The 57,671-nt window shown below is 28.8% G+C and carries 36 protein-coding genes and 2 tRNA genes (1 of these 38 running past the window's edge); 19 read left to right on the top strand and 19 right to left on the bottom strand.

Going from position 1 to position 57,671, the window contains the following annotated elements:
* Both V3255_RS02275 and V3255_RS02270 read left to right on the top strand, forming a co-directional pair.
* A protein-coding gene (locus V3255_RS02275; protein WP_337898912.1) for a P97 family adhesin crosses the window boundary here: on the top strand, window positions 1–418 show its end. The gene continues 2,492 nt to the left of window position 1, outside the view; the window shows 418 of its 2,910 coding nt (coding positions 2,493–2,910); its start codon lies beyond the left edge, outside the window; the stop codon is at window positions 416–418.
* Window positions 419–437: 19 nt separating this feature from the next.
* Window positions 438–3,398 carry a P110/LppT family adhesin N-terminal domain gene (locus V3255_RS02270; RefSeq protein WP_337898913.1) on the top strand — a complete coding sequence of 987 codons (2,961 nt, stop codon included), beginning with the start codon at window positions 438–440 and terminating at the stop codon, window positions 3,396–3,398.
* A gap of 639 nt (window positions 3,399–4,037) precedes the next feature.
* Here V3255_RS02270 and V3255_RS02265 read toward each other — a convergent pair.
* From V3255_RS02265 to V3255_RS02235, 7 genes are read right to left on the bottom strand one after another with little or no spacing between them, the layout of a single operon-like run.
* Window positions 4,038–4,730, bottom strand: coding sequence for a hypothetical protein (locus V3255_RS02265; protein ID WP_318085792.1), 693 nt, complete (start codon window positions 4,728–4,730; stop codon window positions 4,038–4,040).
* Complete coding sequence (locus V3255_RS02260; protein ID WP_337897937.1) at window positions 4,720–5,919, bottom strand: ABC transporter ATP-binding protein; 1,200 nt, start codon at window positions 5,917–5,919, stop codon at window positions 4,720–4,722. The genes V3255_RS02265 and V3255_RS02260 overlap by 11 nt, the downstream gene beginning before the upstream one ends.
* Window positions 5,920–5,921: 2 nt before the next feature.
* On the bottom strand, window positions 5,922–6,857 hold the full coding sequence (locus V3255_RS02255) for a sugar ABC transporter permease (RefSeq protein WP_337897938.1): 936 nt from the start codon (window positions 6,855–6,857) through the stop codon (window positions 5,922–5,924).
* Between the two features lie 4 nt (window positions 6,858–6,861).
* Window positions 6,862–9,912, bottom strand: coding sequence for an ABC transporter permease subunit (locus V3255_RS02250; RefSeq protein ID WP_337898914.1), 3,051 nt, complete (start codon window positions 9,910–9,912; stop codon window positions 6,862–6,864).
* Window positions 9,905–10,411, bottom strand: a complete 507-nt coding sequence (locus V3255_RS02245) for a hypothetical protein (protein ID WP_337898915.1) — start codon at window positions 10,409–10,411, stop codon at window positions 9,905–9,907. The genes V3255_RS02250 and V3255_RS02245 overlap by 8 nt, the downstream gene beginning before the upstream one ends.
* A 2-nt stretch (window positions 10,412–10,413) precedes the next feature.
* Entirely contained in the window at window positions 10,414–12,879 is a 2,466-nt protein-coding gene (locus V3255_RS02240; RefSeq protein ID WP_337898916.1) for a hypothetical protein, read from the bottom strand.
* A 32-nt stretch (window positions 12,880–12,911) separates the two neighbouring features.
* Window positions 12,912–13,349 (bottom strand): hypothetical protein, encoded by a 438-nt coding sequence (locus V3255_RS02235; protein ID WP_337898917.1) that lies wholly within the window; start codon window positions 13,347–13,349, stop codon window positions 12,912–12,914.
* 992 nt (window positions 13,350–14,341) lie between these two features.
* On the opposite strand from V3255_RS02235, the gene V3255_RS02230 reads away from it, so the two are divergent.
* The 11 genes from V3255_RS02230 (at window position 14,342) to V3255_RS02180 (ending at window position 36,907) form a co-directional block, all read left to right on the top strand.
* A complete protein-coding gene (locus V3255_RS02230) occupies window positions 14,342–16,342 on the top strand; it encodes a pullulanase (RefSeq protein WP_333503946.1) in 2,001 nt (666 codons plus the stop codon).
* Between the two features lie 11 nt (window positions 16,343–16,353).
* Window positions 16,354–17,988, top strand: a complete 1,635-nt coding sequence (locus tag V3255_RS02225; RefSeq protein ID WP_333503947.1) for an alpha-amylase family glycosyl hydrolase — start codon at window positions 16,354–16,356, stop codon at window positions 17,986–17,988.
* 1 nt (window position 17,989) lies between these two features.
* On the top strand, window positions 17,990–20,362 hold the full coding sequence (locus V3255_RS02220; RefSeq protein ID WP_333503948.1) for a glycosyl hydrolase family 65 protein: 2,373 nt from the start codon (window positions 17,990–17,992) through the stop codon (window positions 20,360–20,362).
* Window positions 20,352–21,014, top strand: a complete 663-nt coding sequence (gene pgmB / locus V3255_RS02215; RefSeq protein ID WP_333503949.1) for a beta-phosphoglucomutase — start codon at window positions 20,352–20,354, stop codon at window positions 21,012–21,014. Before V3255_RS02220 ends, pgmB begins: the two co-directional genes overlap by 11 nt.
* Before the next feature lie 538 nt (window positions 21,015–21,552).
* Window positions 21,553–23,079, top strand: a complete 1,527-nt coding sequence (locus V3255_RS02210; RefSeq protein WP_333503950.1) for a hypothetical protein — start codon at window positions 21,553–21,555, stop codon at window positions 23,077–23,079.
* On the top strand, window positions 23,030–24,802 hold the full coding sequence (locus V3255_RS02205; protein ID WP_333503951.1) for a hypothetical protein: 1,773 nt from the start codon (window positions 23,030–23,032) through the stop codon (window positions 24,800–24,802). Before V3255_RS02210 ends, V3255_RS02205 begins: the two co-directional genes overlap by 50 nt.
* Before the next feature lie 417 nt (window positions 24,803–25,219).
* The gene (locus V3255_RS02200) at window positions 25,220–26,995 is read left to right on the top strand and encodes a hypothetical protein (protein WP_333503952.1); all 1,776 of its coding nucleotides are present in this window, start codon (window positions 25,220–25,222) and stop codon (window positions 26,993–26,995) included.
* 126 nt (window positions 26,996–27,121) lie between these two features.
* Window positions 27,122–27,673 (top strand): hypothetical protein, encoded by a 552-nt coding sequence (locus V3255_RS02195; protein ID WP_333503953.1) that lies wholly within the window; start codon window positions 27,122–27,124, stop codon window positions 27,671–27,673.
* 131 nt (window positions 27,674–27,804) lie between these two features.
* Window positions 27,805–29,433, top strand: coding sequence for a hypothetical protein (locus V3255_RS02190; protein ID WP_333503954.1), 1,629 nt, complete (start codon window positions 27,805–27,807; stop codon window positions 29,431–29,433).
* Between the two features lie 842 nt (window positions 29,434–30,275).
* On the top strand, window positions 30,276–33,926 hold the full coding sequence (locus V3255_RS02185; RefSeq protein ID WP_337903075.1) for a P97 family adhesin: 3,651 nt from the start codon (window positions 30,276–30,278) through the stop codon (window positions 33,924–33,926).
* Between the two features lie 14 nt (window positions 33,927–33,940).
* Window positions 33,941–36,907, top strand: a complete 2,967-nt coding sequence (locus V3255_RS02180) for a P110/LppT family adhesin N-terminal domain (protein ID WP_333503942.1) — start codon at window positions 33,941–33,943, stop codon at window positions 36,905–36,907.
* A 682-nt stretch (window positions 36,908–37,589) separates the two neighbouring features.
* Here V3255_RS02180 and V3255_RS02175 read toward each other — a convergent pair.
* From V3255_RS02175 to V3255_RS02155, 5 genes are all read right to left on the bottom strand, one after another.
* On the bottom strand, window positions 37,590–40,730 hold the full coding sequence (locus tag V3255_RS02175) for an HsdR family type I site-specific deoxyribonuclease (RefSeq protein WP_333503841.1): 3,141 nt from the start codon (window positions 40,728–40,730) through the stop codon (window positions 37,590–37,592).
* A 6-nt stretch (window positions 40,731–40,736) separates the two neighbouring features.
* Window positions 40,737–41,123: a restriction endonuclease subunit S gene (locus tag V3255_RS02170; RefSeq protein WP_333503842.1), complete on the bottom strand. Its 387-nt coding sequence runs from the start codon at window positions 41,121–41,123 to the stop codon at window positions 40,737–40,739.
* Window positions 41,087–41,896: a restriction endonuclease subunit S gene (locus tag V3255_RS02165; RefSeq protein WP_341516208.1), complete on the bottom strand. Its 810-nt coding sequence runs from the start codon at window positions 41,894–41,896 to the stop codon at window positions 41,087–41,089. The genes V3255_RS02170 and V3255_RS02165 overlap by 37 nt, the downstream gene beginning before the upstream one ends.
* On the bottom strand, window positions 41,896–44,577 hold the full coding sequence (locus tag V3255_RS02160) for a type I restriction-modification system subunit M (RefSeq protein WP_333503844.1): 2,682 nt from the start codon (window positions 44,575–44,577) through the stop codon (window positions 41,896–41,898). Before V3255_RS02160 ends, V3255_RS02165 begins: the two co-directional genes overlap by 1 nt.
* Before the next feature lie 373 nt (window positions 44,578–44,950).
* On the bottom strand, window positions 44,951–46,615 hold the full coding sequence (locus V3255_RS02155; protein ID WP_337892493.1) for an Mhp366/Mhp367 family surface (lipo)protein: 1,665 nt from the start codon (window positions 46,613–46,615) through the stop codon (window positions 44,951–44,953).
* Between the two features lie 167 nt (window positions 46,616–46,782).
* Between V3255_RS02155 and V3255_RS02150 the strand changes: the two genes are divergently transcribed.
* Both V3255_RS02150 and V3255_RS02145 read left to right on the top strand, forming a co-directional pair.
* On the top strand, window positions 46,783–47,301 hold the full coding sequence (locus V3255_RS02150) for a hypothetical protein (RefSeq protein WP_333503847.1): 519 nt from the start codon (window positions 46,783–46,785) through the stop codon (window positions 47,299–47,301).
* A 34-nt stretch (window positions 47,302–47,335) separates the two neighbouring features.
* Window positions 47,336–48,019 (top strand): ribonuclease III family protein, encoded by a 684-nt coding sequence (locus V3255_RS02145; protein ID WP_303438613.1) that lies wholly within the window; start codon window positions 47,336–47,338, stop codon window positions 48,017–48,019.
* Here V3255_RS02145 and V3255_RS02140 read toward each other — a convergent pair.
* Window positions 47,979–48,545, bottom strand: a complete 567-nt coding sequence (locus tag V3255_RS02140) for a DUF402 domain-containing protein (RefSeq protein WP_052328383.1) — start codon at window positions 48,543–48,545, stop codon at window positions 47,979–47,981. The genes V3255_RS02145 and V3255_RS02140 overlap by 41 nt on opposite strands.
* Window positions 48,546–48,619: 74 nt before the next feature.
* On the opposite strand from V3255_RS02140, the gene V3255_RS02135 reads away from it, so the two are divergent.
* A complete protein-coding gene (locus V3255_RS02135) occupies window positions 48,620–49,483 on the top strand; it encodes an ECF transporter S component (protein ID WP_337892494.1) in 864 nt (287 codons plus the stop codon).
* Here V3255_RS02135 and metG read toward each other — a convergent pair.
* From metG to mraZ, 6 genes are all read right to left on the bottom strand, one after another.
* Window positions 49,480–51,021 (bottom strand): methionine--tRNA ligase, encoded by a 1,542-nt coding sequence (gene metG, locus V3255_RS02130; protein ID WP_333503849.1) that lies wholly within the window; start codon window positions 51,019–51,021, stop codon window positions 49,480–49,482. The two genes, V3255_RS02135 and metG, sit on opposite strands and share 4 nt — an antisense overlap.
* On the bottom strand, window positions 51,014–51,784 hold the full coding sequence (locus V3255_RS02125) for a tRNA1(Val) (adenine(37)-N6)-methyltransferase (protein ID WP_341516207.1): 771 nt from the start codon (window positions 51,782–51,784) through the stop codon (window positions 51,014–51,016). Before V3255_RS02125 ends, metG begins: the two co-directional genes overlap by 8 nt.
* Window positions 51,774–52,781: a nicotinate phosphoribosyltransferase gene (locus tag V3255_RS02120; RefSeq protein WP_333503851.1), complete on the bottom strand. Its 1,008-nt coding sequence runs from the start codon at window positions 52,779–52,781 to the stop codon at window positions 51,774–51,776. Before V3255_RS02120 ends, V3255_RS02125 begins: the two co-directional genes overlap by 11 nt.
* A gap of 202 nt (window positions 52,782–52,983) precedes the next feature.
* Entirely contained in the window at window positions 52,984–53,964 is a 981-nt protein-coding gene (locus V3255_RS02115; RefSeq protein ID WP_333503852.1) for a cell division protein FtsZ, read from the bottom strand.
* Window positions 53,965–53,996: 32 nt separating this feature from the next.
* Window positions 53,997–54,887 (bottom strand): 16S rRNA (cytosine(1402)-N(4))-methyltransferase RsmH, encoded by an 891-nt coding sequence (rsmH, locus tag V3255_RS02110; RefSeq protein WP_044286006.1) that lies wholly within the window; start codon window positions 54,885–54,887, stop codon window positions 53,997–53,999.
* A 1-nt stretch (window position 54,888) separates the two neighbouring features.
* Window positions 54,889–55,329 carry a division/cell wall cluster transcriptional repressor MraZ gene (mraZ, locus tag V3255_RS02105; protein WP_044286005.1) on the bottom strand — a complete coding sequence of 147 codons (441 nt, stop codon included), beginning with the start codon at window positions 55,327–55,329 and terminating at the stop codon, window positions 54,889–54,891.
* A 709-nt stretch (window positions 55,330–56,038) separates the two neighbouring features.
* On the opposite strand from mraZ, the gene V3255_RS02100 reads away from it, so the two are divergent.
* The 3 genes from V3255_RS02100 to V3255_RS02090 all read left to right on the top strand — a co-directional run bounded on the left by V3255_RS02100 (window position 56,039) and on the right by V3255_RS02090 (window position 57,660).
* A complete protein-coding gene (locus tag V3255_RS02100; RefSeq protein WP_341516206.1) occupies window positions 56,039–57,421 on the top strand; it encodes a hypothetical protein in 1,383 nt (460 codons plus the stop codon).
* 77 nt (window positions 57,422–57,498) lie between these two features.
* A tRNA-Tyr gene (locus V3255_RS02095) sits at window positions 57,499–57,582 on the top strand.
* Between the two features lie 3 nt (window positions 57,583–57,585).
* Window positions 57,586–57,660 (top strand) — tRNA-Gln (locus V3255_RS02090).
* Window positions 57,661–57,671 lie beyond the last annotated feature (11 nt).

Raw genomic sequence — 57,671 nt, 5'->3', positions numbered from 1 at the left:
TTCACCAAATTCACAAATAGTTTTATTAACCAATCAAGATCTTGAGGATTTAAAATCTCAAATCAAACTTGCAATTTCAACAAAGGAAAGTGAGCCAGTATCTGTTGATAAACAAGTCGAAAAACTGCCTTTTAGCAGTTATTTAACCTTTGAACACAAAGATATAGATTTAGGCTTTTATGCAATAAAAAAAGCTAAACCGAGTCAAACAGAGACAACAGGTGCAACAGAATCACAAACTACCGACAGTAACACTGACATTACTGGTGTACTTGAGAAAATTCCTAACACCGGAAACCGTGTTCAATATAATTTATTTTTATATCTTTATGATAAAAATAATCCTAAAATTGTCTCAAGTCAACCTATCCGCGTTATTATCATGGAACACACAAGTTCTCTATTATTAAAAAAGTAAATTTATAAAGGAAATTATCATGAAAAAGCTTAAATTAAATCATATAATTTTTGCAATTATAGGAGTTAGCGCGGTCGTTAGTATTTCTGCCAGTGTTCCGTATTTAATCTCCTTACAGTCAAAAAATTATAATTCAAAATTATCGCAATTTGATGACAAATTAGCTAATGCTACAAATTTAAATGTTAATTCAGAATTTAACACGAGCGAATTTGACAGCCTAGTTGCTAATTTAAAACTTAATTCAAAATTTGCTAAAAAATTAAGTGCTTCTGATGCCCTAAATTTGCATTTTGATACTGCATATAATTTTGACTTAAATAATGCAATTGACTTTAGTCAAATTAGTCAAAAATATCCAGGCCTAAATTTCAGATTGGTTGTTCCTAGAAGTCAATCAGAAGTAAAAATTGAGTCAAATAAAATAAAAAATCTTGCTGTTAATATTTCAAATTCTAGCAAAAGTATAAATTATACTGCAAGTTTTGATTTAGATTTTTTCGATCAAGACAAAACCTTGAATTTTTCAGCTGAAAATTTGAACGCATCAATTAGTCTTTTAAATCAAGATTTTTTAGAAGGAAAAACCGCGACCGAAATTGCTATTTTGTTTTATAACGAATTTAAGGAAAATTTTGAAAAAACAAAAAATTCAAGTTCAGCTTTATTTGCAACATTTTCTAAATTTGGCGGAATTTCCTTTAGTATAAATTCTGAACCGGTTTTTGTTTTTCCTTCCAATTTTGAAATAAAACCTGAATTACAACAAGAAAAATTAATGTTTACAAACATTGATGACGTTAATAATAAAATTGATTTAGCATTAGATCTATTTGATAAAAAAACACAAAAAAGTAGCAAATTAACACTTAATTTTGTTGATGTGCCTAAGAAAACTGACCAAAAAAAATCTTCTGAATTATTAAAAATTTTTAAGAAAAATTATAAATTTAACTCAGAAATTTCTAAACATTTAGCACAAAACAAGCTTAGTGTATCAGAATATTTTGCTCAAAACCCTCAAAATTTAGATCTTGAACAGTTTAATTATTGATTTACTTCAAGTTCAACCGAAAATGAAAACAAAACATTTCTAGAAGAAATTAAAAATTTAATTCCTAATTTTGATCCAAAAAGTCTCTCTTTTTCAGTAAAAGAAAACAAAAATAATCCTAAAAATTCTAATATTGTCAATGTTGGACTCAATATTGAAGGTAATTTTACTGAAGACACATTGCTTCCTTCAGGTCTAAAACTTGGTGAAAATAATACTTATACTTTCAATTTTGAGCTAGAATTTGATGCAAATGAAGAAATTTATGGTGCATATTTTAAAAATGCAATTGAGACTTTTGACAAACAAGGATCACAAGATATTGACAATTTAAGCTTTGAAATCAAGAAAGATTTGCCAATTACAGTCTTTGCTTCAACAATTGATGATAAAATCCAACCTTTTTTAAACAAACCTTACGATATAAAAAATATAACAACCCAGCTAACCCCTTTTTTCGAGGCTCTTAATTTTTTTGCAACAAAAAGTAATAAAATTAATCAAACTCCAATAGTTTCAGGTCCTGAAAAATCTGCTGATCAGCCCACTGAAGAGAGCGCTGAAGAGACCGCTGATGGTTCTGGTACACCTGAAACTGTTGCTACAACTGTTGCCGCTTTACCGACCTTATTCCAAGATCCACCATCAAGTCCACCCGCTTCTCCAAGTCCAGACTCAACTCCTTCTTCAGGTTCAGAGCCAGCTTCTCCTTCAAGTCCAGAGTCAACTCCCCCAACCCCGGCTCCAGATACAACTACCCCTCCAAGTCAACAATCTTTATTAGGTGATTACCTAAAAAAACTTCTTGAAAATCTTGAAAAATCTGATCTTCCTGAAGGGACTTCTATTTATTTTTCTAGAGATTTTCAAGATGAGACCTATGAAATTAATCTTAAGATTAAAACCCCTAATGGAGTTGAAAGAAATTTAACAGTTGAACTTGATAATGTAAATGAAGAAAATAAACTTTATAAATCTTTTTCTGATAGTGTAAAAACTCACATATTTTTAGATTGGAAAACTAATGTTGAAACAGAAGAACAATCTTTAGAAGAAGGTCAAAAACAACAAGTTGTAAAATCAATTTCAGCTGCTAATAATCCAAATTTTAGATTTAAGGCAAATGAGGCTCCTTCAAAAATATCAAAAGAGAAAGTTCATGTAGATGAACAAGAACAAGGTATTTATCTAGCCGAAGGCGGAATTTCCTTGGATAAAGATTCAAACAGCGACACTGATCTAAAATTAAAAGACGGCACTTCTTTGCTTTATGCTTTTAAACCAAAAAAATTACCCAAAATAGATTTCTTCCAATATTTTTTACTAAAAACAGGCGAAGAAGAAAATGATTTTAACTTAGTTATTGAAAAGGAATTATTTGTCCAAGGTGTTTTTAAAATTGGTGCTGAATTTATTCCTAAACCTAAACCCAAATCTCCGCCTAATCATATAAGCTTTGATATCAATAAAGCAGGATTTCAAAGAACATATAATGGTGAATTTAAATTTGAGCCTAAATTTGAAAAAGGAGAAAATAAGTCAACCCTGGAAATAATACCAAAAAATCCTCTTTCATCTCTTCAAGATTTTCTGAATAATTCTGAATCCACTATTATTTTAGGTGTGGATGTTCAAAAAAAAGATGACAAATCGGTTATGAAAATGAAGTTTTATTCTAGCGAATCTGATGATGCTAAAAAACCGATTTTCACCTGAGAACTCAATATACCAAAAGAAGCAAAATTAAATTTTAAAAAAGGCTTTACCTTTGGAACCACTAAATCAGAAAATCAAAAAGGAATCGACAATAAGGTGCCAAGATCTAAAACCGGAATCACCTTTAAAGGTTTTGTTTTATTTGACACACCTCAAACTGAAGAAGAATATAATAAACTTTTTGAAAAATTTAGATCTGAATATGTCTAATCACAAATTTTAATTATAAAAAAGCCTCGTTTTTGCGAGGCTTTTTTATAATTAAGCAACCAAATTTAGACCAAAACAAAATAAATTACTACAAACAATTAACAAAAGTGGTACAAACAAAATCATAGATAAAAATTAGTTGTCTAAATTTTTCTACTAATTTTAAAAAAAGAAAAAAATGCTTGGTCTGAGAAAAAATTATGTTATAATAAACTTCACTAAGAATAAATTAATAAATTGTCAATATTGAATTAGGGAGGATTTAACTATCTCTTTTGCCATAAAAAAATCAGAAAATGCGAATTTTCCATTATTTTTTAAATATGATGGAATGCCTTAAATTTGACCGTTTAGAAATCTACAAATTTAAGGCTTTTAGTTATTGTTCTTTCAAAACTTCATATGTTTTTTAGGCTCAATGCAAATAAAAACGAGCTTTCTATTTGCATTGAGTTTAAATAGTAGTTGTTTTTTATGATTTTTGTTGTTTTATCCATAAATTGATTTTTGCCAGTGATTTAAAATAGGTAATTAATTTTTGCAAAAAAGTAAAAAAAGTGCCCAAAACTAATAAACCGGGACACTTTTTTAAAATTATCTCCTCAAGCTTGCAAACTCGGGAAAAATGTTTAAATACAATTAGCTGTTGGAATTTTTTTGGATAATTTGGTTTATTTTTGCTTCAAGACTTTTTGTTTCAAAAGGTTTTTTTGCTAAAGTTTTGTCTTTTTCAAGAGCCCCAAATTTTGATTTTGCACTTATTTGTAAAATCAAAATTAAAAAGCTAAAAATTAGACTTATTCACATTTTTGTATAATTAGGGAAATCAGAAAAAATTGAATCTGTGACGGTGGTTTCGCCAATTTTTACATTAACATTTTGCTCAACTTGAGCCGGTTGAAGAGCGACAATAAAGAAACTTAAAATAAAAATAATTATAGATAAAGTAAAAATAAATTTATAAAATCCTTTAAGATCGCCAAATTGTTTTCATAAATAAATATGTTGGGCTAAAATTAAAAAAAACAGAATAAAACCAAAAACAATAACAAGTGAGATAAGACTAATAAAAATCGGTCAAAGTGGCAATGAAGTTGATTTGCTTCTAGCAATTTCAGTAATTTCTTGAGTCGTTAAATTAGAAAAACTACCTTTTGAAACAAAATCAATTTCCCAATCAATTCGTTCAAGAAACTGTCAAATTTGGACAAAAGAGAAAATTATAATTATTAAAAGTAAAATTTTACTTATTAATTGTAAAACTTTACGAGTAAAATATGGTGCAATAAAAAAGTAAATTTTGGCACTTCGTGATTCTAAATTAGTTATCAAGATCAATTCGCTCCTTTGTTATTGCATCAAAAATGTGAATTCGTTCTAAATTAAAACTAACTTTAACTTTTTGGTCTAAAAAGTATTCAAAAATATTGTTCTGGTTGGAAATTAGTTCAAGTTGATCGCTAACTTTAATTGCAACAAGTTGATCTTTACCAATTAGCTCAACATTAGTAATAATACCGTCAAATTGGGCATGATTTTGATTTAGATAAATATCTTCAGAACGAAAACCGACTTGTAATTCTTGATTTCGGCTTAATAAATTTGCCAATTTTTGGTCAACTTCAAATCAAATTGGCGCTTTTTTTGCTTTTATTTGGTTGTTTTCAACAACGCAATCGAATAAATTCATTGTTGGCGAACCGATAAATGTGGCAACAAAAGTGTTTTTAGGCTTAAAATATAATTCTTTTCCGGTTCCATTTTGCTGAATTTTACCGTCATTAAAAACTACAATTTGGTTTCCCATCGTCATTGCCTCAAGTTGATCATGAGTTACATAAATACTTGTAGTTTTGAGCATTCGGTGAATATTTACAATTTCACGGCGCATTGATTCACGTAATTTTGCATCTAAATTTGAAAGTGGCTCGTCCATTAAAAAAACTTGCGGTGCACGAGCAATTGCCCGTCCAATTGCAACCCTTTGACGTTGGCCACCAGAAAGATCACGTGGTTTTGAGTATAGATAGTCGCTGATTTTTAAAATTTGGGCAACATTTTTCACTTTTGAGTCAATAATGTCGCGTCTTTCTTTTGCAATTTTAAGTCCAAAAGAAATATTATCATAAACATTCAAATGTGGATAAAGGGCATAAGACTGGAAAACCATTGCAATATTTCGCTGATGGGGTGGCAGGTTATTATACCGTTTGCCATTAAAAATTAAATCACCTTGAGTAATTGAATTTAGGCCGGCAATCATTCTTAAAAGCGTTGTTTTTCCTGAACCTGAAGGTCCTAAAAAGATGCAAAAATTACCACTTTCAATTGTAAGATCGATTGCCTCGAGTGTATATTTGTCATTACCTTCATATTTTTTTGAGACATTATTAAGAACAATTTTGGCACCTTTTGTTTCTTCTTGTTGTTGGCCAATTTTTGCAACCATCTTATTTAAATCAATTTGATTTAAATCTAAATTAAGATCTTCAAGTTCAAAAAGTTTTTTATTTTTTTCCATAATTAACCTTTAATCGCCCCTTCAGAAAGTCCACCAATTATGTATTTTTGTAAATACATAAATAAACCAAGCGCAGGAAGAGCTGCAAGTAGAGCCCCAGCTGCATAAGCACCAGCATTGACATGTTTTGGCTCAACATTAATAAAAGTTTCAAGCCCGACAGCAAGAGTTAAGTCTTGAATATTGAAAAGCACAAATCTTGGTAAAATAACATCGGTAAATGGTGTTAAAAAAGACCAAAGGGCAACCATAATTATTGCAGGTCGTAAAACTGGTAGTAAAATTTTGAAAAAAACACCAAAATTTGAACAGCCATCAATTTTTGCTGAATCATCAAGTTCGCGGGAAATACTATCTAAATAAGCTTTGAGCATGAAAGTATTTCCAGAAACAGCCCCACCTGAGTAAATAATAACTAACATAAATATTGGTGAAATTCCGCCGATTTGCCCAATTTGGACTAAAATATAGAGAAAAATTAACGAAGAAGTTGCCGGAATCATTTGCAATAACATAATTATTGTCAAAGAATGTTTTGAACCTTTAAAGCGAAAACGCGAATAAGCATAACTATTTAGTGCAACTGCGGTAGTTGAAATAACCATCGTTAAAAGCGCAATTGTTAGCGTATTTCCGTACCAAGAGAAAAAATAAGACCGTTCAGAAGTAAATAAATAAGTGAAATTATCAAAACCAAAAACAAACGGTGTAATTGTAATAAGTCGAGTATTAGCAACATTAAAAGTAGCAATAACTAGCGAAACTATTGGAAATAAAACAACAACAGACCACGAAATTAAAATTAAATAATTAAGAAAAATTCAAAGTAACTCAATTGGTTTAATATCGCGCTCATCACTTAAATTTAGACGTTTTTTTGGACTAGCATTTTTGGCAACAAACTCATAACTAGCAATTTTTGACACTAATAAGTTCATAATTTTATCTCCTTTGCATTGATTTTATAAAACCACGAAGGGCAAAACTAATACTAATTAGCGCTGCCAGTGTTGAAAGTGCGGCGGCAAAAGCTTGGTGTCCGTCAATTTTTATTCCTTGAGTTGTTAGTTTAAACACTCAAGAAATAATAATGTCAGTTGAGGCCTCACCAAATGGGGAGGCATTTGCATAAGCTGGCCCACCGCCTGTGAAAATTGAAATTGTTGTAAAGTTATTAAAGGCGCCGACAAATTGTCCAATTAACATCGGCGCAATTCCCAGAAGTAGCTGGGGAAGCGTCAGTTTTCAGAAAATTTGCGATTTAGAAGCCCCATCAACCGCACCAGCTTCGTAAATTTCGCCCGAAATTGCCTGCAGATTTCCGGTAACAAGCATAAAAATAAAGGCATAACTAATTCAAGTCTGGACAACAATCAGTAAAACTCGGGCCGTACCAATTTGGTTTAGTCAAGAAATTCCGTCTTTAATAAGTCCTAAATTAATTAAAATTAAATTAATATAACCTTGTGAATCAGCGGCAAACATTGAACGAATAAAAGACAAAGAAACAAACGCCGGCACTGCTCAGGGTAAAATAAATATTAAGCGAAAAATCTTTTTACCTTTAATTCGGGAAGAATTTGTTAAAATTGCAATTAAAATTCCTAAACCAATCGGAAAAAGTGTTGATAAAACTGTCCAAATTGCTGTCCAACCAAGAACTGAAGCTAGTGATTGAAACAGTCCAAGTTGGCGATAATCTCACCATTTTCCTCATTGTTTAAGCCCAACTCAGTTGACCGTCTGACCTGGGGCAGCATGATTGTAACCATAGTCAGTAAAAGAAATTAAAACCGAAGTAATTATTGGTGCAGCAACGATAAAAATCATTAAAGCATGACCAATTAGTGAAATCATTCACGGAAATCCGGTAGTCTGGAGTCACTGTTTTGAATAGAGTCATTTTCCCGGAACAACCCCAGCTTCCATTGCTTTTGCAATTCTTCAGGCCGAAATTGCCCCAATTATAAAGTAAACTAGCACAAAAGCCATTAAAATTACCGACAAGACGCCACCAAAAAGGTAAAAACGTGCATCAGTAAAAATACCATCCCGGGGCGAGTGTAAATTTGCTCCTAAGTCAGCAAAGCCCGGAATTCCGCCCATTTTTGACCAGTAAGCCCCAAATGAAAAGGGAATTATAAAAGCATAACAAATTATACTAACAATTGAAAGTAAAGAACCTTTGATAAACTGACGAAATACAAATAATTCAGCAAGTCCTGGAAAGATTAAATTCAAAAAGAAGCTAATAAAACGGACGTTTTTTATTGTCTCAACAGGATAAGATTTTAGTGCTTCATTTGCTTTTGATTCATAAATTTTTTTGTTAACTTTTAGTTCGTTAAAATAACGGTAATTATTTGTTTTGAGAATTTGCTTGAATTTTGTTATTTTTGAGCTTAAAAACAGCGTTCTTTTTTGGTCAGTTCTTGCAATTTTGGCTTGTTTTTGCAAGTTTTTAAAGGCAGTTTTAGCAATTTCGTTTTGCTGGAGCCTTTTTTTGTTTTTTGCAACAGTTTCGACATAATTTTGCTTGATTTCACTGATTTTTGTTTTAATTTCTTCTTGCTGAGTTTTAAAATCTGGACTTGATTTTAAAACTTTTAGCTCGTATTTTGCAAGAATTTTTTCATTTATAAATTTTATCCGTGTCTTAAAGTCTTCAATTGTTTTTTCTCTAGTTGCCCAACCTAGATCTTGAAGATAATGGCCTTTGTATGAATATTGTTTTAAATATTTAGCTTTTTGGAGCAAAATTTGCCATTTTAGACTTGATTTTGCCAGTTTTTTTATCAAAAAACTACCATAAAAACCAAAATAATGACTTTTAATTAAATCAAAAAGTTGTTGATTTTCATCTTTTAATTTATGGAAAAAATCTTGTTTGTCTTTTAAAATTTGACTGTGATTTTCTAAGGAAATATCTAAATCAGGAATTTCAAAATTTTGATTTTTTTGAATGTCGTAAAATAATTTAATTGCCTGATCAAGGAAATTTATTTTTGTCTGTGACAAACTAAAGGCAAGATATTTTTGCTTTTGAACACTAATTTTACTAATTTGGGCATTAATTTCGTGCTTAAATTCATTTAGTTTGCTAATATTTTTGGACTCAAAAGCAATAATTTCCTGCTTTTTTTCGCTAATTAATTCCTTTTGGGCTGCATTTTGCTGATTTGCTTGCTGTTTTAGGAAATCGATTGCATTTTTATAACTATATTCGAGCGAAATTATTTTTTGTTTTGCTTTGAGTTCTAAATTTGCTTTTCTTTTTTTATATAAGTCAGTTTGTAATTCTTTAGTTTCAGTGTAATTTTTTTTAGCCAAAGCTGATTTTTTTAAGAGTTCTTCTTGTTTTTGCTTGATTTGCTGATAAAAATTGACAAAAAAATCACTTTTTAGTTTTGATTGGGCTAAAAATTTTTTGCCGTCTTCATCAAGAAGTTGGCTAATTTTATTTAGATCAAAGTCAAAATCTTGGTATTTTCTAATATAATTTAGGCAAACTTGGAAAATGAAGTGCTTTTTTATTAAGTCAACTTCTGATTCTAAGGTTGATTTTTTTGTTTTTTCAAATAATTTAACTTTGACTTGCGGGCTATCTTCTGTTTGGTTGAGCGATTTTGAAAAATCTTTAAATCAACTGCGAAGATTTTTGAGCTCTTTTTCGATTTTTTTAATTTCAAAACTGAGCAATTTTTCGACTGAAACTGCAAAATTAAGTTTAATATAAGTGTCTTTGAGAACTTTTAGCTCATTTTTAAAGGCAATTTTTTGACTATGTAATTCGCGTTTTAGATTATCGCGAATTGTTTGCCTGGCCCGTAAAAATAGCTCTTTTTCAATGTTTTCTTGAATTTTGATCTTATCTAAAAATCTTGAGTGCGTAATTTTTGCACTATGATAATAAGATTTTAGCGTTTTAGCTTCAATATCAATAATAGTGTCAAATTTCTTGCCATAATAATTATAGAGTTGTAATTTATGCATTAAAACCGCCATTAGCTAATTTGTATTTTGAAATAATTCGTTTAAGTCGGTAAATGTAGACTGAATAAATCAACACAGCAACAATCAACCCACAAAAAATAGAGATAAAAATTCCGCTTATTAATTCAGCACTGTTTAATTTTTCCGCTCCTTGAAAATAAGGATATCCGGCCATTGAACCAAAGACAAAAATCCAAAAAAAGTAGAACAAATAGCCAATTTTTACTTTTGAATAAGCCAAAAAAAGGTAGATTCCAAAGAAAATCACAAATAAATTTGTCCCAATATAAGCACTTAATTTTCCTGCTGCTAAATTTGAGGCTAAAATTTCGCGTTGATTTTCCTGATTTGTTTTACTGATTTGATCTAAATGCGTCCCAAAAACAAAAGGGATTAAAATTCAACTAATAAGTGCGATTGATAAAAAAGCACTTAAACTAATTAGCGAATAAAAATGTGACTTTGGTATACTAATCTTAAATTTAAAAACAGGCCCCATTTTTAACTAAAATTTACAATAACCCTGCTAGTTCCTTGGTTTGCAAGAAGAATTTTTTTGTAGTATTCAATTGCAACTTTGTCAAAAAATATTTTGGCAAAATCTTCTTCGTTTTTAATTTTGCCCAAAACACTTTTGTGGAAAACTTCTGAACCAAAAGTTTGATCATTTCAAGCACCCCAAACTGTTGAACTAAATTGCGGATTTGAGCGATCAAAACGGGAATTATCAGTATTAAGAATTCCAACACCTTGGTTTTCAATTGTCTTATCTGAGTCAATTACGTTAAGAATTTTGTCAAAACTTTTTGATTTTAAGTATTCACTAATAATTTTTTCAGCATCACCTAAGGTGTATTTGTCAACAGTTTGACCTGATTTTGTGGTAGTTTTTTGTGCTTTTGTTTGCTTAATTGTCTCAGGGCTAACAAATGAGCGAATTAGGGCAGCACTAACATAATTATTTAAATAAGCACGCGCAATTTTTTCAATTGTTGCATCAGCAGCTGGATTTTTGGCAATTAATTTTGCTTTTTCTTGAATTTCTTTAATTTCAGCAGTAATACTTGCCTCAAGTTTTGTAAGATCATGATTGTTGTCAAGAATTAATTTACTGTATTTTTCAATTTTTTGGTCTTTTTCAGATTGTTCATCACCATTTGCACCAAAAAGGAAAGCCTCAACTTTACGAACATGAGCGGTAGTATCACTTTGGGAAATATCAAGATCGTATTTTCCAGCTTTTGCATCTTTAATTCCAACTTTGAAAAAACTCTGATCAATTTGTCAGCTCTCACCATTTCCGGTGAATTTAGATAAATCTGTTTGGCCAAAAATTGTTGCCAAAGTATTACGGATTGCGGCAAATTTTTGGTATTTTTCAATTAAACTGTTAATTTTATTAGCACTTTCAACTAGGCTGGCATCAAGATTGTCTGTTTCAATTCTAGCGCCAAAAGTGAGATAATTTTCTTCTGAGCTAGCATCTGGATTTGTTGTTTTGTCTCAATTTGACTCAACTGTTTGATTAATATATTTTGGATTTGCTGTTTTTTGAATTTGGGCATTTATTGCATTTTCAATTTCATTATCGTCTGTATACCCTAAGTCTTTTTTAAGTGTTTCAAACTTGACACTAAGAGGTTGATTAATTTTTTCAACTTCCTGTTTGATTTGATTTGTTAGCGCTTTTACAAACGGAATTTTTGAATCATCTTGGAAATAAGCGGTGTTTGTTTTAGCCGAAAACATTATTTTAAAAAGATCATTTAGGGCCTGTTTTCGCTCAGGAGAAGATGAATTATTTCGTGAGTTGATCAAAAAAGATCAGGAACCTAGTGCTTGTTTAAAATCAGTTTCATTAGTTGCTTTTGTTATGTTAAAAAAAGACTTGGCATTTGCAGATTTTTCTGAGTTTTGCACATCTCAAGTTCCAATAATTGCAAATTTTAGTTTCTTTTCTTTCATTAGCCGAAAAATTGTATTTTGGGTAACATTCATATCAGATTTAATAATTTGTGCTAAATCTGCCTGTGAAATTCCTTTTTTCGACCAAATTGAATTTTTATAATCAGCTTCACTTTCATAAGCAGCTTTAAAAACTGGGTAGTAAATTTTTGCCACTGATTTAAAAGCTTCACGGAAATACTGCTGGTATTCATTGTTTTCAGGTTTTAAATTCGAATCAACAACCGGATCAATATCGCTATGAAGAAGACCAGAAGTAAACTGATTATTTTTAGTATATAATAATTTGGACATTAAATTCAACGGTTTTCCGTCTTCGTCTTTTAAATTTTCGCGCTGGGCAATTTTTTCAAGCGCACCAGCAAGAACACCATTTCCGTACCAAAAGTCTTGGATTCTAAACAGACCTTCACCTTTTTCAACAAGCTCGGCAAGCGAATCTGTGTCTGCATTTTGCAAAATTGTCCGAGTTTGGTCTTCATTTTCTGTTGAGGCTAGAACAATTCCTTCTTTGTTGTGTTGGATTCCAACAAATTCTGAGTGGACTCTGTTATCTTTTAGGCCAAAAACAGTCCCGAAATTTCTCATATTTTCTTTTTCTGTCGCTGTTGCGCCAATTTGAGCTGTAATTTCATCAAATAAATTAGGTAAAAAATCATTAAGATAAGAAACTGCCCCACCTTGGACTAAGTCGGTAATTCGGTCTTGAGGTGCATAAAAAATATCGGGTGTATTGTTTGTGTCTGTATGTCCAACTGTTGAAAAATCTAGTGCTGAAAAGACATTTTTGGAAATAGTTCTAATTTTAAAGCCATTTTTTGTTGCTGAATCAGTTTTGTTAAATTCTTCAATATTTTGTTTTCAATAATTTGTCTGGGCTGGGTCAACGGCGACAATAATTTCTTTATTATGTGCAAATTCGTTTACAGGACCCCCACAAGCTATTAAGGCAAGCGGGCTAAAAGAAACCATTCCAAAAATTGATTTTGTTATTTTCTTCATGATAATTCCTTTCAAAAAAAACACTTTTACATCTATTTAAAAACAATTTTGTGTTTAAAAAAGCCAAAAACTGAAATAATTAAGCTAAAAAAGCTAAAAAAGGGAAAAATATTAGTAAAAATTGACAAAAATGTCACCCATTTATAATCTTCAGTTTTTGAAAGAATGTAAATCAAGTGAATACATAAGAAAATATTGACAACTCAAGCTGTTATGCTAATAGATATTATGAATTTTCAAAAATAACTACTAAATTCGTTAGATAAAATTAGACTTCAATTTTCGGAAATTTTCCATTCATATTTTCCAAAAGCTAATAAAACTAATACTCAAAAAGTAGAAATTACAAAATTTCCAATAAATAAATAAAAGTATTCGATGATTTTAGGACGGTACTTTCGTTCAAGAGGTAGTTTTCCTAAAAAAATATACCGAAACCTTGTTTTTAACGTTGGTTTTGAATTTGTCATATGTTTATACGTACTCTTTTGTAATTTTATCAAAAAAAATATTTTTTTATTGAAAAAATCAAAAAATATCAAAAAATTCTTATAAAATTATTTTTTTGTGCAAAATCAATATTTTTCTTTATTTTTTGCAAAATTAATGTATAATTATTCCAACTATTAAAACATGTTTCTCCCAAGTTTCCTAGCTTGATGGCAAAAATTCACTTTTTAGTGAATACAAATAGGCAAAAATACCGGTAAATCCGTGTTTTTGTCCTAAAATCATAATTTTTATTATTTTGAATTTAGGCTTTTGCAAAAAAAAAAAAAAAATGCTTGGTCTAAGAAAAAATTATGTTATAATAAGCATCACTAAGAATAATTAATAAATTGATATTGAATTAAGGGGGAATTAGTTATGGTTTTGTCATAAAAAAATCAGAAAATGCGAATTATCCATTATATTTTTAAATATGATGGAATGCCTTGAATTTACCCGTTTAGAAATCTACAAATTTAGGGCTTTTAGTTATTGTTCTTTCAAAACTTCATATATTTTTTAGGCTCGATGCAAATAAAAACGAGTTTTCTATTTGCATTGAGTTTAAATAGTAGTTGTATTTTTTTGTGATTTTTGTTATTTTGTTATAACTTGATTTTTGCTAGTGTTTTAAACTAAAAAAGCAGTTTAAAAATTTCATAATTTTGCTTTTCAAGTAAAATTTTAGCTTTTTTAGTTTGGTTTGTTTGATTATCTAAGGAATGGTATTTTCTAGGTCAGCTTAGAAGGTGACTAAAAAAAATATCTCAAGCAATCATTGTTTAGAGACGGCCTGAAAAAATAATTAAAAAAAAATAAAAAGAATTTTTTTATGCTAAAATAGTAGAATGCAATTTTTTTATTATTTAAATATAAAAATTTAAATTTTGCATTTATTTTTCGGCAAGTTATATTAAATTATTTAAATTTTTGCCAATAATTTGCCAAATTTTTTTATTATTTAGGTGTAAACATGCTTTTTGACTATGAAAAAAGTCTAATTCGCAAAAATTCGCGCGGAAAACTATACCTAGGACCGCTTGGCTTGTTTTTGAAGGATGAAAAGTTTCATTTTTATTTTTGATCTCCTGACGCAATTTCAGTTGAATTTTTAATTTATAAACATTTTGAAGATTCAACGCCTTTTAAAGCAATAAAAATGAAAAAAACAAAAGGAGCTTGGTTTTGCAAAATTAGCGAAAAATTTGAATCATATTCATATAATTTGAAGGTTGAGCACGCTAATTCGACAACAACTTTCGCCCTTGATCCATATGCATTCAGTCTTGCTCCTTTTGATTGAACTAAAAATGAAACTCCTAAGGCCTTTTTAGTTGATATTTTTTCAGAAAAAGCCGGCCAAATGCCTTCAGATATTAACTTATTTGAAGCTGATCCCAAAATTGATGCCCAGATTTACGAGCTCCATGTTCGTGATTTTAGTTCGCTTTCAAAAAAAGTCCAATATCCTGGAACTTTTATTGGAGCGATTGATAATGGTATTTTTTCTTACTTAAATAAGCTGAATTTAAACTTTTTACAATTACTTCCACTCCATTCTTGCTATACTTTTGCCCAAAAAAGTGTTCCTATTCTCCACCAAGGCGACGGAAAAGGCCATTATAGCGTTTATAATTGGGGTTATGACCCAATTGGTTTTTTTTCACTTAATTCTAGTTTTTCAACAAATCCACAAGACCCTTATGCAAAAATTGTTGAATTTCGTAATTTTGTTGATCAAGCTCACAAAAACAATATTGGAATAATTCTTGATGTTGTTTACAATCACACTTTTGAAAATTCAGTTTTTGAAAATGTTGCCCCAGGTCATTTTTATCGCGAAAATGCTGAAATTTTTCCAGTTGGATTTGCGCCTTTAGACTCCCAAAAACCGATGGCTTTTAGGTTAATTTTAGACTCACTCATTTTTTTTGTTAAATATTATAAAGTTGATGGATTTCGCTTTGACCTAGCTTCATTTTTAGATAAAAAATCACTCAAAATTATTGATACAGAACTAAGAAAAATTAATCCTAACATTTTATTATACGGAGAAGCTTGAGATTTTAGTGATCTGCCTTTTTCTAAAAGACTAACAAAAGGAAAACAAGGTAATAATTTTGACTTTGGATATTTTAATGACACAATTCGCAACGCTGTTCGAGGTAGTGATTCACCAAATGACAAAGGTCTTATTTTATCAAAAAATGCTGTAAAATTCGGTGCTTATGTCTCTTCAATTCCAGGAAATATTGCTGATTTTGATTTTAAAGATTTTTACCACTCTAAAAAACGCTATGATCTTTTTGCTAATGAAATTAGCCTAAATTTAGCATATTTAACTTGTCATGATGGGCCGACTTTAGCAGATAAAATTTTATCTTCATCGCCAAAAATCGGAAAAAAACAATTTATCGAAACTTACCGGCAAGCACTAATGCTAGTTTCTTTTGTCCAAGGAAAAGTGCTTTTTAGTTCTGGAAGTGAGTTTTGTTTTTCAAAAGTTTGTGATTTTTCTGGAGCAACTTATCAAGCTTGCCATCCAAATTTAAATCAAAAAAATCCACCTTTTGAGTTTTTAAATGCTGATTTTTTTGATTTTAATTCTTATAAGACAACAGATTTTACTAACGGTTTAAAATTTGATATTTTAAAAAATAAGCAAATTGAAGAACAAATTTTTAATTTTTTTGCCAAAATTAATGAATTTCGGCAAAAAACCGAATTTTTTAGACTAAAAACAAATCAGCAAATTAAAGATTGTCTAAAATTTGAAACTGTTGACAAAAACAAAGGATTAATTATTTTTCAAATTGACTTAGATGGTAAGGCCGTTAAAATTATTCACAATTTTTCAAATAATCAGTATGAGTATAATTTTGATGACTTTGAAATACTTTTTAATTCAAAATTGAATAATATTAACAATTTAATTCAACCTCATCAGTCTATTTTGCTAACAAAAAAGGATTAATTTTTACTAAAATGAAAACAAATTTAAAAGATAAAGTAGTATACCAAATTTTTGTCAGATCATTTTATGATGCAAATAATGACGGAAATGGTGATATTCTTGGAATTTATAATAAACTTGAATATCTTAGTGATTTAGGAGTTGACGCAATTTGACTAACCCCATTTTATGAGACTAATTTTGTTGATGCGGGTTATGATGTTCTTGATTATAAGTCAATTTGGTCTAAATTTGGTAGTCTTAATGACTTTGCTAAACTGACAAAAAAAGCCCGTGAATTAAATATAGATATAATAATTGACGTGGTTTTAAATCATGTCTCAAGTCAGCATTCCTGATTTAAAAAGGCAATTGAATCGCCTGAAAACAAAGAGCATAATTATTTTATTTGAAGAGAAAAATTAAGCCCTGAAGAACAAAAAGCAACTTCAATTTTTGGCGGTTCTGCCTGAGAATGACAGCCAGACGTTCAAAAATATTATTTTCACCTTTTTAGCACTGACCAAGTTGATTTAAATTGAGCCCACCCCGATACACAAGCTGCTTTTGTTGACATTATTAATTTTTGGTATGATCTTGGAGTTCGCGGTTTTCGTCTTGATGCCATCAAACATGTTGCTAAAAATTTTGACAATGTTGAACAAAATCCGTATTTTTCCTGATGCAAAGGTGCTCAAGAATACCTTGAAAAATTTAACGAACTTGCCTTTAAAAATAAGCCTGATGCCTACACTTTTGGCGAGGCTAGCGGAATAACTGTTGAAGAATTAATAAAATATGGGGCTGGAAAGTCACCTTTGGCCAACAATTTTTTTAACTTTTCATGATGATGAATCGGCTGATCAAACAAAACTGGTAGAAACGGATTTAATCCAAATTGAGACTATCAAGATTTTATTAACGCCCAAATCCCTTTTCAACACAATGAAGAAATTAGCCCTAGTTTAATGAGCAATTTTCTTTCAAATCATGATACTTCCAGAGCAATTTCTCGTTGAGGACATTATCCATTTTTTTGAAAAGAATCAGCAAAATCGCTAGCTCTTTTGCTTTTTTCAATGCGCGGAATTCCGATAATTTACTATGGTGAAGAAATTGGAATGACAAATTCTTACTTTGAAAATAGACAAGATTTTGTTGACATTGACATGAAAAATGCTTTTGCTTCACTTGTTGATACAGAAAAAATTTATTCTGAATCAGAAATGTTAATTTATGCAAATATTAACAGTCGCGATTCAGGAAGAGGTCCTTTGCGTTGAAATTTAGATAAAAACAGCGGATTTTCGAGCCAAACACCCTGAATTAACACAAGCCTTGATGATCCGCGAATGAATGTTGAGACTCAAGTTTTAGACAAAAATTCAATCTTAAATTTTTATAAAAAATTAATTTTTCTTTATAAAAATGACTTAAAAGATTTGCTTGTTGACGGAACAGCAAAATTAGAAATCACCAAAGACGGAATTTGCAAAATTAGCCGTGAATTTAAAGCTGAAAAATTAATTTTTTACTTAAATTTAACAAAAAAAGAATTGCCTTTAACCGAAAAAATTCAGCAAAAACCGTTGCTCTCTTCATATCAAGATCTCAAAAAACCTGAGGATTTTTTACGCCCGTTTGAGTCAATTTTAATTAAGGAATAAAATGAAAACTAACCAATTTTTAACGTATGATAATTTAAAAAAACTAGTTATTCAAAATGGCTTTGACCGAAGATTTACAGGAAAAACTGAATCAATTTTTGCCTTAACAAATGGATATTTAGGTCTCAGAAGTAGTGACGAAGAACCTGATTATTATAATAAACCAGGATTTTTTGTAAGTGGTGTTTTTAACAAAGATGTTGAACATGAAGTTCCGGAAATTTGTAATTTGGCTGACTTAATTACAACCCCAATGTTTATAAATGAACAGCCCTTAATTCTTGATTCTGAAGACCAATATCAAAAAGTTTTTGACATAAAAAATGGATCTCTATCGCGTTCAGTTAAACTCAGCCGCCAAAAAAATACTATAAAAATCGACAGTTTTCGTTTTGTTTCACATCAGAACCTCAATTTTTATGCTCAAAAAATTGAGGTTGAAATTCTTGAAGTCAACCCTGAAAATGAATATGTTCAAATTGAATTTCGTCCACAAATTAATGCCCAAAACACAAACACAGGAACTCAGCACTTTGCCGAAGGTGAAAAATTTCGCCCTTTTGAAAATGCTCTGCAGTTAAAACAACGTTCAACTAGCTCAAATTTGTTAGTTATTCACAATTTAGTTTGCCATTTTGAAGTAAACGGCCAAAGAATAAAACCTGGAGATGACAATTTTCAAGTTGATGCCTCAAGACGACTAATACTGTTTCGAATCAAAGGAAAATTCAAAAAAGGAACAAAAATAAGTCTGATAAAATTAATGTCAGTTCATACTTCCATTGATGACTCCGAAAATTTAATTGAAGATATTGACCTTGAAAAACAAGCAAATTTAACACTAAAAACTTTACTAGAGGTCGATTTTCATGAGTCTTTTTTAGAATCAAGCCAGGCCTTTGACAGAAATTTATGACAAAAATTTCTTGTCAAAATTGACTCAAATTCCCAATTTGACCAGCTTGGACTTGATTTTGGCCTTTATCATCTAAATGGACTTTTTCGCAAAAATTCCACCGAAATTAACGCAGGAGCCAAAGGCCTAACCGGCGAAGGATATCAAGGTCATACTTATTGAGATTCAGAATTTTTTATTAATCCTAATTATCTTTTTGTTGAGCCTAATGTTGTCAGAAATTTATTAATTTATCGTTATAAAGGCTTAGATGCCGCCCGAAAAAAAGCTGCTTCTGTTAAAGTCAGACCCCAAGAATCTAACCTTGAAGGAGCCCAATTTCCCTGAGAGATGGCCCTTCCTAAAGATGGCGAAGTCTGTCCAATTTGAGGTCAAGTTGATATAATTTCTGGAAAACAAGTCCCAATTGCCTCTGCCCGTCAAGAAATTCACGTCTCAGCTGACATTGCATATGCAATTCAACAATATTTTGTTGTTACTTTGGATCAAGATTTCATGGAAAAATACGGCTATGAAATAATTTTTGATACTGCTTGATTTTACTCTAACCGTGCTGAAAAAACTACTGACGGAAAATTTGAAATTAACGATGTAATGGGTCCAAATGAATACAAAGGCAATATTAACAATTCGGCCTATATTAACGCAATGGCAAAATATAACCTAGATCTAGCGCTTTTTTATTTTGAAAAAATAAAAAATACTCCAGTATTTACCCAAGTTCTAGCAAAAATTCCTTATAAAATTGATTTTGAAAAAATCAAAATTGTTGGACAAAATTTAGTCCAACAAAAACCAAATTCAGAGCTAATTATCGCCGAAAATGACAGCTTTTTAGAGCTAGAACGAAACGATATTAGCGAATTTAAAATGCTTGGTGATGCAGGAAAAAAACTTTTTTCACTTGTAAAAGGACAAAAAATTCTTGCATCTCAACTAGTTAAACAAGCTGATGTTGTCTTACTTTTATATCTTTTTCCTGAGTTGTATTCTGAAGAAATTAGAGCAAAAAACTTTGATTTTTACGAGGAAATTACAACACATGACTCCTCACTTTCGGCAGCAACTTATGCAATTGAAGCAATAAGACTTAACAAAATTGATAAAGCTTATCAACTTTTTCAGTACGGAATTAACATTGACTTAGGCCAAAACATGAAAAGTTCTGATGCTGGAATTCATGCCGGATCGCTTGCTGCAATTTGACAAATGGTTGTTTTTGGTTTTGGTGGTCTAACTTATTTTGACCATAAAATTCATTTAAAACCTAATTTACCAAAAGAGTGAAATTCATTAATTTATAACTTTAGCTTTCAAGGGGCAAATTTACAAGTAAGAATTGATCACTCGACTTTTCGGGTTGAAAATTTCAATAAAAAACCTGTAAAAATTTGAATAAATAATCAAGAAGAACTTATAGAAAGCGTGCATTTTTTTGCAATAAACCATGAAAATTAAAGGACTAATTTTTGATCTGGATGGAATAATAACAGATACTGCCCAATTACATTTTTTAGCCTGAAAACAATCACTTTTAGCCGAAAATATTGACTTTAGCGAGACTGAAAATGCCCAATTAAAAGGACTCTCAAGAAAAGAAACACTAAAAGCAATTTTAGAACTAAAAAATCTGACCTGAGATGAACAAAAAATTGATACTGTCTGTTTTAAAAAAAATGAAATTTACCTAGAATTACTTGAAAATCTAAATAAAGACCATCTCTTGCCAGGAATATTAGATTTACTAACAAGTGCAAAAAGTAAAAAAATGAAAATTGCACTTGCCTCAAGTAGCCTTAACGCCCCTTTAATTTTAGAAAAACTTGGAATTATTGATTTTTTTGACTATATTGCTGATCCTAAAAAAATCAAAAAACCTAAACCAGCGCCTGATATTTTTCTCTTGGCTTCAGAAGGATTGTCTCTAAATCCCGAAAATTGCATCGGCTTTGAGGATTCTCTTTCAGGGTTTTTATCAATAAAAAGTGCAAAAATGAGATCAGTTGTTGTTTCTTTAGATCAATTTAGTGAATTTAATCAAGCTGATTTTTGATTTTCATCAACAGATCAACTTAAAATCGACCATATTTTAACAGTTTTAAACAGCTAATCCAAAAAAAATCTTTTTTAAATAACAAATTACTAAAAAATTCAACAGAAATAATTGAGCATCAACCCCGTCTTTCTAAGAACATTTTCCATTTTTCTTGATAAATTCCACTATCATTTTTCAGAAAGGCCCTTAATTTTCTATTTCTTTTTGCGCTAACAGAGATTTATTTTTCATAGATTTATCAAACTTTTTTGACAATTTCTTATTAAATTGTTTCACATACATGCAAAATTGACTCTTTGTGTCAATTTTGCATTTTTCTTTTTTATAAATTTGTCTAAATTTTTCTGCAAAATGCAAAATTGCAATTTTTAACCTTTAGATTTGCCAATTTTAATATTCTTAAATTTGTCTTGAACTATGAATCTGTATCGCTTGATTTTGACACACCTTTTTGAATATGTCTAAAATTAGTGTGCTAATTTGTATTAATTTATTCTTTTTAGATGCAATATTTTTAAATGAAATTTTCACAAAAATTCTCAAATACACGTTATAATTTTAAATTAAAGAATTTTAATAGTAAGGAGAAAAAATGAAGAAAAAACTAAAACTTTTTAAGTTTATAACTAATATTATTGCTTTTTCATCATTAAGTCTAAGTGTTTTTGGGCCGCTTTGACACTTTCAAAATACAAAAAGCTATTCAGATTTCAAACTTGAAACTCGTGATATAGATTTATCAAATTCAAAAAAACCGGTAAATTTTGATGATTTAGTCCAAATTATTTCGACCAAAAACCAACAAAATTCGCTTGTCATCAATGCGAATATTAAAAAAACTAAAACACATTTAAACAAAACAAGTACTAATTCAGACTCTCCTAACCTAGACGATATCGAAATTCAAATTAATCAAGAAGGTGAGGTAATTTTAAATAGTGCTTCACTTGAATTTGTTAACAAAAAAGCTGAACTCTATTTTGAAGAAGGTATACCAAAACTAAAATTAGAAGGTTATGTTTTTGACTTTAGAGAGCTTCAAAAACAAACTCGGGTTGAAAAAACCTTCTTTTTTCTCTTGCCTTTTATTCCATTTATTTCAAATGCTGTCGCAGCTGCCATTGCCGCAGTAGCAGTTACCACAGCTGCTGCGGTAGCTGTCGAAACTTTTCCAAAGGTTGTTGATGATGTAGGTAGATGATTTGGGACCCGTGAAAGTTACTATACGTCAGATAATTATACCACTGTTTCTGTACCAGTTGATAATAACCCTATTACTCGAAGAACTGAAAGCTCAATTGTGGTTGACTTAGATAAATTACCAAAAGCAAAAGGTGAGCCTAGTATTAAAGAAGTAGCAAATACAGCGGCTTTAGAACTTTCTATTATAAAAGCGAAAGATAAGAAAAAATTAAAACAATACACTGGAATCCATCCTGCCTGATTTTTTAATTTTCACAATGAAGAGTTAGAACCTTATTTTGTTATTAGTGAACAAGCAATTCCAGAACCTGCTGCCTGACTTTGAGCGGTTGGAAGTTTGGTAGCCCAATCAGAATTAACCAAAATTATTATTAATAGCTTGTTGCCTAGTTCAGTAAAAGATAAAATGAATAAAAATAAAGGAGACCGTACAAATATGGATAACAAACTAAATTCACCTATTGATTTTTATTCATATAATGAACCAGTAATGAGAAGTTTGGCTGAAAAAACAAAATACACAGCAAATTTGATAGTGGGAAATAGATGGTCATGAGATCCAACTAATAATTTAAATAAAGATATCGGTTTTACTAAAGATCGCTTTGTTGTTGGAGAAGGTCTAGCTAGTGATGCTATTGATTGAACTAACCCTAAAAATGAGTTTGATATTGATGATCCAAACAAAAAAACAAAAACAAATAAAAATAAAAATAAAAATAAAAATAAAAATATACCATCATACATAAAAATATATTTTCCCAGTTATCATGTAAGGAGAGCAAGAATGATAGAAGGAAAATTCGAAAACAAGGAATTTATACCAAGAGAAAAAATGTTAAATGTTGAAAAGGTGCATTTTTTATATGGAGAAGCAATTAGATTTAGTAACCAAGGCAAAAAAACAATTAATTAAACTAAAATATATAGAAATTAATATTAAAAGTCGTTGTTCAATTCGAAACATGATTGTGAATGATGTTAAATTATCACTTGATTGTAAATATGATGATGATGATTTTCCATTTCCAATTTTTTTGTACAATTACCTTTCCGAGCGCTTCAATCCTAATCCAATTGAAAGAATTATTAGTTTAAATTATAAACAAGAAGATTATGTTTATAATTTAAAACTAGAAGATATTCCAAAAAGTGCGTTTTTTTCCAAAAAACTCAATAAATTTCATTTTTATAATGATATTAGGTGTTTAATTGGCGGTTGAGCAAACAATGAATATTGTGATAAAAATGGAAAAGAAAATCTTGATCTTATCTCTGAACTTTATTCTTCATATGCCTTGCACGATGGTAAAGGTTTTGAAGAGGTTGTTGTTGTCTTTGAAAACTTTGATGATATTGAAAAATGCGAATTTTCAATATCTTATCCGGCTGTATTTTCAAAAATATTTAAATCAAAAACCAAATTAAGAGAAATTGAAGCTTTAATTATTAAGGAAATTCAGGAAAGTGTTCCTTATGCAAAACCAAAAAATTTAGCAAATTATCACGAAAAAATCTTTGATTTTTTATCAAGTAGATATGAATATAATTCAGAGTTTGTAGATATAAATAAAGCATATTTAGGACAAAATGTAGAAAATATCTACAATTTGTTATTAAAAGAGAATTATGATCTTGAGGAAAAAACCCAAATTGAACCAATTCAAAATGTATTTACCTTTGAAACTTATGAAAATTTGCTTAAAAAATTTGAAAAATACGGGATTAAAAAGCTTAATTTAAACATTGAAAATCGCGATAAATTTATTCTTAGTTGATTTGATAAATTTGGCCCAAAATATCGAAAGTATTGCATCGAACTTTTTGGTAAAGTCGGCCAAACTTATTATGATCATGCGAATAATTGGACAAATAAAATTGAATTAATCTATTTGTTGCAAATTTTATTTGGTCCAAAATATTGAATTGAAGAACTAGATTTTTATCCTGATATACCTGATTTTTATATTCTACCAAGCTGAGCAAAATTAAAACTTGAAAATTTCGAAATTTTTTACTTTGACGGGCAAGAATACGGGCTTTTTGATGAAATAATTTCCCAATTTGACTCAAAAAAGCCAGTTTTTTGATTTCAACCATATTACTACCCTGCCTATGGAGCAGGCGATGCATGAATTTTGCCAATTGCATTGAAAAATTTCATTTTGCTGAATGTTGATGGTCAAAAAATTTATTACTGATTTGGCCATTCAAATTTATATGATGATATTTATGAAGGCAAATACGAAATTTTAAAATATTATTTCAAACAAAAATTAGTCAAACTTGAACAAGATATTTTTCTGCGTGATGGCAAGGATCCGGCGTTCTTTGTTTCTAGATCACCAAGGCAAAATAATTTAACTAAAAATGTAATTGGATCATCTATGGAAGAATTAATTTTATATCGGGATGCGTTGAATAAATTTCTAAAAGGAACAGACCATGAATTTGGGTATTTTACAGACTTTATAGAAAATACTAATTTATATAGTCAACAAGAAAAAGAATTAATTTTACAAGAACACCTTCTCTTTTCTTGAGATAATGGTGATAGAACTGAATATTATAATGAAATTGCAAGAGTAGATTTTCGCGGTTATAAAAGCAAAAAATTTATTGAGATAAAAGGGAAATAGTAGATCTTTTTGTTAATTAATGAATTTAAAGACAAAAGATTTAAGTTTATTTTTAAAATTCTTAACTTGTTTTTCATTTTTATCTATTTAAAAATAGCAATTTTGATAGTTGAATTTATGTTTACTTGCAAAAATGCTGCTTTGAAGTGTTAAATTCAACCCTCTGTCTTAATTTTTGCTAGTGTTTTAACTAAGAAAGATAAAATTTTAACTTAAAAAGCAAAATTATGAAATTTTTAAACTACTTTTTTAGTTTAAAACACTCACAAAATCTAACCGATAATCGCCAATCATACGTAAAAATATATTTTCCCAGTTATCATGTAAGGAGAGCAAGAATGATAAAGCGAAAATTCGGAAAGAGGGAATTTATACCAAGAGAAAAAATGTTAAATGTTGAAAAGGTGCATTTTTTATATGGAGAAGCAATTAGATTTAGTAACTAAGGCAAAAAAACAATTAATTAAACTAAAATATATAGAAATTAACATTAAAAGTCGTTGTTCAGTTGGCAATATGACTAAGGATGATGTTGATTTAACTTCTGATTGTTATTATAATAATTATCCATTTACAAATTTTTTATCCAATTATCTTTATGATAACATCTTCGATCCTAATCCAATTGAAAGAATTATTAGTTTAAATTATAAACAAGAAGATTATGTTTATAATTTAAAACTAGAAGATATCCCGAAAAGTGCGTTTTTTTCCAAAAAACTCAAAGATTTTCATTTTCATAACGATATTAAGTGTTTAATTGGCGACTGCCACCACATTGAATATTGTGAAATAAACGAAGAAGAAAATGTTGTTTATAAATCTGATCTTTATTCCGCATCTGCTTTACGCGATGGTAAAGCTTTTAAAAAAGTTGTTGTTGTATTTGAAAACCTTGATGATATTGAAAAATGCGAATTTTCAATTTCTTATCCTGCTTATTTTTGAAAAATATTTAAATCAAGAAGCAGATTGAGAGAAATTGAAGCTTTAATTATTAAGGAAATTCAGGAAAGTGTTCCTTATGCAAAGCCGAAAAATTTAGCAAATTACCACGAAAAAATCTTTGATTTTTTATCAAATAGATATGAATATAACTCAGAATTTCTAGACATAAATAAAGCATATTTAGGACAAAATGTAGAAAATATCTACAATTTGTTATTAAAAGAGAATTATAATTTTGGTGATAAAACGCAAATTGATCCAATTCAAAATGTATTTACTTTTGAAACTTATGAAAATTTGCTTAAAAAATTTGAAAAATACGGGATCAAAAAACTTAACTTAAATATTGAAAATCGTGATAAATTTATTCTTAGTTGATTTGATAAATTTGGTCCGGAATATCGCGAATATTGCATCAAACTTTTTGGTGAAGACGGAAAAAATTATTATGATCATGCGAATAATTGGACAAATAAAATCGAATTAATCTATTTGTTGCAAATTTTATTTGGCCCTAAATATTGAGTTGAAGATTGAGATTTTTATTATCCTACTGAACCTGATTTTTTTATTTTGCCAAGCTGAGCAAAATTAAAACTTGAAAATTTCGAAATTTTTTACTTTGGTGGACAAGAATATGGCCTTTTTGATGAAATAATTTCCCAATTTGACTCAAAAAAGCCAGTTTTTTGATTTCAACCATATTACTACTCCGCCTATGGGGCTGGCGATGCATGAATCTTGCCAATTGCATTAAAAAATTTCATTTTATTGAATGTTGATGGTCAAAAAATTTATTACTGATTTGGTCATTCAAATTTATATAATAATATTTATCAAGGTAAATACGAAATTTTAAAATATTATTTCAAACAAAAATTGGTCAAACTTGAACAAGATATTTTTCTGCGTGATGGGAAGGATCCGGAGTTCTATGTTTCTAGATCGCCAAGGCAAATCGATTTAGATAAAAATGTGATGGAATCATCTATGGAAGAATTAATTTTATATCGGGATGCGTTGAATAAATATCTAAAAGAAATAGACCATGAATTTGGGTTTTTTAGACGCTTTCTAGAAAATACTAATTTATATACCCAACAAGAAAAAGAATTAATTTTACAACAACACCTTCTCTTTTCTTGAGATAATGATGATAGGACTGAATATTATAATGAAATTGCAAGAGTAGATTTTCGCGGTTATAAAAGCAAAAAATTTATTGAGATAGAAGGGGAATCGTAGATCTTTTTGTTAATTACTGAATTTAAAGATAAAAGATTTAAGTTTATTTTTAAAATTCTTAACTTGCATTTTTTAAATTCTTATTTATTTAAAAAATGCAATTTTGTCAGTTGAATTTATGTTTATTTGGAAAAATGTGCCTGACTTTGAGCGGTTGGAAGTTTGCTAGCCCAATCAAAATTAACCCAAATTGTTATTGGTACTTTTCTGCCTAGTTCGGTAAAAGCTAAAATCAATAAAAATAAAAGAGACCGCGAAAATATGGAAGAAAAATTAAAATCACCTATTGATTTTTATTCATTTAATTGATTAGTTATGTGAAATTTGGCTGAAAAAACAAGAGATACAGCAAATTTGATTGTAGGAAACTGATGGCTAGCATTATCAAATAATAATTTAAATAAAGATCCCGGTTTTACTAAAGGTCCTTTTGTTACCGGAAGTGGACTTGCTCATGATTCTATTGATTGAACCGACCCTAAAAACGCTTTTGAGATTCCTGATAAACAATCTAATCCAAAATCATATACAAAAATTTTTTTCCCAAGTTATCATGTAAGAAGAGTAAGACTTAAAAAGAAACGTGTAGATAGGGATAAAATGTTAAATGTAGAAAAGGTACATTTTTTATATGTAATACCAAATAGATTTGAAGTCCAAATCAAAAAAAACAATTAAAAGAACTAAAATATTTAGAAATTGATATTAAAAGTCATTGCTTAATTGAACGGATATTTTCTGATGAAGATTTTCACAATGATTGTAATAATGAATATGGAACAATTCCAGACTTTTTATGAGTTTATGTCATGGATTCTTGCGCGGTTGTAGATAATCCAATTGAGTCTATTATTGGCATAGATTACAAACGTGATGAATATATTTATAATTTAAGACTAGAAGATATCCCAAAAACAGTCTTTTTTTTAAAAAAATTAAAAGACTTTGATTTTTATGATGAAATTAGGTGTTTGTCCCGTAGATGAACTGATGAGGATTATTGTCGAAACAAAGAAAATCTAAGTGATGAGTATAAATGAGAACCCTATTTTTCGGACACTCCCTATGAGACTAAAGATTTTAGAGTACTAATCGTCGCTTTCGAAAATTTTGGTGACACTGAAAAATGTGAGTTTTCGATTTCCTTTCCTGCAGTTTTTCAAAAAATGTTCAAATCAAAAGATGAACTAAAAAAAATTGAGAATCTGATAATTAAGGAAATCAAAGAAAGTATCCCTTATGCAAAGCCAAAAAATTTATGAAATTATCGTGAAAAAATCTTTGATTTTTTATCAAAAAGATATGAATATAATTCAAAATTTGTAGATATAAACAAACAATATTTAGGACAAAACGTAGAAAATATCTACAATTTGTTGTTAAAAGAGAATTATAATTTTGGCGAAAAAACCCGAATTGAACCAATTCAAAATGTATTTACTTTTGAAACTTATGAAAATTTGCTTAAAAAATTTGAAAAATACGGGATTAAAAGGCTTGATCTAAACATTGAAAATCGGGATAAATTTATTCTTAGTTGATTTGATAAATTCGGTCTTGAATATCGAAAATTTTGCATCAACCTTTTTGATAAATTAGGTCAATTTTATTATGATAATTTGAATAAATGAACAAATAAAATTGAATTTATCTATTTGTTGCAAATTTTATTTGGTCCTAGATATCATATGGACACTGAGAATGTCAATCTTGCTGAACCTGATTATTTTATTTTGCCAAGTTGGGCAAAACTAAAACCGCAAAATTTCCAAATTTTTTACTTTGGCGGGCAAGAATATGGCCTTTTTGATGAAATAATTTCCCAATTTGACTCAAAAAAGCCAGTTTTTTGGTTTAAACCGTATTATCGTTCTGCTTATAGCACCAACACTGGTTGAATTTCACCCATTTCGCTAAAAAATTTCATTTTACTGTATGTTGACGGGCAAAAAATTTATTACTGAGTTGGCCATTCAAATTTATATGACGATATTTTTCAAGGCAAATATAAAATTTTAAAATATTATTTTAAACAAAAATTAGTCAAACTTGAACAAGATATTTTTTTGCGAAATAACCAAGATCCGCAGTTTGTTTTTTCTTCCCCATCAAAATCAAATTATTTAAATAAAAATGTAATTGAATCTTCTATGGAAGAACTAATTTTATATCGTGATGCAATTAAAAAATATCAAGAAGACACAACTCATGAATTTGAGTATTTTGATGATTTTGTAGAAAATTCGATTTTATATAACCAACAAGAAAAGAAATTGATTTTAGAAAGACACTTTGATTTTTCTTTAAATTATTGAGAAAAAAATAACTATTTTAAAGAGATTGATAAAACAGATTTTCGCAGTGAGTACAGCGAGAAATCTCGCGATGATGAGAAAATGCATGCTGATCTTTTTGATGATGAAAAACTTTGATACTAAACATTTTAAATTCTTTTTTTTAAAATTTTAGATTCTTTATTTTTGTTTATTCAAAAATAAATATTTTGTTTATTTGCAAAAGTTGCTGAATTTTTTGTGCCTATTTATTTTTTTAAGAGCTGAGTAAATAATTTAGCCGATATAAAAACCCCCGAGTTTGACAGTTTGAAGGCAAAAATTCACTTTTTAGTGAATACAAATACACAAAAATGCCCGTAAATCGGGTTTTTTGAGCTAAAATCTTAATTTTTATTATTTTAAAAGTAACCCTTTGCAAAAAAAAAAAAAAAATGCTTGGTCAAAGAAAAAATTATGTTATAATGAGTCACACTTAAGAATAATTAATAAATTTGGATTTTAGAATTAAGGGGGAATTAGTTATGTTTTTGCCATAAAAAAATCAGAAAATGCGAATTATCCATTATATTTTTAAATATGATGGAATGCCTTAAATTTGACCGTTTAGAAATCTACAAATTTAAGGCTTTTAATTATTGTTCTTTCAAAACTTCATATGTTTTTTTAGGCTCAATGCAAATAAAAATGAGTTTTCTTTTTGCGTTGAGTTTAAATAGTAGTTATATTTTCTATGATTTTTGTTGTTTTATCATAAATTGATTTTTGTCATTGTTTTATAATAGGTAATTAACTTTTGCCAAAAAGTTAACAAAGGCGAAAAACAAGACATTTTTTAAGATTAGCTCATCAAATCGTGAAACTCGGGAAAAAATTAGAAAATTTATGATCAGCAATTTTTGCATCATGATTTTAATGCAAAAATTGGGCTTAATTTTTTAAATTAATATAGATTTAATTTTACTTTGGGGTATAATTATATGATTATGAGTAAACCTAAACAAAAATCACTATTTAATGTTTTGAGAAAAAATATTTTGTCAAAAACGGGAATAGCAGTTAGTCTTTTTGGAATTGGGGTTTTCACAGCTACCGCTGTTTTAACTACTCGGATTTCTTATTCAGGTAATCCGCGAGAAAATGTTCAAAATTTTGCCAAAAAAATTAACTTAGTCTCATTTAAATTAGGCGATTTATCTGCTAATGATGATTATTATAGTATAAAAAACATAATTTTTGATGAAAATGGAAACAAACAAAAGGATCTCGATCTTAGTCGTCTTGTTGATGTTTTTCAAAAAACAAATGATCTAAACCAAAAAATTGATCTCACTAATGAAGTTGATATTCATAAACCACACTTAAAATTCGTTGATATTACAGCAAATGATGATAGTCGAAGTTTTGAAATCAAATATCAAGTTAAACAAAAGCTACCTGACCAAAGTTTTGTGCAGTCAGATATTTATTCTCAAGAAATTAGTTTTTTGCAAAAATCACAGTTTTTACGCTCAAATTTTAGCTCTAAGTTACAAAAAATTATCGAACTTTTTCAGATTAAATTTTCTAGTCTAAAAGATAAAAACTCAACCAAAGAATTCTCAGCTGATTCGGGAAATAACCAGGCGACTTTAAATGACAACATTTTTCTAAAGCGAGCTGAGGATATATCAAGTTTTTTGAATTTAGCCCGCACTTCAAAGGAACTTGAAAATAAAATAAGTAAATTATTACCACAAATCAAGCATATTTTATTTGATCTATATAATAGTGAGGAAAATTTAATCCCTGATTCTAATAATAAAATCTTTAATTTTTCCTTTGAAAAAAATCAGTTAACAAATGAATATGCCTTTGTTGATGGTAGAGGTTTTTTAAATCTATTTTTAAAAGCTGAATTTAGTTTAGAAGCTCAAAAACTACTTGATTTTCCTGAAGTTAAAAGTTGAATTGAACCAGTTAGAATTGTTGACAATGAAGGAAACTCATTATTTACAAATTCAAAATCTTTAATAGAAAGTATCGAGTTATCAAATACTGAATCTAAAAAATTAGTCAATATTAGTGTTCTAGATTTTCTAAATTTATTACAGACAAAATTCACCTTATCGAATTTTGACATAAAAAACAAAAAAATTAATAAAGAAATCGTTCAAATAATCAATCAAGTTTTAGAAAAACCTTTGAATATTGGATTAAAAAATTCATCAAATAAATTACCTAATGAAGGTGTTAATTTAGTTTTTGATCCTTTTAATGTTGAAATTTCTAAAAATGACAGTAAATTTCACTTAAAATTACCTTATAGAATTCAAATTTCTGAGAAATTTTATGGTAAAGACTCATCGGAAATAGTTGAAGAAAAATTAGGTGTTCTTAACCTAGAAAACTTTAGCATTATTGATGAAAATAGCGACCAAAAAATTGACGATGGACGCTATTTGCTTTTTTTAAATCAAAATTTTGATTTAAAAATGCTCAAAAAAGATGAAACTGCTAAAGATAAAAAACAGCTTCCTGAAGTTAAAAAAACTGAAGAAAATGAAGAATCGGATGCAAAACAAGTTGCTGTACAAGAAGAGAATTCCACCGAATCTACAACAACCGACCAATCTACAGCAACAGACGCAACTGACACAACAGCCCAACCCGAATCTACTACCCAAGCTGAAGGTAATACTCAAACCAAAAAACAACCAAAATACAAATACTTTTTACTAGATTCTAACAATCCTTATAGTAAAAAGGAAATTGATCAACTAATTCAAGATAATGATTTTGAAAAATTAAGTCGTCATCTTCGAACTATAAGTGGTTATAATTACAATTATTCAAATCACGAAAGTTTAATCAAAGCTTGAACTGGGACATTAATTTTCCCATTTGACTATGCAAATAGTTTTAAGAGCGATAACTCACTACATGCGCAAAAAACCGGTACAATTTCGTTAGATTCCACCGAATTTTTGCAAAATGCTAATGAAACTGGTGCTTTTTATTCATTTTTAGCAAAACAAAATCCTAGAATTGTAGTTCAAGCATTTGTTGATTTTTTAAAAACATCAGGCCTAATTTTTAATTTTGTTGATCTTGACAGAGATTATAATTTTAATTGAAATAAAATTTTTGAAAGTGCAAGACAAGTTAGACTTAATTCAAGGAATTTTAAGAAATTTAGCTTTAACAATCAATATAGCAACCTTGAAAATTCAGGATTTGTATCAACATTATTTTTACCTAAAGATGTTAAAACCAAAATTTCAACTTTAAAAAATGATGAAAAAATTCTTGAATCATTGACAAGTCTAAACCTTTTTGACCAAAAAAATGATCAAATTGCAAAATTTGAAAAAATTGACGAAAATATCGCTAATTTTGAAACTTTAGCAGATGTAATTAGTGCTTTTTATTACAAAGCAGGAATTCTAAATAATTATCAAAATTGGTCAGAAATTGCTCTTCTAGATTCAGAAATTATTTTTGAGCCAAATGATGAAATTTCACTGAGTGATCTTGAGGAAATTAAAAAACAAAACTCTTCTTCCCAAAATGAAGATATTTCAAAAAAATATAAAGCTATTAACTATTATTACAAATTAGGAATAAAGGATGAATTTGGAAGAATTAGTTCTCCACTTTTTGAAAGTCCAAAAACCACACTAATACTCAAAACAATTGACGAAAAAACTGCAAAAATTAACGAAGTTACCAAAAAACTCGACCAAATAATCGATGCAATTCCCGTTTCTTACCAAACAATTCACCTAAGTGCCGAAGATTTTGATAAATTAACTAATCAAAATGGCACAACTACTGGCGGATCAGGTGAAAGTGTTACAGTTCGAGCAGCTTTGGTTTCTAGTATTTCTTTACAAAATTTAGAACCAAAAGTTACCGTAAATCTTTTTAGCGAGCCTGAACAACCTCAAGTTGAACAACCAACTCAAGAAGCTGCGACAACAGAAGGTGAGAGCGAAACTCAAACCCCTGTTGAACCTAAACAAGAAGAACAAGAAAAACAAGACGAACTTACACAAAAATTACCAAAATTTGGCGCAGAAATTAGCCAAATTCTTAACAAAAGTTTTACTAGTTTATTTACTTCAACAGAAAAAGATAGTCCTAAATTAAAAATTAACATCGAAATTAAGGATGATATTTTAAAGGATCCAAATAAAAAACTTATCACAATTCAAGTAGGAATTCCAGAATCTTATCTAGATCAACTTACTGCTGAAGAAAAAACAGATCAAGAACCAAAAAAAGACGATGAAAGTTCAGATCAAACCCAAACTGATCAAGAAAAAAGTGATAATGGAAGCACTTCAGATCAAGGCACAACCGATCAACAACAAGAAAATAGTGGAACTGCTTCAGGTCAAGCCGAAACCGGTCAACAACAAAATAGTGGATGAACTGATTCTGAAACTGTTGAAACAAAACAAGTTTTAGCTTCCGAAAGTCCAACACCTTCCCCAGCTCCAGCAGTGGAACAATCTCCAGCTACCCCACCTACCGAACAACCAAAAGAAGAAAAATATCGTTATTCAAAAAAATTCAATATTACTGTAATTAAACAAGTTAGCACGAGTCAAACTCCAAGTGATTCAACATCAGAAAGTACAGATCAAAGTTAAAATAAGGAATTAAAATGATTGCAAAAAAGCATATTAAAATAATAACAATTGGCTTAGGAACGACAATTTTTGCTTCAACAGTTGTCGGTATTGCCCTTGGATTTAATAGTTATAATAAATCATATTTTGAAAAAGTTGCTGAAAAACCTAAAGATTTCAAACTTGATTCTGCTAGTTCAATTGATAAACAACAAGTTTTTGGACTGCTAGATAAGGTCAAAATTCAAACTAATTTTAGTGATTTATCAGCAAAATCAGCGCTTGAATTAGCGACAAATCCTTTATATAGTTTGGATTTAGCGACAGTTTTTAACTTTGATGAGCTAAAAAATAACGGCTTTGAAATTAGTTTTGACTTAAAAGATGTAAAAGTTGAAAATAGCGCAATTAATGATGTTTTAGTTTTTGTTAGCGATCCTAAAACTAATGCAACAGTTAGCAAAAAAATTAATTTGACCGGATTTAGTACAAAATCTGACTCAAATCAGCTCGAGAATTTTGACATTGACACAAAAAGATCTTCACTAATATTAAAATCCAGAAAATTAGTGACTCCAAGTGAACTAAAAGCAAAAATTCAAGACTCCTATTCAAAATTTTTGAAAAATTTAAGTCCAGCTCGGGCACTTGAGCGCGCTTTTATTGAAAACAATATCGGACTTAACCTAATTAACGGACAAAATTTGCCTACTTTTTTAAATTCAAAACAAATTATCACTCCTGTTTTAAAAGACAATAATCTTAGTTTTTCAGAGCTTGACGATTCAAAGGCAACTTTAAGTCTAAATTTAGAAATTCAAAATTTAGACACTAAAACAAAGACAAATTTTGAACTTCCAATTCAAGGACTCTCCAATTTGTCCCAGATTTTTGAAGACTTATCTGTTTTTATTGCCCAAAGTGGCCAAGATATTTTCAAACTAAAACCGCAAGTTCAAGCCGATTTAATTAATAAAGATCAATCTTTAGCAGAAGTTTTATACCAAAAAGCAAATAGCGACTTTAATTTTAGTTCATTTTTTGAATCTAATTTCCTAAAATCTTTTAAATTCCGCGCAAGTGATGGAGACATTTGGGATCTAGAAATCATACCTTCTTTGAAAAAAGTTGAAGACTCCGAAAAAGATGAACTTTTAAAGAGCCAACAAGTTCGCTTTTTAGTCAAGGTTAGTCCAACAAAAAATCAAAATTTAGCACTAAAAGTCCCAAATTTTGACTTAGAAATAGATTTCCAACCTGATTTAAGACCTCTAGAGCGCAAAATTGCAAAAGCCCAAGGAAGTCTTGCAAAATCAACTAATTTTTCATTTCAAAAAGCTGAAAATAGTCCGACAATCACGGCAACTCAAATTAATTTATATGTTAGTCAAATTTTTGATATAATTAAAAATAACTCTGAAGACGAAGACGATAAAATTATTGAAAAAGTTGCTGCTAATACTTACTTTTTAGAAAAAGGAAAAACTGGAACTCCCGAAGAAATCGAGCAATTTACCAAAGATTTACAAGAGCAAATCAAAAAAGATGCCGAAATTAAGCCCCAAAATCCTGATTCTGAAAATAGTCAACAAACTGAAAGTCCAGGCAGTCAAAAATCTTTTGGACTAGGAGTTTCAATCCTAAAAACACTGCTTTTAGCAAAAAACAATGCCCAAAATGTTGAATTAGAACTAAATTCAACCCCGCTGTCAAAAGCTCTTGAATTAAATTTTAGTCTTATTGATAAACAAACCGGCCAAAGTCTTGCTGATTCAAAAATAGTTATTTCCAATATTTTTAGTGAAAAAACTGCTTATGATATTACTCGCGAATTTAATCCTTTAGTTTTTATTGACGGTAAAAATGATGTTGTTCTTCAAGATGATGGCGAGTCAATTCTTAGTGATTTTGGTCGTCCTGAACTGAAATTTAAAGGGAAAATAACTAAAGAAAACGACGGATATTCAATTACAAAAACAATAAAATTCCAACCAAGTCAAACTAGTGCAACTGCTGATTCGGGGACTTCAGGATCTGCAGGTTCAGCATCTCCTTCAGGTTCACAAGGTTCAACAGCAACCCCACAAAATCCAACTAATATTGACAAAGGTTCATTCTTTTTGGCTTTTAAAATTAGTGGAATTAACGATTTTAACAAGCATTACCTAGTTTCTTCAAAAGATGGTAAAGGAATTTTTGTCCAAAGAGTAAAAAACACTCAAGCAAAAGGATCTTTTTTAAGACAAAACGGCACTGGATCTGACAGTGGAACAAACACTCCATCTGTTTCTGAAGCCCAAGAAATCAAAAATGCAAATCCACAATTTGCATATATTTTAGGAATGGATTATGACTTTAAATTTAATTTTGGCAACGGAAGCGACGGTGATCAAGCCAAACCTGTTGGATCCCAACAAGCCCTAATTTTACCACCTGAAGTTCTAAAAGAAATTAAGCCTGATCAGTTTGCCGAACTAACTCGGCAAAGCAGTGATGAGACAACAATTACTTTGCAAAATCGATCACTACTTTATAGAAAATTTAACCAAAAAAATAACTTTGAATCAGACACCCAGTTTATTCAAGATGGATCGACAATTGTTGTTGAGATTTCGATGAACAAAGAAAGTGATGGATCTGGAACCTTAGAGGTAAATGGATATTCATCTTCAAGTCAAAGACCTAAATTTGACAAGGTTTATTCAAAAACTATTTTTAACAAAGATGAACAAGGAAAACCTTCGCGTAATAAATTTAACACCTACAATCTTGATTATTTCCAGATTGGGCCTAATCCTGAAGTGATTTCACAACAACCTAATGATTCAGGACAAACTGATTCTTCAGGTCTTCCAAAACCAATTTTTCCAGATTCAAAAGCAAAAGTTTTAATTAAGGCTTTTGCGGTTGTAAGAAATTCTGATTTTGGCGATGATGAAAATGCTGTCAAAGTTGCTCGTGATAAAACATTAGAATCTTTTGTAGATGCTTATTTAAACTAGTAAATTTAAATAATTTTGAAAAAGCCTAATTAAACTTAATTAAATAAATAAATTGCCCCTTTGAGTTTTAACCCAAAGGGGGTTTTTATTATTTTGAAATTAACCTTTTTCAAAAAAAAAAAAAAATGTTTGGTCTAGGAAAAAATTCTGTTATAATAGAGTCACTAAGAATAAATTAATAAATTTTGATATTGAATTAAGGGGGAATTAGTTATGTTTTTGCATAAAAAATCAGCAAATGCGAATTATCCATTATATTTTTAAATATGATGGAATGCTTTAAATTTGACCGTTTAGAAATCTACAAATTTAAGGCTTTTAATTATGGCTCTTTCAAAACTTCACATATTTTTTTAGGCTCAATGTAAGTAAAAACGAGTTTTCTATTTGCATTGAGTTTAAATAGTAGTTGTATTTTTTATGATTTTTGATGATATTAAAATTAAAATCAATCAAGATGATCGGCTAATTTTAAATAGTTTTTCACTCGAATTTGATAAGAAAAAAATCGAATTTAGTACCTATACTCAATTTTTTTACTGTTTATGCTAATTTATTGAGAACTCTTGACAAACAAGAAGTTCTAGTACATCAGTAATCCTAGAAAATAATGACCCATTATTAACTTTTATATTACAAAATAGTTTTTGTTAAGATAATAAGACAATAAATTTAAGTTTTTTTATTGTTTAAGTTTATCTTTTTGGGCTTTGATAAATTCCGAAACTACGTCATAATGGATGTATTTTCTGATTTTATTTTTGTTATCATCAGTATTAGCTAAATTTTTTATTTTGATAATATTTTCTTTTACTTCTTCATTTAGTCTGCCTTCAACTAACCTCTCGATTCGGTCGTTGTGATCAACAGTGTTATTATCATTAATATAATTCTTAAGTTTTTTACTATCGATATTCATTTGTTCAGCGAATTTATTTATTTCATTATCAGAATTTTCACTCCGTTTTTCATCAACGCAAATATTAATATCAATGCCTCGATTATCATTATACATTTCAATAAAACATTCTCTAGCAAATGGCTGGTCAACTTTAAGAAATTTTGTAATTTCGCCTTGAACTAGCGCTAAAAATTCCTCTAAAGTTAGTTTCTTATTGGACTCATAAAACAAACTTTGAATATATGAAGAATCGATTTTTTCTCTTAAAACACTTGGTTGAAGATTGTCTAATTCATTAAAAACTTCATCATATTCTTTGTTTGGATTGGTGTTGTTATATTCAATTCGAACATCCTCAATTCTCACGTTTAACTTTTTTCACTGCTCTTCATTTAATCAGATTTTCTCATTTTCTTTATTTTTTTTCCAGCTAAATCCGAGAATTTCGGCACAAATTAAACTTTTTTTAATTTTTATAAAACATTCTACAAACTTTTTAGCATCATTTGGGTCGATAGATTCAGGTACATTCTCAAAATCGGGATGCTTTCAATCGCTAAAAAGTTTTTGTAAACTTCTAAAATTCTTGTTAATTTCCTCGTAAAATACTTCAATTTTCTTTGGATCTGCCATTTTTGGATCGGCATAAGCATAAGCTTTTAAAGCTTCAGTAAGCTTTTCATATAAAAAAATTGGTCGGTGATAAAAAATAATATTTCCAAAAGGTTTATTTTCGTTGTTTTCAATGCGGTTTGTTCTTGAAATTGCCTGAATTAAATGTTCGTATTTAAGAAGTCGATCAAAATAAACCGTGTTTATGTATTTTGAGTCATAACCTGTTAAAAGTTGGTCAACAACAATTAACAAATCTAATTGACCTTCGAAACTGCCATTTTCTAACTTAGTTAAATTATCCCTCTTTAATCTGTCTTGAATATCTTTTTTAAACTTTTTATGTGTATTATAATCAAAAGACTGACGAAAATCTTTGTTGTACTGTTGTAAAATTTTTTCAATATCCTCTTTTTTGTCCAATCCTCGCGATTTATTTGACGAATCAACAGATGAATCAATTGAAGGATCAAAAAGTGCTGTAACTTTTAAATTTAGCTTTTGTTCTTCAATTTGTTTGCTAAAAATTTCAAAATATTTAATAGCACTTTCGATTGATTCAACAGTTAGCATTGCAGAATAAAAATATTTATTACTTCGATTAGGCCATCATTCTAAAATATTTTTAACAACCTCTTCTTTATATTGTTTTTCATGAGTTGTACCGTATCTCTTGAAAATTTCCTCCTCGAGATCAATAATTTGTTTATCATTTTTACCAAATTTAGAACGGTATTCAGTAATTCCGATTTTATTTTTAACGTTTTCTTGAACTAAATCTAGTGTTGTAGAAGTCAAGTGCTCCATAAAACTGTATTCTGAACTAAATGCTAGTACTTTTTTATCTTCCATAGCATTTTCCATTGTGTATTTGTGCAATCTTGGGCCAAAATTATCTTCGGTAGTTACCCCGAGATCATCAGAACTTACCCTATTTTTAGCGTTTATATCAATTATTGGTGTACCTGTGAAACCAAAAATAACTGAATTTGTCATGTTTTTGAGAATATTGGTAAACATATCACCAAATGTTGTTCGATGTGCTTCGTCAAAAATGAATATTTTTTTCTTTTTTGTAATTTTGTTTAACTTTTTACTAAAATTTTCATTTGTTACCCGTGATTGTTTATGAATTGAAGTTATAATTAATTTTTGTCTTATAGAATCAGTAGAAAGATGATCAATTAAATTTTCTGTTGATTCTGCTTCAATAACATCGATTTTTCCTGAAGAATTAAAGTTATTAAACGATTTTAATGTCTGAGTGACAAGTTCAATTCGATCAGCAACAAAAATTACAATATCACTAAGCTCTTTTTCCAAAATGAGAGTAGCCAATTTAAAACTAGTCAGCGTTTTTCCTGATCCTGTTGAGTGCCAAACATACCCGCCTTTTTGGCACTCATGCAAATTATTAGAAAAATTTAGATCCCTTTTCAATCGTCTGCCAATTATTTCTTCAACCGCATGAACTTGATAACTTCTTAAAACCTTAAGATTTTTTTCCTTGTTATCCGCGATTATATAGTCGCCAATCATTTTATGAGCCATTGGAATACTGAAAAATTTGTCAATTAATTCTAAATAATCATTTATAGCACGATTATTTTTGTCAGTTCATTTTAAAAAATTTTTATCATTAATATTTTCAATATCATTTGTGTTTGGTAAATACAACATTTCATTAGGTTTCATTGCCACAACAATTTGTACTAATTTGAAGATTCTTTTATAAAATCCACTCTTGGCATAATTTTTAATTTGGGTTATAGCACTTTGAATTTTTTCAGATTGGTTTTTTAATTCGATATGAATTAAAGGCATCCCGTTAAATAAAAGCATTAAATCAGCACGCTTTTCATCATTCTTTGTTGTCTTAAATGTTACTTGACGCGCAATTTGGTAAATGTTATTTCCTATACCGATATCTTTTTTTGAAAATATTTTTAGTTGTACTTCTTGGCCAATTTTTTCCGGGTCTAGCGCTGGATTTGATCTTTTAATGGAAATATACTCATTAGTTAGTAGTATATTTGTTTCAACAAAATTTGGGCAATTATCAATTTTTTCAATAACTTGTTCCATTTCTTCATTACTAAGACTAACATTATTAAGTACGTCTTTGTTGTTATGAAACAAAATATCTTTCCAATTTTTTACTAAAATTTCTTCTGTGACATTTTCCAAAATGACACTATACCCATTTTTATAGCCAGATTCATCTCTAAAACCTTGCCAGCCATTTTTTGGGCTTGTTAATCTATCAACTATTGCTTGTTCAAATTCTTTTTCACTTTTAAAATTTTTCATATGCACCTAAATGAACATTTCATTTAATAAAGTTTTTTTAATTTTTTGAAAATAGGCAATTTTTTGCTCATACGCAAGAATTAGTGAGTCAAAAGTTTCAAAAAGTTGCGAAATTTTTTGTTGTTCACTAATGTCTTGGCTGAATTTTACCTCAATTTGAGCCATATCGATAATTTTTAGAGAAGGGATAATGCCATTTGTGACATTTTTTTTCGTTTGAAATCCAATTACAATGGCAAAAAATTCGTTTTCAGGATATTTTTTTGAAGTAAGTATTCCACAAGAACCTGTTGCAAAAAATTTTCCTTTTCGGAAATTAACAACTCCTGCCTTTACACCTGCGGTAGTCCAAGTTATTACATTTTCAGCCAAAAATTCTTTATAATACCCCAAAATCCCATGATTTTCCGTTTGCGATGAATAAACCGGGTAGATGTATCCGCGGTCTCTCTCTCTCTCTCTCTCTCTACTGACTTAGTTTTTATTTGGCTTTTTGTTAGTGATTCTCCTCGGGAAAGCTCAAATAAATTTTTGACTTGATCAGTAATTCATGCTGATTTAAAACCTTTGAATCTAATTGAAGGAAAATCTGAACTAAAATTAGCAAACATTTTATTAGTAAAACCATTTTTAAGATTTTTCAGAAGGCTAATTTTTTCTTCAAGTTTATTAATTAAGTTTTCAAGTGTCTCAAAAAGTCGCGAAATTTTTTGCTGTTCAGGTCAGTCTGGTTGAAAAAATGTAAAATTAACAAAAAGAGGGAGTCAATGTCTACCATGATGTCTTACATTGTATTTAATTTTTTGTAAAATTAAATAATGAAAGTAAAGATTATCTTTTGGATTTTTATTGATTAACAATTTAAGCGCAGAACTTCTAACTTTGAAATCAAAATCGATAAACCGAGATTGAGTTGTAAAATCATCAAATAAAATTATTGGCGAATTTTCTGATGCTTTTTTAATATTTTTTGTGTCTTTTGCATAACCAAGCACAAAAGTTTTTCCCGGAGTTAAAACGGGAATTCCATGATTAAAATATTTAGTGGATGACTCGATATATTTTCATGATTGTTCGTGTTTTAAAGCATCGCCCAATCTTTTTTTAACTCAAGGCTGATTAAATCCTTCTATTCTAATTTCAGGAATATTTTTATTTTTGGACATTAATTTGCCTTCAAAATATTAGACAATTTTTTAATAGCTTCCATGTCTGCGGGACTTCCCTCAAGCTCATCCAAAAAAGTAGACATTTTTGTTTCTAAATCAGAAACTTTCTTTTGAATATCAACAAAAGTGTGCTTATATTTGTTTAATATTTCGGATATTCCTGAGATTTGCTCATCAACGAATTCTTCACTTTTTTCCTTAAAGTTTTGAATAAACTTTTCTCATCATTTTGAAATTAACAAATCATAAAAATCTTTTTCATTCAAATTCAAATATTGATTGTAGGAATTATTAGTTAAATCATTTTTTAAATTAGTTAAATCTTTTTTTACTTTTTCGATATCTGAATATTTTTCATTAATTTGAATTATTAAAGATTCAAAAGAATCTTTTTCTCTTGATTCTTTTGAATCCTTAAATGTTTTAGCTAATTTTTTAATGCCACTTTGAATTCAAGTGTTTTTCTCATCATTATAAATTTCATCAGTTTTATCTTCGTCACTAATTATCTGGTATAACTCTTTTATTTCAGACTCAATTTGATCAATTTGATCTTGAACCTTATTTAATTGAGCAAATTCATCTGGGAAAAATTTTTGCTCAATTAAATCATTGCTAAAAAGTTTAGATTTTCATGACTTAATTCTACGAGAATCTTTCTCTTTCTGATTAACGCTATCAACTGATTCAATTTGATCATTTAAAAATTCTTTGATATCTAGGCTACCAGAATCAGAAAAATTTTCCCGTAAAAGTTCTAAATCTTCCTTGACATTTTCAAAATTATCAATTATAATTTGGTAAACATCATAAGTATCAATTAATGGAAACTTTAAAGATGAAAAAATGTACTCAGTTATATCTTTTTCTAGCTGAATTAAGTTAATGTTTTTAATTGAATTAATATCAGATACCTTACTTTTGAAAAAATTAATAAAGTCACGCACTTTAGTTTCAAATGATTCTAGATAATTTTGAAAATCACTGTTATTATAAATAATATTTATATAGTCTTGCGAAAGCAAATCGTAATAATCGCTGTTTTCTTGGTTTTCTTTAAACATTTTTTCCTTGATTTTAGGAAAATTGAGGAAAAAACTATCAAAACGTTTTAGTTCTTTTTTGCTAATTGAACCAAAAACTAATGAAAATAGGTCATGTTCTTCTTCTTTTTTTCCAGTTAGTTCAACATATCGTGAAATATTTAAATTAAAATTATTTTTTTCTATTTCTTCAAAACTAATTATTTTTGAAATTTCAGTTTCAAGACGATGGTTAACAATATCAGCAATTTTTTTGATATGTGATTTAGCAAAGCGGTTATTTTTGCCATCTTTAACAAATAAATTTGAAGCATCAACAAAAAGAATATCATTATTCAAACGATCTTTTCTTAAAATGATAATAACTGTTTCAATTCCGGTTCCATAAAACATATTTCCTGGAAGCCCAATTATAGCGTCGATTTGCCCTTTTTCAACTAGTTTTTTTCTAATTTGACCTTCACGACCTCCCCGAAATAAAACTCCGTGAGGCAAAATAACAGCACCAATTCCGTCTTTTTTTATGTGGTATAAGTCATGTAATAAAAAAGCATAGTCTGCTTTGTTTTCAGGCGGCTCTCCATATTCTTCAAATCTTTCTGTATGGCCGGCATTTTTTGGTTCTCATCTTTGTGAATATGGTGGATTTGAGACAACAGCATCGACAGTTAACAATCGATATGTGCTAGTGTCTTCATTTTCAAATAAAGGTCAATCATCTTCCAAAGTATCTCCTCTACGAACATAGATTTGATCGGAATTTATGTTTGACATAATTAAGTTCATTCTTGTTAAATTATAAGTTTCGTTTTTAATCTCTTGAGCATAATAAGTGATTGAACTTTCGCTATATTTTTTAAATTCTTGACCAATGTTTAACAGCAGACCACCTGAACCACTTGTTGGATCATAAATACTAATATCTTTGCGGTCTTTTAAATAAAATGCAACTATTCGTGAGATTAAGTCACTTACCTCATGAGGTGTATAAAATTCGCCAGCTTTTTTTCCAGCAGTTGAGGCAAATTGAGCAATTAAATACTCATAAATAAAACCTAGAACATCGTATTGTTGTCTAGTGGTTGGAATTTCGTTGATAGTGTCAATAAGTTGAGAAATGACTTCAGTTTGTTCTTTGGCATTTGGTGCAAGTTTTGCCAAATCAGTTTCAAATTTAGAAAATAAACCTTTAAATAATGAAGCATGAGAAGACTTTTTAGATTTATTAACTATTTCATTAACTCCATCACTAAAATCCTTAAATGCACCTTGAAAAGCTTTAATGTCAAATTTTTGTTTATTTTTGACTCAAGAATCAAATAAATTCCGATGCTGGATAAAAAATCCATTTTTGTCTTTCAATGACTCTATTTTTCTATCAACCACTCCCCAACTTAAGACCCCAGTATTTCCAAGGTCAATATCACTACGGTCCAATTGATCATCCAAAAGATAGAGATCATCCTTATCAAATTCCTGACTAATTAAATATTCAGTCTGTTTTTGACATAAAAATTTGTATAAAAGTAAACCTAAAATATAGTCCTTATATTCATAGGCCTCAAGATTTTTTCGCAACCTGTTGACACCATGTCAAATTTTGGCACCAAGTTGCTGCTTAGTTATTTTACTCATAAAAACCACCTGTAAATTAAAAAAATTATATCATATTAAGGAATTTTCATAACTTTTTCCACATAAAGTTTACAAATGTCATTTTGCAAATTTTCTTTTTTTCTTTAATTTAGCCCAAAAATAAAAAAAGAAACATAGTAAAAAATACTAATTTACTGGCTTGTACAAGTCATTTTTATTTTTTTTTATTTTTTTCTTCTTTTTAAAAAAGTTGTGGTATAATTAATATCGATTTCATATATATTATGAGATTTTTAAGATAAGTAAAAATATTTTAAAAATATTGGTTTAATTCCCATCTCATAATAATTCTAGCAATCGGTGCGCCGGTATGAAACCAAGCGTAAGTTTAAATTAAAAAACTTACGCTTTTTTATTTTTTATTTACAACAATTTTTTCGTTTTGAATCGCAGTAAATCCCCTCTTTTGACTAGAAGGGTAAAATTCTTTTATTAATTTTGTTAAATTAAAATCTTCAGTAACAAGTGGAATTCCACCTGATAATGAAATATTTGTGTTTAATTTGTCGTAATAATTTTTTTCTATTCGTGAATTATTATCGTAAAAATTGTTAATTAAACCAAATCCATTAATAAATTGGAGTTCACCTTTTTCGTTAAAAACTCCTGAACCAGATGCGCCAGGACCGTTGTTTGTATAAAAATACAATGATAAACGTGAAAAATTTTGCTGAGGATCAGAAGCATAAACACCTTTGAAATTATTTTTCATAGGTTTTGACTTTGGTCAAAAAAGCCCTACATTAAAATCGTAGGTTGAATCGCCTTTTTTTCAAACTTTTTCTGAAATTTGAACAGGTTTTTCTTTGACCATTTTTTCCCAGAAATCAATAAAATTTTGATAAGTTGCTAGAAAATTTTCAAATTTGGACTCAATTGAATTATTTTTAGCACTATTAGGGTCAGTTATTGTTTGATTTTGTTGAATTTTTGCTAATATATCGGTTTTATTTTCTTTATAAAATTTAGCTAATACTTTTAAATCATCAATAAACTTTTTGTATTTAAAATAAAAAACACCGACATCAAATTTTTGATTATCAAAATCAGAAGGAATTTCAAAATAATCATTATAGAAATTCACAACAAATTCTAAAAATTTAGCTTGATCAAAGCTGCTAATTTTTTTCTCATAAATTTCTTTTGCATAAAAAAGTAATGCAATATTATCCCTGTCGAGGCTATAAATTTTTCCATTTTGATATCATTCAAGAAAATTTCCACCTAGGGTATTTCAAAATCTTATTTTTTGGGTCTTAATTTCGAAATTTTCATCGTTGTATTTATAACTTTCCAGTGGTCTTAAAACGTGATTATTTGTAATTAATAATGTTTTTTCATTATTAGAATCTAATATTGTAGCAGTTCCAGTTTTAAATTTTACGTTTTTTTGGTAAATTCAATCATATTCATTGGAATGATTTAAGGGTTGGGCATATGCGCCAATTCTATTAAGTTTAAATATTTGATTTCGAGCTTTTGAATCAAAAATTGTAAATTTTTGATTCAAAATATTAGATTTAAAGTTATTATTTTCTTCAATTAAATTATCAACTAAAGGATAATTTAAGTCATAAACTAATAAATTATTATTTTTTGGGCCAAGAAAATTTTCATCACTTTCTTTTGTGACAAAGTTATTTTCAGTATTAAATTTAAAGCGCTCATAGCCTTCGGGAAAAATAACGTTATTTTTTGTTATTTTTTCAAGATCTAAAAGAGAAAGTTGTTCAAAATAACTTTCTCTTTGTCCATATTCCTGACTTAAATCTTGATTTTGATCACTAAAAAAATCATTAAATTGGTCAAGTTCAGCTAAGTAATCTTTGCTAAATTTGTCTTCACTGTCAACTTTTTTGTCTTTGTCTGATTCAAGTAGTAAATCAATGCCACTAATTTTTTTTACAGGAGCCACAGGTTGATTTAAATAATTGTAGGTCAAAAAAGCAGTAACTGAAGCTGCGCTTACAAAAAATAAACCAAAAATTGAAAATAAAATCTTTTTTTTCCTTGTCATGGTTCCCTTTTACATTAATGGATAATTTAATAAATTATATATAAAAATACAAAAAGACAAAAATAAAACATAGAATATGAGGCAAAATAAAACATCAAAATTCAAAATATGGTAAAATTTAGTTAATTTTTTATTTTATTAATATATTATTAAGAGAAAGTATTTTAATGAAAAAAAGCATTTTTTTGACTTTTGTGGCTTTAGGTTTTTTAGTTTCTTGCGGGAATACTAAAATCGAATTTAGTCCTATTAATTCAAAGCCAGGTTTTCAGGATGAAGTTAATCCCAAAAAAAACCCTTATCGTCTTGAGCTTGTTGATGAAAATTATTCTTATTCAGACTTTAAAGCAAAGTATCAGCAAATTTTTAAGCAAATTAAAAGCAAAAATGTTGATGAATTTCCTTTTGCTTGTGATAATGGTGCAAGAAATTGTCTAAAAGATCAAGAAATTAATTATCTTGTTATAAAACAATTAGTAAAAGATAAAATTCTTAATTTTAGCTCTATTAGTGATTTGCCTTTGCCTGAAAGTATCCCTAAAATACAGGTTAGTTTTATTTCAATGATGTCAAAATTTTTTGATGAAGATAAAAAACTTATTTTACATCTCGAATTTGGCCACTTTCATTCAAATCAACCACACATAATTCAAGATCAACACTTTACGCTAAACTTCAAAAAATAAATATTAAATTGTCCGTAATTTTAAAAGGAGAACAATGCAATCTAATAAAAAAATTCACGAATTTTTGAAAAAATTAGATATTAAACCAAATTCAATAGACATTTATATTCAATCATTAACACATAAAAGTTACAACTTTACAAATCCCTCAACACCGCATTATGAAATGTTAGAATTTTTGGGAGATTCGGCAATTCATTATGCTGTAACTCGGGCAATCTATGATAATTTTTATAAAAATGAAGGTAATTCAACTCAACTTCGTGCTGTACTTACTTCGACAAATTATTTAGCAAAAGTCTGCCAGGATTTAGGTCTAATTGACCTTGTATTTTTAGGTAAAGGCGCATCAGAAATTCGTGAAAATAACAAGTTGAAAGCCGATGTTTTTGAAGCATTTTCAGCAGCAATTTTACTTGATCAAGGCTTTGATAAACTTAATGAATTTTTGGCAAAATATTTGTATAATGGTGTAAATTTTGCATGCGAAAAAGAGTACAAAGACCCAAAGTCAATTTTTCAGGAAAAAATTCAGTCTTTTTCTTCGCTTAGTAAAATTAATTATTTACCAACTCGCCTTGCTGATGGAACTTTTCGCGTTGACCTAATTTGGGAAGAAAAAAAATACGGTATTGGCTACGGAAAATCTATTAAAGAAGCAGAATTTAATGCCGCAACTAACGCACTCAACATTTTTGCCGTTGACACAGATCAATAAAAACTTGAAGATACTCGTTACTAAAGAATGATTTTTTTTGCAAAAATAGGAGAAATATTTTGCTAATTTCGTTTGAAAGTATGCCTTCTAATTTTGCTGGATAGTTCAAAATTTCCTTATTTTCAAGGAATTCTTCCCGGTCAACGATATCAAAACTTTTTTTATTATAAATTTTAATATCGATATCAAAATCAACAAATTTGATTGTATTTTCTTCAAAAATAAAATCTGAAGCTAAATTTATATAGTAATGATAACTAAAATGTTGACCTGGTTTAAAAGTAATAATTGCATTATGCATTGTTTTTTTTGGAAAAACAAAAATAGTCGGTTCAGAAAAACGTCATGATTTTGTGCCGTATTTTTTCACAATGCTACCATTTAAACTAACAACAACATGAGTTAGTGAATTTGAAATTACTCTTGCATTTGATCACTGGCGATACAAAAAACCATTATATTTATAGGCTTGAATGTTGATTATTCTTTCTGGATAAAGTTCTTGAAACGAGTTTTTTTCTACCATTTTTTTAATCCTTTTTTTATTTTTAAATTATAATATTTTATACTAAATTTTTATTATAATTTACCATTAAAACAATGAATTTAACAACATTTAGAGCAAATATTAAAGAATTTTTCAGAGTCAACCATAAAATATTTCAATTTACAAGCTTTGAACTTGTAATTTCAGGATATTTAATGGCAATGTTTTTAGTTATTGCTTTTATATTTAAAACTAGTCTTCCACGTAGATTTAACATAGCATTTGAACTTCCATTTTACGTTTTGATAGGAATAATTTTAAGCTGGTTCAAAGGTGCGATTGTTGCTTTTACGTTTGATTTTGGGAAACTTTTGCTTACAAGTCGCGTTTTTTTCTGAACCCCAGAATATGGAATTGTTCCTATTTTAGTTGCAATTTTTTCCTCGCTAGCTTTTAATTTTGCAAATAAAAATAAAAAAGTATTAATTTTCTTATTAATTTTAACCTATCTAATAACTTTTTCAGTATTTATTTTTTATTTTTTTATGAGTGAGTCTGAAATTCAAAGAGTCGCAAAAGATTGAAAAAGACTTTTTAATAAAAAATTAGTGCTTTTATTAATAGGGATTTTTGGTGTTATTTTATTAGCGTTTACAACATTTTTAGTAATTTTATATTGAAAAAAACCGACTCAAAAATTTAAAAATGCAATAATAACGCTTTTTGTTCTTGGCATTTGCTTTCTCGTTTTTCGTTGATTATGACATCCGTTTGCATTTATCCAATATTATAATCGTTTCTTGAATCGAAGCGGAAGAGATAGACTTATTGAAAATTATTTTTTCTTTTATTTAACACCAATAATTTTAAAATCAACTATTTCATTTCCAATTTATTCAGTTTTTTTGATAAACATAGTGCCATTAATTCAATTTTTAAATGATAAACATAATTTTCGCTGAAAATTTGGCTATTAAGATTTTTTTCTTGGGAAAAAAGGTTTTTCCAGTTTTTCAAAAATAATATTGTCAAATTTATCTAATTTTGTAATTAATTCAAAACTTGTGGTTTTTATTCCTAAAAAATCAATAATTTTTCCGACGGTTTTAGGCATTACACAGTTAAGACATGCTGAAATTGTGTAAATTCCATTTAAAACTAAAAGTAAACTTGCACCTAATTTATCTAAGTTTTTTTCATTTCATAATTGTTTGATATCAAAATAACCGTTTAAATTTTTTGCTAGCTCGATTATTAGTTTAAAGCCCTTTTCAAGCTGAAAATTTGACAAATTTTCGGAAAATGAGTCAAAACTTACCAAAATTTTTTCATAAAAACTAATATCTATTCAGTCTAAATTTTCAATATTAAATTTCAATCCGTTATTAAAATATTTCAAAACAAGTGCAATTGTTCGACTAATTAAATTTCCGTATGTATTGACAAAAAATGAATTATATAGACTTTCTAATAATTTTTTGTCAAAAATACTATCATTTTCAGCACTTATTTGACTTACAAAATAAAATTTAATAATTTCAGGATCAAATTCATCAAGTAATTCAAGAGGATTAATTACATTTCCTTTTGATTTTGACATTTTTCCTTCAGGAGTTATGAGTCAGCCGTGAGTAAAAATTGTTGATGGCAGTCTGAAATTTAATGATTTTAAAAAAATTGGCCAATAAATACAGTGAAAACGGGCTATTTCTTTTCCAACAACATGAACAATTTCTTCAGCCTGGTTTCAAAAATTTTGACTCTGTGGTGAGTCAATATTAATTTGGCCGTCAAAAATTGATAAATAGCTAAAAAGAGCATCAAGTCAAACATAGATAGTTTGGTCTTGAAATTTTTCAAGATTTATTCCTCATTTTAAATTTTTTCGGCTAACAGATAAGTCTTCTAAGCCTTTTTGGAAAAAATTTTGTCTTAGCTCGTTTGCGATTTTTTTGTCAGAAATAAAATTAGGATTGGCATCTAAATAATTTTCTAGCCATTTTTGGAATTTACTGATGGCAAAAAAATAAGAATTTTCCTCTACTAATTCCATTTTTGCGCCGCTAACTGGGTGAAAAAATTCGTTGTTTTTTTCGATACATTGAACTTGAGATAAAAATTCTTCGTCACTTACAGAATAAAGACCCTGATATTGACCTTGAAAAATATCATTATTTTCGTACATTTTGTAAAAAATTTTTTTAACAAAATTTTTATGAGCTTGACTAGTTGTTCTTAGAAAATAATCATAGTCAATGCCAAATTTTTGCCATAAAATTTTAAATTTTTCAACGTTTTGATCAACAAAAGCTTGGGGATCTAAACCTGACTGATGGGCTAGGCGACTTATTTTGTGACCGTGTTCGTCAGATCCTGTTAGCATTAGTGCGTCAAAACCTTGCATTTTTTTAAAATTTCTGACTACTCATGCTAAAGTCGAACTATAAAGATGACCAATATGGAGATTTCCACTAGCATAGTAAATAGGAGTTGTGATGTAAAATTTTTTAGCCATTTTTAACCTTTCGGGCTACATAAAGTTTCTGAATTTCTTTGCGATAAACATGTTCATTTTTATTATTTGGGTGTAAATAGAGATTATGTAGGAATTGGGTTCCCCACTGAGCGTTAAAATCTGATTCAATCAGAACAAATTTGGGACTAGATCCCACTCTTGCCATTACAAATTGAACACGCTTTGGCTCAAATCGACCCTGACGCAAAAATTCTATCACATCAATAAATCTCTCGATTGGTAAAACCAGTGACAGTCTTCCTTTGTCTTGAATAATTTTGCCTGCTCCGAGAATTAATTGCGATAAATTAAGGCTAAATTCATAAATTGCATTTTTAAACTCAGGGCTAACATTGCGGATTTTTTTGGTTCCGACCTTAAAATAAGGAGGATTAGCAAAAATTAAGTCGTATTTTCGTGACTGTTTTTTATTATGTTCAACTCAAAACTGATTAAAATCAGCACAAATTAGATTAATTTGATTTTCTTTTTTATTGATTTCAACGTTTTTTTTCGCTAAATTAATGGCTTTTTCATTAATTTCAATTGCATCAATACTTAAGTCTTTTTTTCTGTGAGCAACAAAAATTGCCAGCGCACCGTTATTTGTTCCTATTTCAAGTGCTAGTTTTACTTTTTTAGTTAGGGTGATGAAATTTCCTAGCAAAATAGTATCAACTGAATAATTAAAGCTTGTCTTGTCTTGTCAAATTTTGAGGTCATCATTATAACCCAAATTATTCAATTCAAGATTATTTTTCATATTCAAAAGTTATTAATTTTGAATTTTTACGATAAAAACGACCAAATTTAGCTAGTTTTTTGCCATTTAATACTGTTGCATCAGCGCTAAAATGATTTCGAATTTGAAGCATATACTCGCCAACACCGTATAAGTCAACAGGGGCGTTTTGTTCTTCTAATTCTCTAATTTTCATAGGGTTTAGTCCTGATGAGGCAATAATTTTTACGTGTTGACCGTTATTTTTATCTAGTTCTTCACGTAGTTTTTTTATTAATTTTGCATTAATTCCAAAATCGTCTTTTTTAGGATCTTCGAACATTTGATCGGCAATATTTGAAGAAGTATCAACTCTAACTCCAGCTAAATCTTGACCAAATTCAGCCAAAACAGCCAAAGATTCTTCAATTACATTGTTGTTAAAATCTACAAGAGCTACTAAGGGTTGATCTGGGAAAATTTTACGGTAAGCCTGCGAAGTTTTAATAAGATCGCCATCAAAATTTTGAATTAAAGAGTGTGGCATTGAACCAAAATTTTTAGTAGTACTTTTTCCTGACTGAGCTAAATTGCTAAATATTGAAATACCGCCTATTTTTGCTGCTTTTCCGTCAATTTGATGCATCAAATAGTGATCAGAACGATCGGCCATAAAGATTATTTCTTTATCATTTGCTGCTTTTTTGCATAAATAAGCATTTGTTGCTATCGAAGTTGAACGGGCTAAAATTCCGTCAATAATTCCTTCAACATGACCAAAAAGATGCAAAGGACCCTCTAATTCAAGCACTATTTCACGTTTTTTTACACGAGTTCCATCTTGTAAATAGCGAATTTTATATTTTTTATAGTCAGTATTATCTACTAAAAAATTTAAAACTTCATCCATTCCGCCAATAACGGCAAAATCTTTACGTTGGAAAAACTGTAAAATAACAATATTTTTCGGATTAAATTTTGCAAGTATTTTTTGACTATCAAGAAAATAGTCAGATATATATTTATTGATTTTTGACATAATAATTTAGTTGATAAAATAATAGTAAAACTACAATATTATTATACTATATTTCCGTCGATTTGGCCATAAAAAAAATTTTTTAAAAAAAATAATACAAAAACACCTTTTTGTTATAAAATTTTGTTTGCGTACTAAATTTTATAATTTTTAAAGGTGTTTTATAAGCATTTACTAAAAGTTTAAATCAAAATCAATTTGCTTAGAAAATACTAAATTTGTTATCGAAGGCAAGATTTAATTTTGTTGCTTTTTTGCTTTCATAACTATGCTTTTTTTGACTTGCAATTATACCAATTTCAATTTCTTTATCTAATTTTGTGTTTGTATACACGCCATAAGAAAATTTTAAGTCTGGTTTGAAATTTTTTCTAATTGTGTTAAGAACATCGTTAATTTCGGTTTGTAAAATTGAATTATTAGCACTAATTGTAATTAACATTTCCTCGGAAGATGAGAGATCAAATTCGACAAAATGGTTTTTAAAGGCATTTTCAGTTGCAACTATTGCCCTATTTGAACCAGTTTCGCTTGCATATCCGACAAAAACAAAGTTATTATTGGATAAAATTGACTCGATTATTGAACTGTTAACATGAATTAATGCATTTTGTTGACAAATAGCTTTTGTTAGAATTGAAATTTTCTTTTGAATAGTTAGGACTATTAATTGAAGAACATTTTCAACCATAAGACTCGGAAAAGTTAAACTTATTTCTTCTGGTGAAATTAAAATCAATGAATCAACAATTTTTTTCAAATTTTGAAGCACGTCAAAACTTGTTTCTCTTCTAAATTTTGACTCATTTTCAGAAGGATTTGTTGCTAAAACTATTATAATTATATTCATTTTTTGAGCGATTTCAGCTACTTCTAAAACTGCTCCTGATCCAGTCGATCCGCCTAATCCTACAATCAAAAAGAGAATTTTGACCCCAGCAAGAATTGATTGAATTTCTAAACTTTTATCTTTTACTGCTTGGTTTGCTTTTTTTCAGTCATATCCAAAATTTGATTGACTAAGAATTAGTGAATTTTGATCGCTAAAATTGAAATTAGAATATTCATCGCGTGAATTTATAAAAAATTTTGGAAAGCTAGCTTGATCTAAATTGATGTTTTGAACAATTTTAGATCCAAAATCACCTAATCCCATTAGCATAATTTTACTACATCTTTCCATAGTATTTTTACCTATTTTTCAATTTTTTCTTTTTATGAATTTTTAATTAAAACTCGTAATTTAGCCGATTTTGCTCTTGGATTTAGCAAAACTTCTTCTGGTGATGGTCGAAAAACTTTCGTTGAGAATTCTGGATCGCCTTTTTTAAAAAAATCTTGCTTAGATTTGCTAACTAAATTTAAAAATGCATCTTTTACTAATCGATCCTCTAGCGAATGGAAGCTAATAATTAAAACTTTTGAACCGTGCTTTAAGAATTTGGGTAACTTTTTTAACAACATTTGCAGAGATTCAAGTTCGTTATTTACTTCAATTCGCACAGCCTGGAAAACATTTTTTACAAAGTTTTTTTTAGATAACGCCAGTGCTGGAATAACTTTTTTGACAATCTTAGTAAGATCAAAAGTAGTTTTCAAAGGTCTATTTTCAATGATTGCTTTTGCAATTTGCCGTGCAAATTTTACTTGTCCGTATTTGTAAAAAATCTGAACTAGTTTTTCTTCAGAATATTGATTTAAAACTCAAGAAGCATCAAGAGATTGACTTGTGTCCATTCTCATATCTAAATTGCCATCTTTAGAGTAAGAAAAGCCACGCTCAGGATTATCAATTTGAGGTGAAGAAACACCTAAATCAACAATAAACCCGTCTATATAATCAATTCCTAATTTTTCTAGGTGATAATCAAAATTTGCAAAATCTGAACAAATAAAATTAACATTTTGACTAATTGCAGTTAATTTAGATTTAGTTTCGTCTATGGCTTGGATATCTTTATCAAAAACAATCAGTTTTCCCGTTGTTAATTTTTCAAGAATCGCCTTGGAATGTCCGCCACGCCCTAAAGTTAAATCAACATAAAATCCTTCGGGATTAATTTCAAGAGCTAAGATAACTTCTTCTAACAAAACTGGAATGTGCATTTTATAATTCTACTCCCGATTTTAGCAATTCTTTTTCTAAATCAGCGGTGACATTGCTGTCAGAAAACTTTGCAAAAAATTGATCGTATCTTTCTTCAGGCCAAATTTCAATTTTGTTATTAACCCCTAATAAATAGATTCTTTTTTTGACAGCGGCCAAGTCAAGTAAATTTTTGGGAATTAAAAACCTACCTTGCTTATCGACAGAAACTTTGACGGTATTTCCAAAAAAATATCTTGCAAAATCACGAAGTCGTGGATCTAATGAGTTTGCTTTTCCAATTTTTTGGGCAATGATATCAAATTCAGCTTGGCTTCTGATTTCGAGAATTTTGTCCAAATTAGCTGAAATATAGAAGTCACCATCAAGTTCATCACGAAAAGCAGGAGGTAGCACAATTCTATTTTTTTCATCTAATATTCTGAAAACAGTTCCAAACATTTTTTATCTCCACTGTCAACCACAATTATACACTAAATCCCATTTCAAACAAAAAAAAATTAATTTTTTTTATTTATCATTTTTTACTTGAAAAAAAATGACTGATTTTAGGCGGTATTTTTTAAATTTTTTGCATTTTATTAGTGGAGTGAAGTGGGAGTGATTTTTATTAAAATCAACAAAAAATTTAAAAAATATACAACTTTTATGATCAAAAGCTCATTTTTTTGGGCTAAAAAAGGTATTTTTATGGAAATATTAAAAATTATTTCAGTTATTAAAATTAATTTCTAAAATAAACCAGTATTTTGAAAAAAATTTTAAAATAATGATTTATTTTTAAAAATTTGAATTAAATTATAGATTTGTCAAAAAATGCAATTTTATTGACTCAAAACAAGCAAAATTTAGCTTAACTGTTTTGCTTGTTATATATTATATAATTAGTGTGTTTTTGATGTCTGAATTTTGTATTGTAAAATTTTTAAATTTATTAATATAAGTTCTTATAAGAATAAAAATGCCGAATAATTAAAAACATGCGTTTTTTTACCTTATTTAATTAAAAAGAAAAAAATAATTAATATTAGTTATAAATTGGTAAAATTTAATGAAGAAATTGAAAAAGGTGCTAATATTAAATTAACTTTTTTAGATTTAAATTAAATTTGTAAAATAAATAGGTTAAATAGTTACTCAGGAGAATTTAATGAATCAAAATCATGACCAAGAAAAAAATAATCAAAAAATAAACGACCAAAATCAGTCTAATTTTTATAATTCAAAAAATTATGGCGCTAACAAATCTCATAATTCGCATTTTGCTTCCCGTGATCGCAAATATCAACACTATAGTAATTTTCAAAAACCAAATCACAGTCAAGATTTAAAAAATAACACCGCCAATCCATTTCAAGGAGATGACAGTCAAACATTTGTAGATCAAAAAGACATCGAAATTCAGGCCCAAAATAGCCCTCAATATGACCATCAATCAGAAAAATACGTTACTTATCAGCCTAATTATCTAAAATCACAGCAAAATTCACAAACAACTCAAGAACAAACAAAAGAGTCAAAAAATTTCCTGCAAAAAGTTACAAAACCAAAAAAATCTAACCAAATTAATTTTTCTTGACTTTTGCATGATGATGAAAATCAGTTTTTTTACTTTCTGTCTGACTCAAGAGCTGTGGCTGAAATTAGTGATTTAAATAAAAAAATGCAATATCGCGAAAAGCACTCAGCTTGAACTTCAAGTTTTTACCAACTTAATTCAGATATTTTTCAAAAACACGAAAAAAGAACCAAAAATAAAATAAATCCTGTTGAAAAACTTTGAAATAATATCTCTTTTACTGCAAAGTCAATTTATTATTCAATTTCAACCTTGTTAGTTTCGATGTTAATGCTTATTTTTTGATTATTTTTTGCCGGAATTAATAATTTTCAATTCTGACAGTATCTAGCATTTGTTGGCTCATTTGTGTTATTTTTAGTAATTATTCAAACTTTAATTTATTTTAATAACTTAAAAAACCGCAACAAGCCAAGGAAATTACTTTTTTATTATATTGCCGATTCAAGTTTTTTACTATTAAATTATATTGTAAGATTAATATTTTTACTTAGCCCGATTTTTAGTCATAAACTGATAGTTTTAAATGTTAATTCTGAAATAATTAGTCAAAATTTAGCCCAATTAAATCCTTATAGTCAAATTTTATATTATATTTTTTGGTTTCCAGCACTAAGTTATTTTTTTGGCCTTGGATTTTTTATAGTTATTAATTGATCTGAATTTGTTAAGAATTTTTGATTTACCTTTGCTATTTTTAAAATTTTATCTTATCAAAAATTAGCAAATGAATATAAAATAAGACATGATGATGAAAAGCTTGCTAAAAAATTGAAAGATAGATGGATTGAACTCTACAAAATAGGACGTCCATTAGGTAACTTTTTACATCCTTCTTTTATTTTTGCTTATAAGCAAATTAAATTAGACCCAAATCTTCCAATTGAAGAACAAGAAAAACTAGTAAATGATGTCCTCCAAATAGTAACTGAGGACGTGGCTAAATATCGCTAGTCCGAAAAAAAAAAAAAAATAAAAAAAAATTATCAAATCAAAAAAAATATGTTATAATTAAAAAGCTGCAACGGATCGGGGGGTTTGCAGAGCGGCCAAATGCGGGTGGCTGTAACCCACTTTCTTCGGATTCGGGGGTTCGAATCCCTCACCCCCCACCATTTTGCCCCATAGCCAAGCGGTAAGGCAACGGTTTTTGGTACCGTCATTCGTTAGTTCGAATCTAACTGGGGCAGCCAAATGTTAATTC

It is taken from the genome of Mesomycoplasma ovipneumoniae (assembly GCF_038095975.1).
GTDB lineage: Bacteria > Bacillota_I > Bacilli_A > Mycoplasmatales > Metamycoplasmataceae > Mesomycoplasma > Mesomycoplasma ovipneumoniae_C.
The sequence above is the reverse complement of the archived record's forward strand: the minus strand, read 5'-3'. Positions and strand labels throughout refer to the sequence as shown.